Here is a 56,766-nt window from a genome sequence, read left to right on the forward strand (position 1 = left end):
AGGGACTTCAGCCGAGCGAAGCGGGTGCGGATCTGCCCTGGCTGCGCTGAACGCGCGGCCGGGGCAGGTCCTGGGAGCCGTGTACGGAGGGCGTCCCCTCCCCCCGCACACGGATGGAACGAAGGGCCCGAGCGGGTATCGGGTCCGGCGTCAGTGGGCGACGACCGGCACCGGCAGCTCGTCCTCGACCCCGTCGCCCGCGGCCGACCCGGCGACGGTGGTGCCGCCCGGCCGTCCGGCGTTGATGAAGGTCAGGGCGATCACGGCGGCCGCCACCAGGATGCCGACGGCGAACCAGATGGCGCTGGTGTAGCCCTGCACCTGGCCCTGGAGCTGGACCAGCTGCTGCTGGGACCGGGAGGTCGCACCGCCGATGTGGTCGGCGACGTAGGACGTGGTGGCCGAGGCCGCGATCGTGTTCAGCAGCGCCGTACCGATCGCGCCGCCCACCTGCTGCGAGGTGTTGACCATCGCCGAGGCGACTCCGGCGTCCCGCGCCTCCACGCCCATGGTGGCCATGGACATGGCCGGCATGAACGCCGTACCCATGCCGAGGCCGAGCAGGAGCATGCCGGGCAGCAGCACACCGGCATAGGAGGTGTTGATCTCCAGCTGGGTCAGCAGCAGCATGCCGACGGCGGCGACCAGGAAGCCGGGGCCCATCAGCAGCCTGGGCGCGACCCGGGTCATCAGGCGGGTGCCGATCTGGGTGGAGCCGGTGATCATGCCCGCGATCATCGGCAGGAAGGCGAAGCCGGTCTTCACCGGCGTGTAGCCCTTCACGACCTGGAGGTAGTAGGTCAGGAAGAGGAACAGGCCGAACATCGCGATGATCGCCAGGCCCAGCGAGAGATAGATCCCGCCTCGGTTGCGCTCGGTGATCACCCGCAGCGGCAGCAGCGGGGCCTTGACCCTCGACTCGACGACCACGAAGGCGAGCAGCAGCACGGCCGCGGCGACGAACATGCCGACGGTCAGCCCGTCGCTCCAGCCGTTGGACTCGGCGCGGGTGAAGCCGTAGACGAGCGAGACCAGGCCGAGGGTGGACAGGATCACGCCGGGGATGTCGAGCGGCGAGCGGTTGCGGCCGCCCTGGGGCTCACGGATGACGAGGTAGGCACCGGCCGCGGCGACGATGGCGAACGGGATGTTGACGAAGAACGTCCAGCGCCAGTTCAGGTACTCGGTGAGGAATCCGCCGAGGATCAGACCCACGGCGCCGCCGCCACCGGCGATCGCGCCGTAGATGCCGAAGGCCTTGGCGCGCTCCTTGGCGTCCGTGAACATCACGGCGAGCAGGGAGAGCGCGGCGGGCGCGAGCAGGGCGCCGAAGACGCCCTGGAGGGCGCGGGAGCCGAACATCATCGCCTCGTTGGTGGCCGCGCCACCGAGCGCCGAGGCCACGGCGAAGCCGGCCAGGCCGGTGACGAAGGTGCGCTTGCGGCCCCACAGGTCGGCTATCCGGCCGCCGAACAGCAGCAGACCGCCGAAGGCGAGGGCGTAGGCCGTGACGACCCACTGCCGGTTGCCGTCGGAGATGCCGAGGTCCTGCTGGGCGGAGGGCAGGGCGATGTTCACGATGGTGGCGTCGAGGACCACCATCAGCTGGGCGAGCGCGATGAAGACGAGCGCTTTCCAGCGTCCGGCGTCCGGGACGCCGGGAGCCTTGACGGCTGTTTGAGACATGGGGATACCCACTTCGGGACTTCGTGACGGAAAAAAGGACGAGTAAGACGCGTAGGGGGACGACTGACCTACGGCGACGGCCGGAGGGTCGGGTGTCGCGGAGCTACGGGAAGCAGTGGTGCTACTGGTCGCAGGGCCGGCGCAGATCCTCCATGGTCACTTCGCTGCCGGGCAGGACGGAGCGGGCCGGTGCCCGCAGCCCGTCCAGGAACAGCTGGAGATGGCGGTGGACGAACCGGTCGGCGCTCAGGCACCCCGTACCGGCCGGGGGCCGGCTCAGCTGGGCGGCGGCGATCATAAGGTCGCCCACGCCCACGTCGCTGCGGAGCTGACCGGCCGCCTTCGCCCGGTCCATGACCTCGGCGACGAGTCGTTCGACCCGTTCGCGCGCCGCTTCCAGGTCGGGGTGGTGCTGGTCGAACGTGCTGGAGACCATCGGACACAGGGCGCTGATCCGCTCGTCGGCGGAGGCGTGCACGAAGCGCTCCAGCGCCTCGAACGCGTCACCGGTCTCCGCGAGGGCCAGCTCGGCCGCCCGTGCCGTGCGGTCCATGACCGAGCAGACGACCTCGCGGACGAGGGCGTCGCGGTCGGGGAAGTTGCGGTACACCGTGGCGTTGCCCACGCCGGCCCGGCGGGCGATCTCGTCGAGCGGCACCTCGGGGCCGTGCTCGACGAACATCTCCCGGGCGGCGGTGACAATCCGCTCCCGGTTGCGCAGAGCGTCGGCACGGGGCCGGGACACCTTGCGCTGCTCGGGGGTCGCGGTCTGCACGGCGTACTCCTCGGTGGAGAGCTTCGCGATCCGGGGAGGCAGTCCCCGTTTCGCTCGGACACAGGGCTAAACGGGGAAACGATCCCCGGTTATTTCCCGGACCCGAGAAGAAACACCGTGACCTGAGTCACAGCACCGGAACGAACCGGCTCCTCACCCTCCGTGAGGACCCAACGCCCGCCCCACGGGCGGAAGCTACCGGCGAGAAACCCACGATCGGCCGCTTCAGCGCGCGCCCGCACACCCCTCGGCACAGGGTGAGCGCAGGAGCGCAGCCGGTGCCGGGCGGCTGCCGTGATCCGGGGAGGTCCGCATGCAGGCGCAGCCGCCGAGCCGACGCATACGTCCGCGCCGGCTGGCCGCGATCGGGACCGTCGGCGTCCTGACCCTCGCGCTCAGCACCTCGGCGAGCACCGGCGGCCTCGCGCCGGGCACCGCGCCCGCGGGCGCCGGACCGGCCTCCCTCTCCCGCTCCTCCGCGCACGGCCCCTGCATGATCAGTGGTGGACCCGAGATCCAGATGTCCGAGGGCGTCCCGACCTCCCCCGGCTACGCCCCCTCGACCGGCACCGTCCGGGCCCTGAACCTGATGATCGACTTCTCGGACGCGCCCGGCGAGGGCGAGGCGCTCGACCGGTTCGCGGAGTTCTTCCCGAAGACCGAGGAGTGGTTCCGCACCAGCTCCTACGGCCGCCTCGACTACCGCCCCGAGACCCCCGTACGGGACTGGCTGCGGATGCCGAAGTCGTTCGCGGAGTACGCCATAGAGCGCGGCGCCCCCTTCGAACCCGGCTACCGCACACTGGTCCAGGACCTCGTGGCGACGGCCGACGCGGAGGTGGACTTCCGCTCCTACGACCTGCTGAACGTGCTGGTCACCCCGAACGCGGGCCCGTCCGCCCTGGACACGGTGCTGTCCGTGACCTTCGCCGGGAACGCCGACGCCCCGGTCGCCGACGGCGTCCCGGTGGCCAACGCGTCCTTCGTCTACTCCCGCCAGGACGACGGCTCCGGCTCCTACGGCGAGACCGGCTACCGGGTGCTGCCGCACGAGAACGGCCATGTCTTCGGGCTCCCCGACCTCTACACCCAGGAGGGCGGGGGCGCGGTCGGGCACTGGGACATCATGAGCGAGGACTGGGGCGCCAACAACGACCTCCTCGGCTGGCACAAGTGGAAGCTGGGCTGGCTCGACCCCTCCCAGGTGCACTGCGCCGCCGAGGCCGGGACGACCGAGTACACGCTGACGCCGCTGGCCCGCAAGGGCGGCGACAAGCTGGTGGTCGTCCCGCTGGACGGCGAGTCCGGCTACGCGGTGGAGCTGCGCACCCAGGCGGGCAACGACGAGACGGTGTGCCGGCCGGGTGTACTGGTCTACAAGGTCGACGCGGACGTCGACACCGGCATGGGCCCGGTGAAGGTCTACGACTCCCGGCGCGACAGCGGCGGCTGCACCCGCGGCCCGAACGTCCACGCCGAACTCTCCGACGCCGCCTTCACCCCGGGCGAGACCTTCAAGGACCCGGCCCGGGACGTCACGATCACGGTGTCGGGCGCGGACGGGAACGGCGACCACCGGGTGCGGGTCACCCGCGGCGGGCGGGATTAACGTAGCCCTGCCGCGAACGCCGTACCGGAGAGCCGATGCCCGCCAACACCACGAACGCCGTCGCCCCCGACGGGGCCACCGCCGTGCCGGACGAGGCGGTGGCGCCGCTGCTGCGCGGGATCACCGTGCTGCGCCGGCTGACCGAGGCGGACGGCGGCGCGCTCAGCCTCAGCGGGCTGGAGAAGGCCACCGGACTGGCCAGGTCCACCGTCGACCGCCTCACCGCGACCCTCGCCCGCGTGGGATACGTCCGCCTGGACGGCCGCGACGTGTCCCTCGCCCCCCGGCTGATGGAACTCGGCAACGCCTACCTCGCCGCGCTCCGTCTGCCCGGCCTGCTGGCCGCCCGCGCCGACGCCCTCGCCGACGAACTGGACGAGTCGGTGTCGCTGGCGGTCGGCGACCGGGACGGCATCCGCTTCATCCACCAGGCCACCCGCCGCCGCGCGATGTCCCTGAGCTTCCGCATAGGCGACCTCCTCCCCGCCGAACGCACCGCGCCGGGGCCGCTGTTCGCCGCCGAGTGGACGCCGGCCGACTGGCACCGCTGGCACCGGCGCCGGGCGGCCGACCCGGAGGACCGCGGCTTCCCCGCCGTACCGCCGCGCGAACACGGCACCCCGGACGAGGACTTCGAGCGGCGTACGGAGCAGGCGGCGGGCGACGGCTGGGCGCTGGACGACCAGTTGATCGAGCCGGGCCTGGTCGCGGTCTCGGTCCCGGTACGCGACCCCGGCACCGGACGGGTGGCCTGCGTGGCGAGCGTGGTGAGCCACACCAGCCGCCACACGGCACCGGACCTGCGGGCCGCCCTGCTCCCCCGGCTGCGCGCGGCGGTCGCCGCCATGGAGGACGACCTGCGCACCGCGCCGCCGCCGGAACCGGGGCCGCCGCCCTCCGGCCTGGCCACCTGGACCGGTGCGTCCAAACAGGAGCTGGGCCGGGAGTTCGTCGAGTCGCTGGCCCGCGGGCTGACCGTGCTGACCGCCTTCGGCGAGGGCCGCCCGGCGCTGACCCTCACCGAGGTCGCGAAGGCCACCGGCCTGGCCCGCGCGACCGCCCGCCGGGCCCTGATCACCTACGAGCACGCGGGGCTGGTGGCACCGGCGCCCGACCGGGCGTTCACGCTCACCCCCCGGGTGCTGTCCCTCGGCTTCCCGCCGCTCTCCCGCACGTCCCTGCCCGAGATCGCCCAGCCGCACCTGACCGCGCTGGCCGGCCGCGTCCACGAGTCGGCGGCGCTGGCCGTCCTGTCGGAGACGGGCGAGGAGATCCAGTACACGGCCCGGGCGTCCACCGGCCGCGTGCTGAGCGCCCGGGTCACGGTCGGTACCCGGCTGCCCGCGTACGCGACCGCGCTGGGGCGCGTGCTGCTGGCCGGCCGCCCGGACGGCGCCGGGGCACCGTCCGACGTGCTGCGGGAGGTGCGGGCGCGGGGCCACGCCCTGGTCGACGAGGAGCTGGAGGCCGGGCTGCGCGCCGTCGCGGTCCCGGTGCGCGACCGTACGGGACGGGTGGTGGCCGCCGTGAACGTGGCGATGCACGCGGCCCGCCGCACGACGGAGGAGTGCGTGTCGCGGGTCCTGCCGGAGCTGCGGCGCACGGCGGACCTCATCGAGACCGAACTGCGGGTGGCGGGGCGCTTCTGCCGGGTGCCCGCCGTCTGACCCGTCGGAGACGGGGGCGGGCCGGGGGGGGGGCGGACCGGCGGCGGACCGGGGGCGGGTTCAGTGCGAGGCGAGCGCGTCTCGGTCTCCGCCCGGCGTACGGCCGCCACCTCGGCGAGACCCCGCTACGGGCCCTTGTCGGGAGCGGGACGGGTGTCCTAGGCATCTCGGCGGCGCAGGACCGCGGCGCCGGCGGCGTAGGCGGCCAGCGCCCACAGCAGGAGGACCAGCAGGGCGGTTCCGCCGCCGTACGGGTCGCTGTCCTGGGTCAGCAGGACGGTGCCGGCGACGCCGGGCAGGTAGTCGGAGGCGGTCTCCAGCCACTTGGCGCCCACCACGCCCATCAGTTGGGGCAGGGCGAGCAGCACCATGATGAGGGTCGTGATGGTGCCCGCGGCGCTGCGCAGGACGGTGCCGAGGCCGATCGCCATCACGGCGAGGAGGGCGAGGTAGACCCCGGCGCCGAGCGCGGTGCCGAACAACTGGCCGCCGGTGTGGTCGCCGTGGTCGCCCATCAGGGGTGCGGCCACCAGGGTGCCCAGCAGGCTGAAGACGAAGCCGGCGACGACCACGACCGCGGCGACCACCAGGGTCTTGGAACGGAGCATCCGGCCGCGCTTGGGCACGCTCTGGAGCGTGGTGCGGATGGAGCCGCTGGAGTACTCGCCGGTGAGGGCGAGGGTGGCGAGCACCACGATGGCCAGCTGGGAGATGAGGAAGGCCTGCGAGGCGTGGTGCGGGGCGGGCATCGTGACGTCGACGCCCTTCTTCGCGCTGGCGTCGGCCGACGCGCCGACGACGGCGGCGAAGCCCACGGTGAGCACCAGGCCGACGACCAGGTTCCACCAAGTGGCCCGGACGCTCCAGAACTTGGTCCACTCGAACGCGACGGCACCCTTGAAGCCGCCGCCCTTCACGGGACCCACGAGCTTGGGGACGGTTGCAGTAGTCATATCCAGTCACGCCTTCTGGTGGTCCGGGACTTCGGTGGCCTGGGAGAGCGCGGGCGAGCCGTACTCCACGCTCGCGGCGGTGAGTTCCATGTACGCCTGTTCCAGGCTGGCCCTGCGCATGCTGAGTTCGTGGAGGGGGACGCGGTGGTGGAAGGCCAGGTCGCCGATCTCCTCCAGGGTGCCGCCCACGACGAGGAGTTCGCCGGGCCCGGAGCCGGCGTCCGGCTCGACCCGCAGACCGGACTCCAGCAGCTCGCGCCTGAGCACGTCGGGCTGCGGGGTCCGGACCCGGACGGCGGTCAGCGAGCTGCCCGCGATGACCTCCTCGATGGGCGCGTCCGCGATGATCCTGCCGCGTCCGATGACCAGGAGGTGGTCGGCTGTCTCCTGCATCTCGCTCATCAGGTGACTGGAGACGAAGATCGTCCTGCCCTCGGCGGCCAGGGAGCGCATCAGCTCGCGGACCCAGCGGACACCGTCCGGGTCGAGGCCGTTGACCGGCTCGTCGAAGAGCAGCACCTTCGGGTCACCCAGCAGGGCCACGGCGATCCCGAGCCGCTGGCCCATGCCGAGGGAGAAGGAGCCGATGCGCTTCTTCGCCACCTCGGTCAGGCCGACGGTCTCCAGGACCTCGGCGACCCGGGAGGCCGGGATGCCGTTGCTGCGGGCCAGACCGAGCAGGTGCTGGTGGGCCGAGCGGCCGGGGTGGCCCGCGCGGGCGTCGAGCAGGGCACCGACCTCGCGCAACGGGTGCCGCAGCTCCTCGTACCGCTTGCCGCCCACCAGGGCCCGCCCGGACGTCGGCGCGTCCAGACCGACGATCATGCGCATGGTCGTCGACTTTCCCGCGCCGTTCGGGCCGAGGAATCCGGTGACCTTTCCCGGACTGATCTCGAACGAGAGCTCCGAGACGGCCGTCTTGTCGCCGTACCGCTTGGTCAGCCGGTCCAAAGTGATCATCGCGTGGTGGCTCCTTCCAACGTCACGTCCTCGACGCTAGGGAGCGGGGAAGGGCGAAAACATCTGGCGATCGGCAACGACCGCATGCGACTTTCGGCAGATCCAAAGCCCGCAACGCCTCTTGTAGCGTGCTGGAATGCGCCGATGGCAGGCCGTGCGCCGACGAATCGAATCGCTTCTGCGAGTCCTGGGCTCCGAACGCCCGTTCGCCCGGCGCGGCGATCCGGTGCTGCTCCTGGTACTGCTGACACCCTCCGCGTTCAGCACCGAGGCGCTCGTGAGCACGCCGGTCAGCTGGCTGTCCGCGTGCCTGGCCATCACGGCCGCGGTGGCGGTGCGGCGCACCGCTCCGCTGCTGTCGCTGCTGCTCGCGGCGCTCCTCACGCTGCTCTGTCCGTGGTTCGGCGCGAGCCTGTGGCCGTCGATGGCGGCGGTGGTGCTGAGCTGCCTCGCGGGCCGCAGGCTGACCCGGCTGTGGCCGGCCCACCTGGTGTTCCTGTGCGTCGCGGTGGCCGGGCTCCCGCTGGTGAGCACGGTCGCCCAGCCCAAGGACTGGCTGAGCCTGCTGATGACGGAGTTCATCGCCTGTGTGCTGCCCTGGTGGGCGGGCAACTGGTGGAGTCAGCGCACCGCGTTGACGCACGCCGGCTGGGAGCACGCCGAGCAACTGGAATGGCGTCAGCGCTACATCGCCGACCAGGCGCGCCTGAAGGAGCGGGCCCGGATCGCGCAGGACATGCACGACTCCCTGGGTCACGAGCTGAGCGTGATGGCGCTGCTCGCCGGTGGTCTCGAACTGGCCCCCGGTCTGTCGGAGCAGCACCGGGAGTCCGTCGGGCAGTTGCGGGAGCGGTGCACGATGGCCGCCGAGCGGCTGCACGAGGTGATCGGGCTGCTGCGGGAGGACCCCACGCCCTCACTGACCCCCGCCCACGAGTCCGTCGCCCAGCTCGTGCGCCGCTTCCAGCGGTCGGGCACGCCGGTGGAGTTCCGGGAGGACGGGGCGCGGGACCGGCCGGGCACCCCGCTGCTGTCCGGCCTCGCGGCCTACCGGGTGGTGCAGGAGGCGCTGACCAACGCGGCCAAGCACGCGGCGGGTGCCCCCATCGCCGTACGGGTCACGCACACGGCGGAAGAGACCGTGGTCACGGTCGTCAACGAACGGCCTGCGCAGGGTGCGGACGTGCCCGCGACGGGCAGCGGGTCCGGGCTGATCGGCCTCGACGAGCGCGTCCGGCTCGCGGGCGGCACGTTGCGGACCGGCCCGCGGGCGGGCGGCTTCGAGGTGCACGCGCGCCTGCCGCGCGGCGCGTCCTCGCCGTCGCGGCACATCGGACCGCACACCGGCGACCACGACACGGCCCGCGGCGGCGTCGGCGGCGAGGACGCGGGTCCCGGCGCCGCGACGACCGGGCGGGGCGCCGGAACCGGGACCGACGCGGCCCGTCCCGCGCCCGTCGCACCGTGGCTCAGCGCCTCGCGGACCGCGCTGCTGCGCACCCGGGCCCGGCTCAGGCGCGACGCGCGGCGGGCCGCGTTGATCCCGGTGGTGCTCGGTGCCGCCCTCGTGGCGCTCCTCGGCGGGCTCTACGTCTTCACCTCGGCGACGACGTCGCTCAGCCCCGAGGACTACGCCGGGATACGTGCCGGGGAGACGCGCGACGAGCTGGCGCCGGTGCTGCCGGACCGGCGGATCAGGAAGCCGCCGCCGGTCACCTCCGAGCCGGCCGTGCCGGCGGGCGCGACGTGCGAGTACTACCGGGCGAGCAGGAATCTCCTCGACTTCGGCGACACCATGTACCGGCTGTGCTTCGAGGACGATGTCCTCATGACCAAGGACACGCTCTGACCGACCGTCTCTCACCACCAGGGAAGAACCGGATGATTCGCGTACTGCTCGCCGACGACGAGACCATCATCAGGGCCGGGGTCCGCGCCATCCTGACGACCGAGCCGGGCATCGAGGTGGTCGCCGAAGCGTCCGACGGGCGGGAAGCGGTCGAACTGGCCCGCAAGCACCGCCCGGACGTGGCGCTGCTCGACATCCGGATGCCGGAGATGGACGGCCTGACGGCCGCGGGCGAACTGCGGACCACCAACCCGGACACCGCGGTCGTCGTCCTCACCACCTTCGGGGAGGACAAGTACATCGAGCGCGCCCTCGACCAGGGGGTCGCCGGATTCCTCCTCAAGGCGTCCGACCCGCGCGACCTGATCTCCGGCGTGCGGGCGGTGGCGTCCGGGGGGTCCTGCCTCTCCCCGCTGGTGGCGCGGCGGCTGATGACCGAGCTGCGCCGGGCACCCTCGCCGCGCTCCGAGGCGTCCGGGGAGCGCACCACGCTGCTGACCAAGCGGGAGCAGGAGGTCCTCGGCCTGCTGGGGGCCGGCCTGTCCAACGCGGAGATCGCGCAGCGGCTGCACCTGGTCGAGGGCACCGTCAAGACGCATGTCAGCGCCATCTTCACCCGCTTGGAGGTCCGCAACCGGGTGCAGGCGGCGATCATCGCCTATGAGGCGGGGCTGGTGCGGGACGCCGGCACGGGGTCTGTCTGACCCTTCCCGTCGTCCCCGGGAGGGAGGGACAGGTCGTACGCGCCGATCGAGCCCATGCTGCGCAGGAACTCCGGGAAGCGGCGGGGCCACGCCGGTCTCCTCCTTGATCCGCACGATCAGTTCAGCTCGGCGGCGGCCGGCGAGCCAGCTCCGGGTCCCGCAGCAGCGCCGCGTCCGTGATGTCCGCCGACTCCACTGGGCGTACACCTCTGGGGCTCAGGTTGATTCGACGCCTCGAAGCGAGATCGGGCTGCGCTGTGCCGGCGGCCGATATGGGGCACCTATCGCGCCGCTATCAGGGGTACGAACGCGGGCGAACCGATCAAAGGGGGCGCGGGCCCCCACCCGGACCCCCCCACTCCCCACCTCGCCCGCCACCACCCCTCCCCCACCCCACCCGCTACACTGTCCGCGACGGCCCAGCCCTGCCGGGCCGCCCGCCTTCGTAGCTCAGGGGATAGAGCACCGCTCTCCTAAAGCGGGTGTCGCAGGTTCGAATCCTGCCGGGGGCACAACGCGTTACCGCTCTGACCTGGGGCTTCTCCGCCAGGGAGGCGTTTTAACCGGCCTCGGACTCCTCGTCCGGGGCCGTTTGCGTGAGCGGTGCGTGAGCGGACGGGGAATTGATCTCCCGGATATCTCCCGACGGATCAGCATCATCCGGCACGGACTCCGGGCCGGGATCCTCCGCGTCGTCGGGCTCGCATTCCGCTTCGGGGGCGGTGTTTTTGGAGGTGGCGCGGGCGCGCGGGACGAGCCGGGCTGCGGCCTCGGCGATCGCCAGGTCCGCTTCGGGGAGCAGGCTCGTGTACGTGTCGGCCGTGATGGTGATCGAGGAGTGGCCGAGCATCTCCTGGATGTCCTTCAGGTCGGCCCCGGCCGCGTGAGCGAGGGTCGCGGCGCCGTGGCGGAGGTCGTGGAGCCGGACGGGTGGGAGGTCGATCTCCTCGTACAGCTCGATGAACCGTCGCGTGACGTTGGCGGGGTGGAGCATCTCGCCGTTCTCCTTGGTGAAGACGCGGCCGGTCTCCACCCAGGCGTTCTCCCACTCCTTGCGGTCCTTGTCCTGCTGGGCGCGGTGCCGCTTGAGGGCCTGGACCGTGTCGGAGTCGAGCGCGATGGTCCGCGCGCCGGCGTCGGTCTTGGGGTCGTCCTCGTACACCTCCCAGCCGTCCACGACGAGTTGCTTGGCGACGGTGATGAGCCCGGCATCCAGGTTGGTGTCGGTCCACTTCTGGCCGCACGCCTCGCCCCGCCGCAGTCCGCGGAACGCGATCAGGTGGAACAGCGCGTACAGGCGGTCCTCCGCGACGTGGTCGAGGAAGAGGCCGGTGTGCTCCGGCGTCCAGACCATCACTGACGACGGCTTCTCGCCGGTGCGCTTCCAGTGGAGGATGCGTTCCTCGGTCCATACGAGGGCCTTGGGTCGCTTGCCCGCCTCCAACTCGACGTGGGCGGCTGGGTTGAAGGTGATGAGCTGCTGAGCGATCGCGGCGTTGAGTGCGGCCCGCAGGGTGGAGCGGACGCGCTGGCGTGTGGCCGGACCGACGATGCGGCGGTAGGGCTCCATCTCTGCGATGGCTGCCTTCATCGCCTTACGACGGGCTCGGTGCTCGCGCCCCTTCCAGGGGATCTGGGCAAGGTCCTCGAACGCCTTGCGGCGGGCGGCGTTGCCTTCGGCGATCTCGACGTTGGCCTCGGCAATGGCCTCGAACATCTCGGACAGGTGGGCGACCCGAAGGCGGTCCAGCCGCAGGTGCCCGATCCTCGGTTTGAGGTGCACCCTGATGTTGCTCTCGTCGCGGCTGATGGCGCTCTGATGCCCCTTCTTGCCTGCCAGCCACATGTCCAGCCACTCACCGACCGCGAGTCGGCTCGTCAGGTCCAGGCCGTGGCTGAGGCGCCTGCGGGTCGCCTCGATGTTCGGCAGCGGCGACTTCTCGTCGGCCACCTTCTCCAGCAACTCGGCGATCTGGGACAGGCCCTCCGCGTCGTCGGCATCGGCGAGTCCGATGAGGGCGCGGACGTGGTCGAGGTCCGCCTGGGCCGCCTTCAGGGACTCGTAGCCGGCGCGGCTGAAGGAGCGGCGGGTGCCGTCCTCGCGGGGCGGGAGCTCCTGGCGTATGGAGTACGAGCCGTGCTTGCGGCTGGAGAGCTTGGGGCACTTCTTGCCGAGCGGTTTTCCGGTATGGGGGTCGCGGCAGTAGCAGCGGCGGTGGGTGGAGCCCTTCAAAGGCGTTCCTCCTGGGTGGCGTTGGGTTCAGGTTCGGGCGGGTCGACATCGCCCAGTGCGGGGGGCAGGTCGGGTGGGGTAGCGCCCTCCTCACGGAGTTCGCGGCGGAGGTGGCGGAGGCTGTACTTGGCGGAGATGGCCTGGTCGGCGTACTCGGTCCGCTTGCGCTCCGCTTCTTCCTGCCGGGCACGGCTGGTGGCAGTCTTGGCTACGAACCGTGCCCGTTCTTCCTCGTCGAGTGCGGCGAGCGCGGTTTGCACCAGGCTGGCGTGACGCTCGAAGTCGGGGACCAGGCCAGCGTCGTACATGGGCACTTCCTGCTCGCCGGTGAAGCGTCGTAGGGCGTCCCAAGTGGGGATGAGGTCCTGGAAGGGGAGCTCCTGGGTCTCCTCGACGTAACCGACCGGGAAGATCAGGCACACCGGGTACGTCTCTAGGGCCGCCGCCAGGACCATGACGTCCACGAGTGGCAGGTTGGCCCGGCGTCCGGACTCCATGTTGGCGATCACGTTGCGCGGGATGGGATGCCCGAGCTGCTCGCACCGGTCCGCGAGGTCCTGTGCACTCCATCCCATCTCCTTCCTTCTGCGCCGGACTTCGCCGGCCACGTTGGCCTTGATCCGATCTGCCCACTCCGGGAAGTCGTCCTCATCAGCATCCACACCGCGTTGTGTCATGCAGACACATTAACTTGACCATGATGGTTGGTACACGCCTGGAGCCGGACGTGATGGGCACGTTCGCCGAGGGCTGTACCGAAAGGGGCGCACTGCATGCACGAAGACGCGACGGCTGGACAGCCGAAGGGCTCGAAGGGGATGAGCCGGGAGGAGCTGCTCGCCCTTCCCGTTGCCGTTGACCTGGAGACAAGCAATCGGGCTCTGGGGCTCGGGCGGAGCAAGGGGTACGAGCTGGCGAAGCGTGGCGCCTACCCGTGCAAGGTGCTACGGCTCGGCAACGCCTACCGGGTCGTGACCGCGGACCTGCTGGAGCTGCTCGGACTGGCGGCGTGAAAGGGCGGCAGCGTAGCAGACGGTTCTGCGCTGAGCTGACACAGAAACGCTGGACTGTTGCCGGGCGTGAACGTACTGTCCGTGTTCCCTCAGGGAACAAAGCCGAGCGTCCCGTCTCGGGACACAGCGAGTGTTCAGTCCCTGAACACAGCGGGCCTCCGGCGTTGCCTCGCCGGAGGCCTGGGAAACTCCCTCGCCCGCATCCAACGAACGATCCGCGCGCGCCGGGCCTGCAGGCCCGGCGCCGCAGGAAGAGGAGCCGCCCAGTGCAACATGAGAACCCCACGTCCTATTCCGCACCCGGTAGCGCCACCTGGCCACTGGTCGCAGTGCCGGGCCACCCCGACCAGCGCGAACCAGAGAACGCCGCACCAGTCGAAAACGCCGAGCCTCCGGAGGCGGCCCCGGAGCCGGAGCCGACACCTGGCTCGGCGCTGCTGGACGAACTGCGTGCGCAGATAGCGAAGTTCGTGATCCTGCCCTCGCCGGAGGCGCTGGACGCGGTCACGCTGTGGGTGGCGGCGACGCATCTGCAGCCCGCGTGGCAGCACGCCCCGCGTCTGGCGGTGGTCGGGCCGGCGAAGCGGTGCGGCAAGTCGCGGCTGCTGGACGTGCTGACCGAGACGGTCCACGAGCCGATGCTCACCATCAACACCACCCCGGCCGCGGTCTTCCGGTCGATCACCGACGAGCCGCCCACGCTCCTGGTGGACGAGGCGGACACCATCTTCGGCACGCCGAAGCAGGCGGAGAAGAACGAGGAGATGCGCGGCCTGCTCAACGCAGGCCATCAGCGCAACCGCTACGTCACCCGAGTGGTCGGCAACGACCACACCCCGCACCGGTTCGCCACCTTCGCCATGGCGGCCCTCGCGGGGATCGGCGACCTGCCCGACACGATCATGGACCGGTCGGTGGTGATCCGGATGCGCCGCCGGGCCGAGGGGGAGAGCGTCAAGCCCTTCCGCTCCCGCCGCGACATCCCCGCACTACATGATCTGCGGGACCGTATCGCCGCCTGGGCCCGGCCGTTGCTGGACGAGGCGGCGGATCTGGAGCCGGGCATGCCGGTGGAGGACCGGGCCGCCGACACCTGGGAGCCCTTGATCATCATCGCCGACCTGGCCGCCGGGTCCTGGCCCCGCCGTGCCCGCGAGGCGTGTGCGGGGATGGTGGCCGCGGAGGTCGAGGCGGAAGAGGACCAGCCCGGCGAGGCCCGGATCCTGGCCGACATCCGCAAGGTCTTCGTCGCCCAGCGTGAGGTCGACAGCCTCTCCACGGACGAGCTGCTGCATCACCTGCGGCAGAACGCCGAGAGTCCGTGGGCGGAATGGGGACGCAACGGGCTGACCGCCCGCGAACTGGCTGCGATGCTGCGCCGGTACGACATCAAGCCCGGCAACGTCCGCCTCGCCGACGGAACCCAGCGCAAGGGCTACATGCGCAACAAGTTCCTCGACGCCTGGCGGCGCTACTGCCCCACCGTTCACTCAGTGAACGCCGAGCCCGCCGCCCCCTCCTCGGGCTGACCCCCCGCCTCCCGCGGTGACCGTCCCTGCCGTGACCTCGCAGGTCAAACAGCATGCGGACGGGACGGAAACCGGGGGCAAGACGGCAACGCGATCATGAAGGCCGCGCTGCCTCCGCCAGCGCCCTGCCTGGATCCGTCTTGTGCCGTCCCGCGCGTCCCCGCCGTGTCAGCGCAGGTCACAGCACTGTCGGCCGGGACGGCACGACGCAACCGCGCCGTCCCGGCAGGTACGGCCCGCCACCGCTTCCGGTACGGCGCATCGAGCCCCTGCCGTACCGGCACTGACCTGCGCTTGCAACGGCCAAGACGGCCAAGACGGATCACCCCGCCCAACCCCCAGGAGCACCCCGCTTGACCCACCTCTCCACCACCGCCCACCAGGACCACCAGCCCGACGAAGGACAACCAATGATGACCAAGGAGGATGCCGAGCGATATGCGCTCATCGCAGCAGGCGTCGTCATCGTGGCCCTCACCGCCGGCGGGTTCTGGCTCTCGTACGCCCACCTCGCCGAGGTCGCCGGACAGCACGGGCTCCGTAGCTCGCCAATCCGCCAGTGGGCCTGGCCCGCCACCCTGGACGCCTTCATCGTCGCGGGGGAACTGCTCATGCTCCGCGCGGGCCTGCGCCGGGTGACCGACGGGTGGGCGATCGCTCTTACGGCCACCGGATCGGTCGGTTCCATCGCGCTCAACGTAGCCGGGGTCAACGGCACGGGCAGCCCCGGCACCGTGCCCATCCTCGACTACGTGGTCGCTGCGGTTCCCCCGACCGCCGCGCTGCTGGCCTTCGGTGTCCTGATGCGGCAGATCCACCAACTCGTCGCCGACCCAACCGGCGTCACCGAACGCCACACACCTGCCAACCGCAGCCACAACGGCGACCGGCCCGCTGCCCTTACCGAAGACGGCTCCGGTCAGTTGGAGCCAGCCGATCTCGAGGTGGCAGATGGTCCGGCCGACGTGGCGCGGGGTTCTGCCGAGGTGGCGCAGGGCGCCGCCACAGTGCCGGAACCCCCGCAGTCTTCCGCCGAGCCGGAAGACCAGAAGCCCAGCGCTGTGTCCGACGAGTACCTCGCGATGGCCCGCACCGCGCCACTGGGACGCGGAGACCGCGCCTCGCGCCGCCATATCGAAGCGACGATCCGTGGCAAGGGCCTCCCCATCAGCAGGGCCGACGCGGAAAAGCTCAAGGACGTCCTGCAGGCCGAACTTGATGAGGCCGCCTATCAGCGGCAGGACGGCCTCGACAAGACCCCCGCTGACGCTCCATGAGCCCTCCGCAACCGCTCCCATGGCTCCGGTGCAACTCGCATCGCTCGTCCCCCGCGCAGGTCAGCGCGGGGGACGAGCGACCGCACCGCAACGAGTCAACCCGACATCGCCGCTCCACCCGTCCTTGCCCTGAACAGGGATGGGGCGAGTTCGACCGGTCACTGACCGCCCATCAACACCCTCGGAGAACCACCACATGCGCAACCAACACCACGAACTCCGTTCGTGCCAGCAGGAGATGACCACCACTCCAGCCACAACGCCAGCAAGGTATCCCGCTGGACCGTCCAAGGACGGACGCAGCGGGGATGCCTCCGCCCCCGGGGTGGCGGAGGCGCTCGGGCACCAGGGGGCGCCCGAAGTGGGGGGACAGCCCGTCGACACCGCCGCCGTTGCGCTGCCGCGTGCCGCCGAAGCCGCCGCGCTGCACCGCGTCGCCCGACGCCGCAAGCCCGCCCCGAACGGACAGCGCAAGGAGCGTGTCGACGCCCGCTACAGCGTCGACGAGAAGGACGACATCCTGCGCATGGCCCGGTCGCTGAACATCGCCGGCGCGCACTACGTCGGCGCCGTCGTCATGGCTCACGTCCACGGCGACCTGTCCCTGCCCGGCCAGCGCACCCCGCTCGACGACTACATCGACGAGCTGACCGCGCTGCGCAGCGAGGTCGCCAAGATCGGCCACAACATCAACCAGATCGCCAAAAAGCTCAACTCCGGCGGCCATCCACACCCTGGGGATACCGCTGTCCTGGCCCAGGCCGAACGCACCCTGACCGCGGTCGGCACCACCGTCCGCCACATCGCCGCAGCCGCGAACCAGGCCGTCGCCAACAAGGCGGCCCGATGATCGCGAAGATCAGCAGCGGCAAAGAGACCGCCGGATTGATCCGGTACCTGTTCGACACGAAGAAGGCCAAGGACCACACCGACCCGCACCTGGTCGCCTCCTGGGACGGCTTCGCCCCCGACCCCGGCCGCAGTGACGACTTCGACGCCACCAGGAGGCTCCTCGTGGCCGACCTGGACCTGCACGTCAAGCAGGCCCGGCGGCTGGGCCGCGCGCCCGAGAAGCACGTGTGGCACTGCTCGATCCGGGCCGCCGAGAGTGACCGCATCCTCAGCGACGAGGAGTGGGCCGACATCGCCCGCCGGGTGGTGGCGGCCACCGGCATCGCGCCGGACGGTGACCCGGACAGCTGCCGGTGGATCGCCGTCCGTCACGCTCCCGACCACATCCACATCGCCGCCACCAAGGTCCGGGCCGACCTGCGCACCGCACGCCACTGGAACGACTACCACACCGCTGACCGCGAACTCGCCGCCATCGAGAAGGAATACGGCCTGTTCCAAGTGGTCCGCGGGGACCGCACCGCCGCCAAGCGGCCCACCCGCGCCGAGCAGGAGAAGGCCCTCCGCACCGGCCAGGACAAGCCCGCCCGCGAACGGCTGCGCGCCACAGTGCGCACCGCCGTGGCCGCCGCCTCCAGCATGGAGGAATTCGTCCACCTGCTCAGTCACATCGACGGCGTCCTCGTCGAGGTCGTGTACTTCCCCTCCGGCGATGTGCGCGGCTACAAGGTGGCCGCCGAAGACACCACCACCGCCGGCAAGGAGCCCGTCTGGTTCTCCGGCTCCGAACTCGCCCCCGACCTGTCCTTCCCCAAGATCCGAAAGCGCCTGGAAAACATCGACCCGCAGCCCGCTGGGCAGCCGGGCCGGCGCAGGCCGAACCCCTGGCACCAGGCAACCGCCGCCACCGAACGCATCCCCCACCACCTCGATCAGGCCGACGACGAAGCCTCCCAAGCCCACCTCGCCGCCTTCGGCGAAGCCCTCGACGCCCTGCCTCTCCTCGCAACCCAGGCACTGCGGCCTCAACTTCGGGAGGCAGCAACCGCGTTCGAGCGTGCCACTCGCTCCCGCATCCAGGCCGAACATCACCACGCCCGCGCTCTGCGCGGCGCCGTGCGGGCGATGGTCCGCGAGCCCGCTCTCAAGGACGGCGCCATCCTGGCGATGATCCTGGACGCCGCGATCCTCGTCGTCATAGCCGCCGCCCGCTGGCACCAGCTGCGCCACCACGACCAGCAAGTCGCCGCCGCCCAGCAGACCCTGATCCACCTCCAGGCCGCCTACGACCAAGCAGCTGCCGAACCGCTGGCCGCTCTCGCGCAGCGCCAGCCGCCCCAGCAGGCCGTGGAGCGGCAGATCCGCCGCCTACGCCAGGTCGCGCCGGAGCACGTGGAGCAGGTCATCGAAGACCCCGCTTTCGCGGCTCTCACCGCCGCCCTCGCCGAGGCAGAAGCAGCCGGACACGACCCGCAGCGGCTCCTCCAACAGGTCGCCGACCAGCGCGCCCTGGACGACGCGCGCCGCCCCGCACGAGTCCTGACCTGGCGCATCCAACGCCTCGGCGCACGACCGGCACCCAGCGCACGAGCCCGCGCAGCACAGTCCCGCAGCACAGCACGAGTCGGCGGCGCAACACAGCGACCAGACGCTCCAGACCACACGGCAGCAGCCGCCCCGGCCCCGCAGCCGCCACAAGCACGGCGGCGCTGATCGCGACCGCACGGGCAACCTGGGAGCACGCCTGCGCCCCGCAGCCGCACGACGAGCACCCAGGTTCGCGCTTTTCGTCATGCTCTCTCCATCGGGGGCGTACGTCCGGGATCGAACGGCCGCGCGAGACTCGCCCGGATCACGCTGTCGCTGGCGCGCAAAGCCGCCGCCAGTTCTCCTTGCAGCTCGTTCGGGATGGCCTCTGCGTCGAGGGCGCAGGCGCGCACCAGAATGCGGCAGTCCTGCGTTTGCCGGTCTGTGGCTATCGCGGTGAACAGAGGGTGTGCCAGGTTCTCGCGGGCCGCGTAGCCGTCTTGGGCGTCCGTCGTCCTGCGGTGGAGATCCTCGACGATGCGGTGCGCGGCAGGCGCCTCGGCGGAACCGATCGCGTCCAGGACGGTAAGTCCGAGCCGGGTGTCGAAGACGGTCATCCCGGGTTCGGTCTCCCGCCCGGAGTAGGCCGTCACCAGGTCCGCCAGATGGCCGTCGACCGGCTGCCCGGCGTCGCGGCGGCACAGGACCGTGAGGCAGGCCGTGACGGCTTGCTCCCACGGCTCGCCGGGCGTCGTGTCGTCAAGGAGGACAGAGGCCCACTCAGCGTCACCGGCAGCGAGAGCAGCAAGTACGGCGACTTGGCGCCCGTCGAGCATCCGTTTGCCTACGCCGCGGTGAGCTTCGATGTGTGCCTTGGCCTCGGCCCAACGCCCTGTGGTGGTGAGGGTGCGTGTGCCGTCGGCAAGGAGCACACGCCATAGCCACGCGCGGACCTCGTGGCGGTCGTCGTCGGTCGCGGTGAGGTCTGCTGGTACGGCGACATCCTCGAACTGGGCGGCGGTGCCTGCCTCGACCGCCGTATACAGGTCGAGCAGTCGCTGTCGTCCCTCGTCTGCGTGGCCAGCGCGAATCTGGAGGCGGGCGAGGTTGACGACCGGTTCCAGTCCCCGGATTGCGCTCATGCCGGACAGCGGGAAGGCGTGGAGGTAGCCGGCGGCGTGCTGGTGGCACATCTCGCGGGCGAGGTCGGGGAGGCCGAGATCGGAGGCGATGAGCGCGGCCTGGTTGTAGACGGCCGATGCGAGCCCTTGGTCGCTCCTTTTCACCGCTGTGTCGGCAAGTTCGACCAGGCCGCGCACGCGCTCGGGCAGGGGCAAGCAGGGAGGCCGGAATCGAGCGACGAGCGGGAAGCGCTGGGCTGTGGGTCCGTGCGGGTCCATGGGTCCCCCGGGCGTGATTGAGAACTGCTGAGACGACGGTGCCGCCAGCCGTACGCCGGCGGGCACCGTCCGCTACGCGTCGGGCGTCACTGCCAGTCGACGACGATGCGGTTCAGCGGCGTGTCGAGAACGAAGAGGCCGGGGCGCTGCTCGATGGCCGGGGCGTCGGGGGGCTGGATCTCGAACGTAGTCTCGCGGCCGCGGTACTCCCGGTCCCAGGTGCGGATGGCGTCGGCGACCTTGGCGGCCAGCTCGTCGCTGCCGGGGCCGTGGCCGATGACGCCGAACTCCCAGAGCTTGCCGCCCTCAGGCGTCTTCCGCTCCGACAAGCGCCGCGCCAGGTAGGTGACGGCGCCTTTGTCGACGGCCGCGGTCGACGAGGGGTAGGGGTCCTCGGTGAGCAGAGTGCCCTTGGCGCTCTGGGGGAACAGCATCCGGATCAGGCCGGAGGGAAGCGAGCAGGAAACGAACAGCTCCATCCACTCCGGCGACTCCATGGCGCGGACCATCATGCCGGTCCACTCCTCGGTGCGCGGCTGCCCCAGGACACCGGCGAGGGCGTCCGCGTCGATGTTCTGCCCAGCGGGGGCCTGGAGTCGTACGGTGCCGTCCGCGCTGAGCGGGATGACGCGGCGGTCGTCGTCGGCGATGCCGCGACGGAGGGGCATGAAGGTGTTCATCTCGCTGCCCAGGGACACCCATCGGCCATCGCGCTGCTCGTAGGCGATGGACCGGGACACGGTGCCCTTGAGGCGCTGGGGGACGAGGAGCCGACCGCCGGGCGCGAGCTGCTGCAGCCAGGCGTGCGGTACGCCGTGCGCGCCGACGGTGGCGATGATCCGGTCGTACGGCGCTCCTTCGGCGTAGCCAAGGGCCCCGTCGCGGGTCACCGCCTCGACGTTGGTCATACCGGCGGCGGCGAGGTGCGCGCGTGCGCCCTCGACGAGGTCATCGTCGACGTCCAGGGTGGTCACGTGTCCGGTCTCGCCGACCAAGTGGGCGAGCAGAGCGGCGTTGTAGCCGGTGCCGGCGCCGAGTTCGAGGACGCGCTCGCCGGGCTGGGCGTCGAGCTGGTCCAGCATGAGAGCGACAACGCCCGGCTGGGAGGCGCACGAGATCGAGGTGCCGTCGGTGTCGTACTTGATGTGCACCGGTGCGTTGGCGTAAGCGTCTTCGAGCGGCGCATCGGGCACGAACACGTGGCGGGGAACCGTGCGCAACGCGGTCTCGACGGTGGGCGTGCTGGCGTGCCCGTCCGCGCGAAGCTGGTCGACCAGGGCGTTGCGGAGGCGCTCGGCGTCCGCCGTGGGGGTGGCGATCGTGTCGGTGTTCACCGCGCTGACGCTATCGGCGCCGGTCGTTGCCTCGGCGGGCGACGCGGTGTTGTCACTCGTTCCCATTACTACCTCTCGTGCGATGTTGGACAGAGCGCTCTGGTCATCCAGGAGGAGACCGGCGCGGTTGGAGTGGAAAATCACGTGGTGGGCAATGACGGCTCGCAGACCGCGAGTGAGGGCGCCGCGGTTGGCAAGGGAGGCCAGAGCGGCACCCGCCTCCTCGAAAGCAGCCACCCAAGCGTCATGCCCGGCAAGCGGGCCGCTCGGGCGACACAGGCTGCGGGCGTCGACCGTCATCAACTTTCGCATCGCGGGCGCCAGTTCGGCGGTCCACTCGGAGGACACATGGCCAGTCGCCGGTCGGAGCGCGGCGACCTTGGCCCACACATCGCCCTGCTCGAACCAGTCCAGGCTGGCCGCCCGCATCATCGTGCTCGCCAGCAGCACGGCGGTTTCCCTGCGCCCAAGGTTCTCCGGGCCAGGCTGGTAGGTGAGCAGATGGCGGCTGTCCTGGTGGAATAGCTCGTGAGCGACATCCATGGCCTCGGTCCCGCCGAAGGCATCGGTCTCGGGCTCGTAGATGTACGGCAGCCACGACACGGCCGTGCCGTCCTGGACGAGGTCACTCAACAGCGCTTCGACGGCGGGTGAAAGCTCGTCAGCGCGGTACCGCAGCGGCCAGGGTTGCTTGTTCATGAACCACCAGCCGGTGAGCTGCCTGGTCCCTTCGGCCGTGAGGAGGACAGGGGCGATGCGTTCCGCGATGGCGCGCCGGGCGCTCTCGCGGTCAGCGAAGATGATGTTGTGTTGCTGCCAGCGGTCCGGGGGCATGCGGGGGTCCTTCGGTCGATGGAGTCAGGCGATGAGCAAGCAGGCGTCCCAGGCGGATCGGGGTGGTACTGCGGTGCTGGGCGCGAGGAGGGCCAGTGCGATACCGGCTGCACCGTCGAGGAGGCCGGGGCCGCGCTCCTCGTCCTGCATGAGCGCCGTGGCGGCGTGTGCGGGGTCGGTGCCCGGCGGGTGGACTGCGGCCAGGAGCACCGGGATAGCGGCGCGGAGCTTTCGGACGGTCGAGGGATGGGCATCATCGGCCGCACGGGCAGCGACGTGGGCGAGACCGGCGAAGCCGTGGCATAGGCCGTTGTCCGTCGTGGCCTTGAGCTGGGCGGGGTCGGTGAGGGCGGCCAGGAGCGCGTTCTCGGCGTCCACCTGGCGGCGGGTGTCGCCGAGGGCGAGCGCGGCGAGTTGCTGGGCGCGGGCGAGACCGGCGGTGCCGTAGCACCACGACGGCCGCCGCGGCTCGGGCGGGGCGAGGCGTCCGGTGCGCAGCTCGCCCCGGGTGACCCAGTACGGCCAGGCCGGCCCTCGGCCCGTGTCCTCTCGCCAGCGGTCCAGCCATGCCAGGATCCGGTCCAGTGCTCCGTCGTGGCCGTCGACGAAGGTGCCGTGCCGGGCGGCGAGCGCCAGCAGCGCAAGCACGCCGCCAATGCCGTGCGCCATGCCGCTGTTGCCGTGCCCGCCTGGGAAGCGGTCATCCGGGCGGCCCGAGGGCCCCGTGTCTGTCCACCAGCCTGGCAGGGGCTCTCCGTCGTACGTGATCGGTTGGGTGAGGCGTACGCAGTAGTCCAGGACGGCGAGCAGGGCGGGGCCGCCGGGGTTGTGGCGCAGGAGGCAGGCGCCGTAGCCGGTCAGGCCCCGAATGGCGTCGAACTCCGCGAGCGCTGGAAGGCGTCCGACATCCATGCGGCGGTGAGCAGCGTCGACGCGGCGGCTCACATCGGCCGCCATCTGCCGGTCGAGAGTGTCAAGAGCGCGCTGGTAGGCGCCGGGCATGTGGTCGGCGGCGCAGGCCAGGGCATGCGCAAAGGCGGGCGCCCCGTAGAAGGGGTGGCTGTCGGGGCCGCTGGTGAGCGGTTCGCGGGAGGCGGCGGCGAGCCAGTCGTGGGCGCGCTGCCAGGGTCCGATGCCTGCGGCAGCCCGCTCGATGTGCAGGAGCGCGATGCCGGGAAGGCCGTGGGCAAGGTGCTGCCGACGTGCCGCCGGCAGGAGCGTGCTGGGGTCGGCAAGCTGTTCGGCGATGGCGTCGGCCAGGTCTTGCGTGGCCTGTGTGGTCACGGTGTCCTCCCAGTGGTGCGGGCGGTCCAGGCCAGGGCGGCAGCGCGGGCGAGGTAGAGGCAGACCTCTTCTTCGGGGAAGTTCACCGCGATGTGCCGTACGAAGTGGACGTGCAGCAGCGAGGTCAGGACGTCATCGAGGGCAATGCCCTGCGTGTGGCGCCCTGGCAGGTGCCGCCGGTAGGCGGCGAGCGCTGCGTCGCGATCGGCCCACGCCGACACGATGGCCGCTCCTCCTGGGGCGCTGCGCAGTGCCGCCCAGTCGTTGCCCGGGTCGGCCAGACGTACGGCGTCGGTGAACTGCGGGCGGGCGACGGGCGTGGGGGCTGTGGGCGGGATGTGGTCGATCAGCCAGCGCATTCCGGCTTGGGTGCTGCCGAGGAACGCGGAGGCGATAGAGACGGTGTGTGCGGCCACCAGCGTGCGCTCGTGCGGGAGCCGTGGCTGGGAGAGCTGGGCCAGGATGGCGCGCGAGTCCGCCTGGAACACTTCCTCGGCCGCGTCCCATGCGGCGCCGGAGCCCCAGCGGCCCATCTCCCGGTAGGAGGTGGGGTAACGCAGGTCCGCCAGCAGACCGGCACCGCGCAGTTCGTCGGCCCACGCGCTGACTGTGCGGGCCGTCTCGGCGAATGCCTCCGGGGCGGGGAGCGCGATGCGCAGGCGCAAGTGTTGCTCGGGGTCGCGGAAGCGGATGAACCACCAGGGCGGGCCGCCGAGCCGTTCGAGAAGATCCGGCAGGTGGCGGGTGAGCAACGTGTCTTGGCGTCGAGCGTCTCCGTACAGGGTGGCCAGGAGCACGGACGAAGTGGCCGGCGTCTGCATCTGGGCCGTGGAGAGGGCGCGGGCCGGGGTGGGGGCGGGCAATGCGGGCCACGTCGGCGGGCGGGTCGCCTTGAGCGGCACCACTACCTCGTGGGCGCGACCGTCGCACCAGCCATACGCTTCCGGTGCCGCGGCCTCGACGAGCACGGCCTGGCCCTCTCGGTTGAGGTGGTGGCGCAGCAGCGTGCGGTGGCCAGCCTGGTCGAGGTCGAGGAAGAGGAGCCGGTCGTCCTCCACGAGGTAGACCCGCTGAGGTAGCCGCCGCCGGGCCCTCCAGTCGGTGAGGGCGGCGTCCCATTCCGCCCGAGGGCATACGCGGCCAGGCAGCTCGGACGCCTCCAGCCGCCAGCGGGCCACGGCGAGCACTGTGCGCCCGTACCGCAGGCGCGGCAGGAACGGCATCGCCGCTGCGGCACCCCAGTCGAACACGGTGACCTGCGCGCATTGCGCGCGGGACAACTCAGTCAGGAATCGCACCAGCGGCGGAGTGTGCGTGTGGAGGTTCAGCGCGTGCATCCCGACAGCCTCGATGCGCTGGCCGCGCTCGGGGGCGGCCAGGTACATACGGCGGCCGTCGCACCCCACCGCCAGGTCCGCAGGTGTGAGGACGTCTTCGGTGGGGGCTCGGTGTTCCTGAAGGCTGATCACGGTGGGCAGGACTCGCGGGGCGCGCGTGACGTGGGCGCTCTCGGGCAAGAGCGGCGGAAAGGAGAGCTGCGCGGGCACGGTGTTGCTGTCAGCAGTTGGAGGGTCAGCCAGCTCGGCGGCCAGGACCTCACCGCCTGCGGGGGTCAGGACGCTGAGGAACCGACCCGTGGAGACGCCGACGCCGCGAGACACGCTCACGACCTCCAGCCGGAACCGCCCGCGCTGCAGCTCGCCCACGCTGGCCGCGTGGACCCGCACCCCCACCTCCAGGTGCGGCGGCACGCGGGGTTCGTCGGGCCCCACGTCCAGGGCGTCGATCAACTCGTCGGTGAGGACCACCTCGTCGCGGCCGTCGAGTGCGGCGGCCTGCGCCAGCCGTACGAGGGCGTCATCCCGAGCGGAGACGCGCGGCCGGCGCGCGCCAGGCGGCGTTCCCGGGTAGCCGTCGGGGTAGCCGATGCCGCTGTCCGCGACGACTTCCTGGAGCGGCACCATCGTGCCGATGCCGTACCGCTCGTAGAACCGCTGGTGGTAAGCACCCCACGCCGCGGTGCCGTACGGGCGGGCACTGACTCGGGTCAGGATCAGGGCGGCGCGCTCGATCTCGCGGGCGACCGCATCCGGCAGTACGAGCTGCGCGTCCAAGCGCAGGTCGAGCGCAACAGGGTGGCGGCGCAGGCCCGGCACGAGGGCACTCATCCGCGCTGCGACGCTGTCCCGCTCGCCGCGCGAAGTGCACGTCTTCAGACCGGTGCGGATCGCCCTCAGCTCGCGCACCGTCTCCGCGACCGTCGGGAGGGTATCGGCGTCGATCGCGTCGAGCTGGGCGAGCAGATACCCGAGGGCGTCGGTCTCGGTGCTCGGCGCGTGCAGGCTCGTGATCAGCACGCGCCGCTGGATCAGCTCCACCAGCAGCCGGCGTACCTTCTCCGGCCCAGCCGTGGGGAACTCCGCCCGGAGCTTGTCCGCAAGTGCACCGAACCTGATCGGTGCCTGCGTCGCGACGAGGACCGCGCGCACGGGCTCGGTCAAGGCCAGGGACGCCTCCACCGCGCGAGTCCGATCGTCTTGGGCGTCGGATTGAAACGGCACGATGAGCCGGTCTCCGCGACTCGTCACGGTGTTGTTGACGAGCACGGGCAGCCGTTCGAGGAGGTCGGGGAAGGACTCCATCTGCTCGACGACAGCGGCCAACCACTCTGCGCCCGCATGGCTGACAGCCACGTGCTCCACACCCCAGCATGCCCCCGCCTGCGGACCGAACGCCGCAGTGGTCGCACCGGCGAAGAGCCCGAACGGCGTGGCACGGTGCTGGGAACGCAGCAGGTAGCGGGCCACGGACGGCGCCGTACGACGCACGTCACGCGATGACGGCTCATGGGTCGTGCACACGGTCCGTACCTGCGCGGCCAGGACCGGGCTCGCGTGCTCCAGGGCCTCGGCGACGCTGCTGTTCGCCCATACCTCGCGCAGCCACGCGATACAGGTGGCCGACCCGTTGGCAGAGCGTTCGTCGAGGTCAGGGAGCGGAGGACATGGCAGTGTCGGCCGGGCAACGGCTCGTACGAGCGCGGTCGTGCCGGTTCGGAACGCTGGGCGCGGAACAGCCACCACTACCTCCGTAGGTGAGGGACAGGCGGCTGGTGCCGCCACGCCGCGTGCGCGACGGCACCAGCCCGTAGAGATGCGAAGCCTCAGGTCAGGCGACGTTGGTGGTGCAGGCGCCGCAGGTGGTTCCGCAGTTGTCGTCGGTCAGGTTGACCAGACCCGACGGGTCGGCCACCTCGACGAGGGAGACGTCCAGGTCGAAGCCGTCCGACGTCCCCGGGGTCTGCTGCCTGACCTGAGTGCTGCTCGGTACTACGGTGCTGCGTGTCATGCCAACTCCTCTGAGTGGATGGGATGTTGTTGTGCGGTGGTGCCCGCCTCCGGTCGCACGGCACAGCACCGCACGGCCGGGAGCGGGAGTCTGGTCAGACGGCAACTGGCCGCCGCTGCATGAAGTAGGCGAGTGCCCGAGCCTTGAGCCGGTCGAGGCACGGCTTGCAGGTGTAGACCGGGGCGTGCTGCCCGTCCCACTGCAGCGGGCCGAGCCAGATCACCGGCACTCCGGTGCGCTCGCACCCGAGCCAGCAGTCACCGGTGACCCAGCGCTCGTCCACGCGAGCTCATGCCTCGGCTCCGCTCCGCGACCTGGGAGTGGGCGACCGGCAAGCGGGCCCGCAGACCCAGAGCCGGAACAGCAGGCCCCGATGACGCACATCGCCCACCACCTCGCCACTCGCCCCCAGGTACCGGGCGCAGCGGGCGCACTCCATGGCCATCTGCTGTCGGGGCCGCAGTCGGGCCACGTCCGGGATGGGCGGGGTCACCGCGGCAGGGGTGATCATTCGTCGGCTCCTATGAGGAGTTCGGCCCAGACTTCTTTTCCCCATGGGCGCTTGTCCGGGCCGTGCAGGTCATAGCCCCAGCGGTCGGCGATGCCGTCAATCAGGAGCAGGCCACGGCCTGCCTCGTCGTCCTCACCAGCCTGACCGAGAACCGGCAGGCGCAAGGGTGCCCGGTCCACCACCCCGACACGCACCCGTATCGCGCTCGGCCGCCCAATGATCAGCCGGATCGAGTGGCACGAGGTGTGCCTGACTGCGTTCGCAATCAGCTCCGACATGATCAGCGCGGCGACGTCGGCAAGGCTGTCGAGGCGCCATACGCCGAGAGCGTCACGGACGAGCTGGCGGCCGATCTCGGCCGTGGCCGGCTCGCACGGGAAGGTCTGGCTGTAGGCGGGATGGCCGGTGGGAGCGGCCTGAAGTGGCGTAATGAGACTCGTCATTGGGGTTGAGCCTTCGCGTTGTCTCGGCGCCCGGCTCACCCCTGAGAAGGCGCCAGGGGCGCGCCGGGCCGTCAACAGCCGCCCGCACCGGAGGGAGTGGCGAGCGACCAGCAACCAGACAACTCCCTTTTGCAGCAAGGTGATTAGGACGATCAGCCATCCACCCGGAAGCAAGACCTAGGGCGATTTGACCTTCCCTTTACCTGGTGGGTGAGGGGGCGTGAGAGCTACCGTGCGTGCATGGACACCCCGCGCAACCGGGTTCTTGAGGCGTGGATGGCCGAACACGGCTACAGCTCAAACAGCCTTGCTGACGCTGCGAACAGTGCCTTAGAGCGGCTGACCGGGCGGCCTGGCGGCCTCGACGGCTCGTCGGTCCGGGCCTGGAAGGCCGGGCGGGTCACGTGGCCCAAATCGGCTACCCGTAAGGCACTCGAGGACGTCAGCAGCCTGCCCGCCGTCGCTCTAGGGTTCGTGCCACGGGGCCGGACTCCGTCCAGCCCAGCCGCACCGCAGCAGGAGGACCCCGACATGAAGCGTCGTACCCTCGTCGGCGGCATTGCAGCGGCTGCCGCCGTGGCAGCAGCCGCACCAGGCACCGCATCCCCGCGACGCATCGGCATGAGCGACGTCAACCGCCTGAACACGCGCTTCGCCGAGATCATCGCCAGCGACCACCGCCACGGCGGACAACTCGGCATCGAGCAGCAGGCTGCCGCGCTCGCCGACGAGGCGCTGAACCTCCAGAACGCCGGCAGCGCCACCCAACGCGTACGCAGCAGCCTCTATGCCTCCGCGGCGGCGTTCCGCTCCTCGGCGATGTGGGCCGCGATCGACGGCCGTCGCTACGACGTCGCCAAGGGGCACATGCGTGAGGCCCAGGCCCTCGCCGAGATGTCCGGCGATCAGGCGATCAAGTTCCGCATCTGGAGTCACGCGGGGGCCATGTACCGGCACATGGGCCGGCCCGCCGACGCGCTCGCCGCCAACGACGTGGCCCGCAACCTGCACATCACGCGCCGTGACCCGCTCTTCGCGTCCCTGGGTCTGGCCCGGCAGGCGGCGATTCACGGTACGGCGCAGGATCGCACTGGCATCCGCCGCGCGTTCGATCAGGCACAGGACGCCATGCTGCGCGCCGACCCGGCCGAGTACCGGCCGGTGTGGATGCTCGCGTTCTACGACCAGGCCGAGTTGGACTCCCTGGCCCTGTCCGCCTACTTGGCGCTCGGCGACTACGCGACCGCCGAGTTCCACGCCCACCGCTGCCTGTCCGCGCTGCGGCCCCACATGGTCCGGTCCCGGGCCATCACCACGACCCGGCTCGCGCACGCCCAGCTCGCGCAGGGTGCCGCCGACGCCGCCACGGCCACCGCGATGAAGGTCCCCGACGAGGCCGCTACCCAGCACGCCCGCGTATCGCGCATGCTGCAGGAGTTCGGGGCTGCGCTGCGCGCCACCGCGCCGGGCAGCTCCACCGCGCAGACCTGGACCGAGCACACCGCCGCCTGGAGGATGGCCGCATGACCACGGCGCCCGCCATCGAACTGCGCACGTTCACCACCCTCGACACCGTCCGCGGCGATCTCCTCGACGTGTACGCCGAGGTTCGCGCCCCACTCCTCAACCTGCCGAACTACGCGGTCACCGCGTTCGGCGAACGCCTGGACCGACACGGCGGCGAACCAGGGTTCACGGCCGTCCTCGCCTACGCTGACAGGCAGCCGATCGGCTACGCCTATGGCAACACCATCGAATATGGCGACCGCTACTGGCAGCGCACCAGCCCGACGCCGGCGGACAAGTACACCGAGCATCCGGTCGTGGCCTTGAAGGAGATCGGCGTCCGGCCGACCTGGCGGAAGACGGGCACCGCCCGCCGTATCCACGACGCCCTCCTCGCCACGCGCGACGAGCCGTACGTCACGCTCATGGTCAACCCGGCAGCTGGAGACGGAAAGGTCCACGCGCTCTACAAGTCGTGGGGGTACGACGACATCGGCCAGAGCCAGCCGTCACCGGCCTCGCCGCTTCTTACCGTGATGATCCGCGCCAGTCGTTGAATGCGCGGCGTACGTACAGCCCCCGTTCGGGCCTAGCTTCGTGCCAGCCCTGCGAGCACACAACCTCAGGACGATCACAGCGCCGCGGAACCGGTCGCGTGCTCACAGTGACCCTTTGATGCGAGCGAGCCGGACTGACCGCACCGCGATCTGCCCCTGTATGAGTACTCAATGAGGGGGTGAGGTGATCGACTCACTCAAGTCAGCGGCGCTCTCCGCTAACGACATCCCCTGCCAGAACCCGGCGCTATCGTTGAGACACCCAGTTTGAGTATCACCACTAGTGACGCTGCTGTCACGCATTGGCACGCGAAGGATAGGCGCCGAATGGACAGGTCACACGTACCCCTCACCGCGGGCTCACGGTCAGGCTCCGGGCTCGACGCAGGCAAGGGGGTGGCGTGCTAGTGGCTCTCAAAAAGTCGAACTTGTACAGCTCGCTGTGGCGGAGCTGCGACGAGCTGCGCGGCGGCATGGACGCCAGCCAGTACAAGGACTACATCCTAACGCTACTGTTCGTGAAGTACGTGACGGACAAGGCCAAGTCCGACCCGTATTCCTTGATCGACGTCCCCGTCGGCGGATCCTTCGATGACATGGTCGCCCTCAAGGGCGACAAGGAGATCGGCGACAAGATCAACAAGATCATCGGAAAGCTCGCCGAAGCGAATCCGACGCTGGTCAAGGTCATCGACCTTACGGACTTCAACAATGAGGAGAAGCTCGGTAAGGACAAGGAGATGCAGGATCGCCTCTCCAAACTCGTGGCGATCTTCTCTGACCTGGACTTTCGAGGTAGCCGCGCTGAGGGCGATGACCTGCTCGGCGACGCCTACGAGTACCTGATGCGACACTTCGCCACGGAGTCGGGCAAGTCGAAGGGCCAGTTCTACACCCCGGCCGAGGTCTCACGTGTGCTCGCCAAGGTCGTCGGCATTGGACCAGGCACGCGGCAGGACCACACGGTCTACGACCCTACGTGCGGGTCGGGCTCACTCCTCCTCAAGGTGGCTGACGAGGCACCTCGTGGCATCACCATTTACGGCCAGGAGAAGGACAACGCCACGTGGGCGCTGGCCAAGATGAACATGATCCTCCACGGCAACGCGGACGCGGACATTTTGAAGGGTGACACGATCACCAGTCCGCAGTTCACTACGGGCAGGCAGCTGCGGACCTTCGATTTCGCCGTCGCCAACCCGCCGTTCTCGATCAAGTCGTGGAGCAACGGTCTGGAGAACGACTACGGCCGCTTCGAGTACGGTCGGCCGCCGGAGAAGAACGGTGACTACGCCTTTCTGCTCCACATCCTCAAGTCACTCAAGAGCACGGGCAAGGCGGCGGTCATCCTGCCCCATGGAGTCCTCTTTCGTGGTAACGCCGAAGCCACCATCCGCAGGGAGTTGCTGCGCCGCGGCTACATCAAGGGAGTCATCGGCCTGCCCGCGAACCTCTTCTATGGCACTGGCATTCCGGCTTGCATCATCGTCCTCGACAAGGAGAACGCTCAGGCGCGCACCGGCGTCTTCATGATCGACGCCTCCAGGGGCTTCATTAAGGACGGCAATAAGAACCGCCTCCGCAGCCAGGACATCCACAAGATCGTCGACGTCTTCAACAGGCAGATTGAGATCGAGCGCTACTCGCGTATGGTGCCGCTCCACGAGATCGCCGACCCGAAAAACGACTACAACCTCAACCTCCCGCGGTACATCGACTCCTCCGAGCCGGAGGACATCCAGGACCTCCACGCCCACATGCACGGCGGGATCCCGGAACGCGACCTGGACGCACTCAACGGGTACTGGGAGGCGTTCCCGAGCCTTCGTCTTGCCCTCTTCAAGCCAAACCGTCCTGGCTACAGTGACCTAGCGGTCGGCGTGGCTGAGGTCCAACAAACCATCCTGGACTCCGTTGAATTCCAGAAATTCGCCACGGACGTCCGCGGTCAGGTTGAGGACTGGTTCACCGCGCACCGCCCGGTCCTGCAAGCACTGAACCCGGACACTGTCCCCAAGGACCTGATTGCTCGTATCAGCGACGACTTGCTGGCCCGGTTCAAGAACACTGCGCTGCTCGACGAGTACGACGTCTACGAGCAGCTCATGACCTATTGGCACGGCGTCATGCATGATGACGTCTTCCTCATCATGAACGAGGGGTGGTGTGAGGCGGCGAAGCCTCGCAAGACCATCGAGGACAAGGAGCGCAAGCTCTCTGAGACCCCGGACCTCGTCATCGGCTCTGGGCGCAACGCCACCAAGTACAAGATGGACCTCATCCCGCCGGCGCTCATCGTCGCTCGCTACTTTGCTGACGAGCAGGCCAAGGTTGACGCGCTACACGCCGCAGCTGAGGACGCAAGCCGTGCTGTCGAGGAGTGCATCGAGGAGCACGCCGTAGAGGACGGCCTGCTTGCTGAGGCGATGGACGACGGCAAGATCTCCAAGGCTCTCGCTTCGATGCGGCTCAAGGTAGCCAGGCACGAAGGAGCTGACTCGCAGGAGATCAAGGCGCTGCAGCACCTGATCAAGCTGTACAACGACGAAGCCGTCGCCAAGAAGGCCGTCAAGGAAGCCCAGGCCGCCCTCGATCTCGCGACCTTCAAGAAGTACGGCGACCTCACCGAGCCTGAGATCAAGCAGCTTGTACTCGACGACAAGTGGCAGGCGACGCTCACCAGCCGCGTAGCGTCTGAGGCTGAGTCACTCACTCTCGCACTAGTCTCTCGGATCCAGCAACTCGGCAAGCGCTACGCCGAAACTGTCGAGGCGCTTGACACGCTGATGGAAAGGCTCGGGTCCAAAATTTCACAGCACCTGGCCAGCATGGGGGTGGAGTAATGGTCAGCGTGGAGCATAAACCACTCGGTCAGCTACTACTGCGCCCGCCTCGTTACGGAATTAACGCTGCGGCTGTTCCGCTGGCCCCCGGTGTAGCAACCTATATTCGAATCACGGATATCGACGACTCGGGCAGGTTCTCTCCTGATCCCAAGGTCGGAGTAGATCACGTCAGCGCAGCCAACTACCGACTGGCCACTGGGGAGCTTGTTTTCGCGCGCACTGGCGCCAGTGTCGGCAAGTCCTACCTGTACGACTCACGTGACGGCGAGTTGGTGTACGCCGGATTCCTGATCAACATTGCACCGGATCCGAAGCTGCTCAATCCTAAGTACCTATCGCTCTTCACGCAATCAAAGGAATATTGGGACTGGGTCGCTCGGACATCTGTACGCAGCGGTCAGCCGGGAATCAACGGGCGTGAATATGCACAACTACCGGTGCCGTTGCCTGATATTGCGACGCAGAATGCGATTGCGGCCGCGATGAATGACGTCGACAACCTGCTCTCCACGTTGGAACGCCTGATCGCCAAGAAACAGGCGATCAAGCAGGGCGCAATGCAGGAGCTCCTGACCGGCCGTACCCGCCTGCAGGGGTACAGGGGCGTCTGGGAATATCGTCGCGTAACTGAAATGGGGGATGTCCTTGCTGGCAAGGCACTGAACGTCAGCGGCGCTGGAGCGTTGCGCCCCTATCTCCGGACGAAGAATGTGCTTGATGGGCGGATCGACCTAGGGGACGTTCTGTGGATGCCAATGACAGATGCCGAGTTTGAGCGCTTCGGTATCGAGCGTGGGGATGTTCTACTCAATGAAGGCCAGTCCTTGGAGCTCGTAGGCCGTTGTTCCATGTACAACGGTGAATTCGGAGCTTCCTGCACAATGCAGAATCAGCTACTCCGGTTTCGAGCCCACCGAGGAACATCTCCCGAATTCGCTGCGCATCTCTTTCGCCACTGCCAGCAAACGGGGGTGTTTGCTGCGATCGCTACGAAAACCACCTCAGTTGCGCACCTAGGCAGTTCGAGGCTTAGCAATCTACGTCTTCTCTGGCCTACTGATCGACTCGAACAGGCAGCAATTGCCGAGGTCTTGTCTGACATGGATACTGAAATCACTGCCCACGAGGCCCGTCTCGACAAATTGCGTGCTCTCAAGCAAGGAATGCTGCAGCAGCTCCTGACCGGCCGTACCCGCCTTCCCGTCAAGGAGAGCGCAGCATGAGCAATGTCGGTCAGCCCGAACGCAAGACTCAAGACCGCGTCATCGAGCTGTTCCAAGACTCGTTGGGCTACGAGTATCTCGGCAACTGGGAGTACCGCGCGGAAAATTCCAACGTCGATGTGGGGCTGCTCACGCACAATCTCCGCGCCCGGGGCTACAGCGACAACCTCATCAACAAGGCGGTCGACAAGCTGAAGAGCGATGCCTCGCTCGGTAGCGGCCGCGATCTGTACAACGCAAACCGCGACGTCTACGGCCTGCTACGGTACGGGGTGAAGGTCAATCCCGGCGTGGGCGAACAGTGGCAGACCGTGTGGCTCGTCGACTGGGCGCACCCCGAAGTCAATCACTTCGCCCTGGCCGAGGAAGTGACGGTGCTGGGGCAGCACACGAAGCGCCCGGACATCGTGCTCTACGTCAACGGCATCGCCTTAGGGACAATCGAGCTCAAGCGTTCAAAGGTCGCCGTCTCTGAGGGTATCCGGCAGAGTATCGGGAACCAGCGGCCCGAGTTCATTCGGTCGTTCTTCACGACAGTGCAGCTCGTCATGGCCGGCAACGACGTAGAAGGACTGCGCTACAGCGCCATCGACACGCCGGAGAAGTACTGGTTGGCGTGGCGTGAGCTTTCCGACATCGCTGACCCGCTCGACCGCTCCTTGACGCAGCTCTGCTCGAAGGAGCGTCTACTTGAGCTGGTTCACGACTTCATGGTCTTCGACGCGGGGCAGAAGAAGACCTGTCGGCATAACCAGTACCTCGGCGTTAAGGCGGCCCAGAAGCGAATCGCCAAGCGCGAGGGGGGCATCATCTGGCACACCCAGGGCTCCGGCAAGTCACTGACGATGGTGTGGCTGGCCAAGTGGATTCGCGAGAACCAGCCGGACGCCCGCGTGCTCCTCATCACTGACCGGAGCGAACTGGATGATCAAATCGAGAAGGTCTTCCAGGGAGTCAACGAGGCCATCTACCGCACCAAGAGCGGCGCTGACCTACTCGCCACATTGCATGCGAGCGAGAAGTGGCTGATTTGCTCGCTGGTTCACAAGTTCCGCGGCTCGGAAGACGAGGCCGCGCGCGATGAAGCTGAGAGCGAGTTCATTCGTGAGCTGAAGGCAACCGTCTCGAAGGACTTCCACGCCAAGGGCAACATCTTCGTCTTCGTCGACGAAGCCCACCGCACCCAGTCAGGCAAGATGCACGACGCCATGAAGGCACTCATGCCTGGTGCCATGTTCATCGGCTTCACCGGTACGCCCCTACTCAAAGAGGACAAGGACACCACTGTCCAGCGGTTCGGCACTTTCATCCACACGTACAAGTTCGACGAGGGTGTTGAAGACGGCGTCGTACTCGACCTGCGGTACGAGGCTCGCAACATCGATCAGGACCTAACCTCGCCAGCAAAGGTCGACCAGTGGTTTGAGGCAAAGACCCGCGGTATGACGGACCTGTCCCGCGCCGAGCTCAAGAAGCGCTGGGGTACTATCCAGAAAGTCGTCAGTTCGGAGCCGCGCGCCCGGCAGATAGTCAACGACATCCTGCTCGACATGGAGATCAAGCCTCGCCTGTCGGACGGCCGCGGCAACGCCATCCTCGTTAGTCAGAGTATTTACCAGGCGTGCAAATTCTACGAGCTGTTCACGCAGGCTGGGTTCAAGGGAAAGTGCGCCATCATCACGTCGTACACGCCACAGGCCAGCGATATCTCAAAAGAGGACTCAGGCCACGGCGCCACCGAGCGGCTACGCCAGTACGAGATCTACCGGCAGATGCTCGCGGACCACTTCAACGAGCCTGCCGATAAGGCGATGGGAAAGGTCGACCAGTTCGAGAAGGACGTCAAGGAACGCTTCATCAACGACCCGGGCCAGATGCGGCTGCTCATCGTTGTCGACAAACTCTTGACCGGCTTCGATGCCCCGAGCGCGACGTACCTGTACATCGACAAGAAGATGCAAGATCACGGTCTGTTCCAGGCGATCTGCAGGGTTAACCGCCTCGACGGCGAGGACAAGGACTACGGCTACATCGTCGATTACCGCGACCTGTTCAACTCTCTTGAGTCCGCGATCACGGTTTACACCGGCAGTGTCCTCGATGGCTACGAGACAAGGGACATTGAGGGGCTACTGTCCAACCGGATTGACAAGGCCCGTGACGACCTCGACGAGGCCCTGGAAAAGATCCGGGCGTTGTGTGAACTGGTCGAGCCACCGAAGAACACCCTCCAGTACCAGCAATACTTCTGCGCCCGCGAGCAGGGCAACGTCGCCCAACTCAAAGCCAACGAACCTAAGCGGGTTGAGCTCTACAAGGCCGTTGCGGCTGTGACCCGCGCGTACGGCAACCTCGCCAATGAAATGAAGGCCGCTCGCTACAGCGACGCCGAGGCCGCGGCGATCAAGGACGAGATCGCCCACTATGCCAACGTGCGCGACGAGGTCAAGCTCGGCGCCGGCGAGAATGTCGACTTCAAGCAGTACGAGGCCGGTATGCGGCATCTGCTCGACACGTACATCAGCGCCAGTCCCTCCGAAGTGGTTTCCGACTTCCAGGAAGCCGGGCTAGTCCAGTTGATCGTCGAGTTGGGGGCTAGCGCGCTCGACAAGCTTCCCGCGGGTATCAGGAAGGACCCGGAAGCGATGGCGGAGACGATCACCAACAACATGCGCAAGGTGATCATCGACGAGCGCCCGATGAACCCGAAGTACTACGACAAGATGTCGGAGCTGCTCGACGCCATACTAGAAGAACGGCGCCAAGGAGCTCTGGACTACAAGGAGTACCTCACGAAGCTGCTGGAGCACGCCTCCAGGCTCGGCACAGGCGAATCAGACATCAAGTACCCGGAGTGGGCCAACAACGGTGCCCGCCGCGCCCTGATCGACTTCTTCGACCAAGCCCCGGAACTGGCCGCGGTGGTGGACACCACCATCCTCCATACCAAGCCCGACTCATGGGTGGGTAATGCGATGAAAGAGAAGAAGGTCAAACGCGCGCTCGCTCAGGCCCTGACTGCCGACTTCGACCGGCTTGATGAACTGCTTGAACTGCTAAAGGCACGTCATGAGTACCGCTAATGCCTGTCTCACCATCCGTGGCATCGACGTCGACGTCATCTACAAGAACATCAAGAACCTGCACATCGGCGTCTACCCACCGCTGGGACGCGTCCGGGTAGCAGCGCCGCATCAGCTCGACGACGATCAGGTGCGGATCGCCGTGATCCAACGCCTGCCGTGGATCAAGGAGCAGCGCGAGCAACTGCAATCAGCCTCACGGCAGTCCACGCGGGAAATGGTCACAGGCGAATCCCATTACGTGTGGGGCGTTCGCCGCCGGATGAAGATCGTTGAACGCCCAGGTCGGGCACACTTCGAGCTAGACGGCGAGCGATTGCTGTTGTATGTCCCGGCCGGCACCTCAGCCCAACGGCGCCGCGAGCTGCTCGACCAGTGGTATCGAGAGCAGCTTCGGCATGCGGTCCCGACCTTGATTGCCAAGTGGGAGCCGATCCTCGAAGTCTCGGTATCGCGGTGGAGCATTAAGCGGATGAAGACCAAGTGGGGGTCCTGCAACCGCGAGACCGGGCACATTTGGTTCAACGTCGAGCTCGCCAAGAAGCCCCCGGCCTGCCTGGAGTACATCGTCGTCCATGAGATGGCGCATTACCTGCAACGCCACCACGACGACCGTTTCACCAAGCTTATGGAGAGATCCATTCCAAACTGGCGAAGTCTCCGTGACCAGCTGAACAATGCGCCGCTCGCAGAGGAGCAGTGGCAATGACTGCTGGGAAACCAAGCTCGGTGGGGGGACCAGCCTCCACGCGCCACGGCCGTCCGCGCCGACGTTCTCCTGAGCGGGCCTGGCAGCGAGGGGCAGCTACGCGTGCTTCGTGCGTGCGCGATGCGTGAGCGGACGGGCCAACACCAGGCATCACCTGCAGGACGAGGCACCGCGCCGCAGGGCGCTGATCAGGCAGAACGGCACCGTGCGGCATTGCCTGAAACCACCCGGCAAGGATTCGATCCCACTCCTAAAGCGGGTGTCGCAGGTTCGAATCCTGCCGGGGGCACCAGTTCAGAAGGGGGCCACTCCCGAGATTTCGGGAGTGGCCCCCTTCTGACATTCACGCCTGACATCAACGCGGTGGTCGCTGTCCCCTGCGTCCCTCATCTGATGCCGCGCGCAGTCGCGACGGCAGGCGATCTTCAGGATGCGTCGGCGTAGGCAAGGTGCGCGCCACAGACGGTGCACCGGAAGAGCATGGCGGTCATCCCCTCACCGAGGCGGGTCAAGAGGCGCTCAACCTGACTTCCGTCGTGGCAGCCATCCCTGCGCATCTCGGTCCGCAGCTGGTCGAGAGCTTCGGGATGCTCCGCCAACTCGGTGTACCCGACCTCGCCCACGAAGGCACCCGCGTCGTGGCAGTGGACGAGCCAGTGCGGATCCTGCCAGGCGTGGAACCCTGGTGTGCGGCGGGTGACCTGGTGCAGCACGTCGTCGCTCACGCCGTCGAGCCCGTAGGAGTCGGTGAATTCGCCCGCGAAACGATCAGCTGCCCTCCCGTCTGCGATGCACCAGGGGCAGAAGCGTCCGCTGACCTCTTGCGCGGAGTAGAAGGTTGCCGTGTAGATCCAGCCCGTGCTGCGATGGCAGCAGGCACACGAATCGGCGGACGCGCGGATGGCCCCGCTTGCCAGGGGGTCCGGGTGATACCGGAAGAAGGGCAGGTCGGCGCTCATCGCAGCTTCTTGCTCTGCGCGGTAACGGCCACGCCTACCGATCCCATGAAGGCAGTCTGTCCGCAAGGAAGTAGTGGATCAAGTGCCCTCGCGCGGCACCAAGGGCGAGCCTGGATCGAAATTCTGCGGCGGGTGGTCCCGTCGGCGGGACAGGGAAAGGGCAATTACAGGCTTTCCTAGGTGCCCTTCCGCGTTCATGCCGGACTGCGTTGCCAACGGCTCAGGCGGCGTGCGGGGTGAAGGTGACGTGCGAATCGCCTTCGTCGATGGTCAGACTGAGCGTGCCGTCCAGGGCCTTGGCCAAGCGCCGTAGCAGCGGAAGGGTCGGTACGGTGTCGCCGCCCTCCATCCGGGATACTTGCGGTTGCGTCATGCCAGACCGCTCCGCCAGCTCCGTCTGGGACAGGCCGAGCTCGATGCGACGGTCGTAGACCGCCTGGCCGAGGTCGCCGGCCAGGCGGGCATCGACGTACTCCTGGTCGTACTCCACCGACTCCCCCGCGAGCTCCCGAGTCCGACGCGTCCTCCACCTGCTGTGGCTCATCAGCTCTCCTTGCGCCGTTCGTACGTGTGTTGGGCGTGCCCGTGCTCGGCCTCGCATGCCTTCTGGACCTGGTGCGCACGTTCGACTTCAGCCGCTTCACGCATCTTCGTCTTTCTGAAAACCGTCAGCAGCACGATCCGTTGTCCCGGCGCGAGCCAGTACGGAATGCGCACTGCCTCGCCGTCCAAGTCGAAGCGGAGTTCACGGAGCTTGCCTCCCAGGTGCCGCGAGTACGGCTCGCCGAGGGTCGTCGGCTCGTCCAGCAGTCGGTCGGTCTTGTCCTCGACCCGTCGGTAGAGCCGGAACGGGAGGAGCTCCAGCCATTCCCGCACCTCGGGTTCGATCTCGATCTGCCACCGCTCCGACATGCAAACAACGGTATATACCTCGTAATGCATACCGCAAGCCACCAGGGCCGCCCCCGGCCGCTCAGCGGGTAGAGCACCCGTTCCCCGGGCTCCGCACCGGACACGCCCCGACGGCTGCACCAGCGGACGACACATCTACCCCCTGTTCACAGCTAGGCCGGCGCTGACCTCGGCCCCCGCCGGCGTAGGAAACGACCTGTCGCCGAAGAGGACCCGGCCGGCCACCGCCCTGCCGAAGCGGCTTCGGAGGAGAGGGAACGCCGCCTCCGCCATCGCCGGGGTGCGGAGTTGGGACAGTGCCCTGCGGAGCATCAGGCGGCCGCGGAAGTCGGTGCGCAGGGCTGCTCCGTCGTAGGTGCGCAGCGCCCTGCGGTCACCCGTGCGCAGTGCCGTGTCCAGGACCGTGGCCGCGTGCTCCGACAGGCGGAGGCACGGGTCCAGGCCGCCCGCCGTGAGCGGGGAGACCGCGCCGGCCGCGTCGCCCACGAGGAGGCCGTCCGGGCTGCTGATCCGGCGGAGGACGCCGCCGACGGGGATCGGGCCGCCGCGTCGCTCCACCGCGTCGGGGCGGGTGACGCCGGTCAGGCCGGGGGCCGTGGCGCTGAAGCGTTCCATGGTGCGGCGCAGGCCGTGGGGGAAGCGGTCGGCGTAGCCCGCGACGCCGACGTGGGCGTGCCGGCCGTCGTTGACCACCCAGGCCAGGTAGCCGGGGGCGTGGGACGGGTCCAGCACGCAGTGGAAGGTCGGTGGCTCGTCGCCGCCTTCGGAGAGGGCGAAGACCTCCTCCGCGCCGACCAGCAGGTGGTGGTTGCGGTCGAGGCCCAGGTCGTGGGCGACGCGTGAGCGGGCGCCGTCGGCTCCCACGACGAAGCGGGCCCGGAGCGCCGTGGGGCCTTCGCGTCCGGCGAGGTGGAAGGTGGCGCCGGTGCGGCCGGCGTAGCGGGTGCTCAGCGCCAGGCGTACGCCGGACTCCGCCGCGGCCTCGGCCGCCCGCGTGTACAGCGGGGCCATGTCTCCCACCCGGTACTCGTCGCGTCCGCTGACCAGGCCGACCGGGCGGCGCAGGTTCGGGGGGTAGAGCAGGACGCGCCGGATCGGTGGGCCGAGGCAGTCGGGCGGGAGGGGGAAGTCGTCGAGTGTCTTGCGGACGAAGATTCCGGTGGTGCGGATCGCGGAGGCGGGACTGGCGCGGCGTTCGGCCAGGACCACGTCGTGGCCCTTGCGGGCGAGGAGTGTGGCCGTGTGCAGGCCGGCCAGGCCCGCGCCGACCACCAGGACGTCGGCCTCGGCCGTGGCTCCGAGGCGGTTCATCGCGGCTGGTCGGGGACGGTCGCGTCCACCCGGTCGTCGGCCTCCCAGCGGAGCAGGTCTCCCGGCTGGCAGTCGAGCGCTTCGCAGAGCGCGTCGAGCGTGGAGAGGCGCACCGCCTTGGCGCGGCCGTTCTTGAGGACCGCCAGGTTGGCGGGGGTGATGCCCACCCGGTCGGCCAGCTCGCCCACGGCCATCTTGCGCCGGGCCAGCATCACGTCGATGTCGACGACGATGGCCATCAGATGACTCCGCTCAGCTCGGCCTGCATCTGCGACGCCTCGGCGTCGCGCGCGACCGCCTGGGCGAGCAGCACCCGCATCACCAGGACGACGAGCGCGACCCCGAAGGCCGCGAGGGCGACGCCGCAGAGGAGGAGCACCACGCCCGGCGCCACCGCCTCGCCCGGCGCGAGCACGACGCCGAGCGCGCAGACGAGCACCCCGGCGGCGGCGAACGCGCCCACCACGACGTGCACGTGCCGGAAGGCGGCGTGGGAGAACACCGTGCCCCTGCGCACCATGGTCACCAGGCGCCACGTAGCCAGGAGTACGGCTTCCACCGTCATGACGCCCAGGACCACGATCACGACGATCGGGACGCGCCGGTCCGCCAGTTCGCCGCCGTCCAGGTCCGAGGCCAGCAGGGCCGCCATCACCGTCTGGACGAACACCGACCCGGCGAGCAGCGCCGCGAGTACGGCGCGTAGCGCGAGCACGGTCAGCTTTCCCATCGCCACTCCTTCAATCGAATCACGATGTGAATCTATCGTGTTTCGATAGGTAGCGGCAACAGGTGGCCCACCGGTGCCGCCAGAACCCGTGGCCTGGAGGCCAGTTGCCGTCACTGACAGGGGCCGGGCCGGCGGGGGCGCCTCAACGGCCGCCGAGCAGCATCCAGATCGCCACCGCGATGAACAGACCGCCCGCCCCCAGCGGGAGGACGATGCTCTCGACCCGCTTCCCGGTCAGGTCCACGCGTGCGGTGCCCGGGGTGCCGGGGAGATAGCGCACCGGTGCCCGGCCGCCCACCGGGAGGCGTTCGACGCCGGAGGTCCTGGCCCGGAACTGGTGCGAACGGCCCTGCGCGTCGGTGAACTCGACCACCGCGGTGAAGGCGACGCCCTCCCCCCTCGTACCGGTGCTCCGGTGGTGGCGGACCACCAGGCCGTCGGCGCGCGTCCCCGCGCGGCGGAGGCGGCGCTGGAGGACGGCCTCGTATATTCCGGCACCGACGACGGCGAGACCCGCGAGCAGCAGGAGCGTCGACCACACATTCACCTCCTCTCCCGGCCCGGCCGAGTTCTCCGGGCATGTGCCCGTCATGGCAGGGCACACGGAGGGAGCAACGCTACACACTCCACCGTTTCGAGACCGTTTCGAGATGGACGTACAAGCGGCTCCACGGACCTTCCGTCAGGAGGCCCGGGGCCTCGTGGAGACTCGACAGATCGGATTCGCAATGATTCTCATTGGGCTCATTCTGCTCATCATCGGCCTGCTCGTCGGCGTCGGGCTGCTGACCACGGTCGGCGGAATCCTCATCGTGGTCGGTGCGGTCCTCTGGATCCTCGGGGCGACCGGGCGGGCCGTGGGCGGCCGCAAGCATTATTTCTAGATTTCCAGGCTTGGCAGACGCCCCGACGGGGGCCGGGGTGGTGGCCCCGGCCCCCGTCGGTCGGCGTACCGCGAGATGGGGCCGCCCGGCGGGATCCGTCTCAGGGCCGGTGGACCAACTCGACCAGCAGCGCCGCGATCAGCGTCCACGCGCCGATCCCGAGCAGCCACAACGTGTCGGTGAGGAGGCCGAAGGCGAAGACGGCCGCCGCGGTGAGCAGGAGGGCGAGGAAGAGGCGCTTCATGGGACCGGTCACCCCTCGAAGCGGTAGCCCATCCCGGCCTCGGTGACGAGGTAGCGGGGACGGGAGGGATCGGTCTCGAGTTTGCGGCGCAGTTGGGCCATGTAGACCCGCAGGTAGTGGGTCTTGTTGCCGTGGGTCTCGCCCCAGACCTCGCGCAGCAGGTGCTTCTGGCTGATGAGGCGGCCGGGGTGGGTGACCAGGATCTCCAGCAGGTGCCATTCCGTCGGGGTGAGGCGGATGTCGTGGCCAAGGCGGCGGACCTTCTTCGCGGTCAGGTCGACGGTGAAGTCTTCCGTGGTGACCAGCGTCGTATCGGCGGCGGGGTCCCTACCGGCGGCGGGGTCCGTCTCGGTGCGGCGGACCGCGGCGCGCAGGCGGGCCAGGAGTTCGTCCATGCTGAAGGGCTTGGTGATGTAGTCGTCCGCGCCCGCGTCGAGCGCGGCGACCTTCTCGCCGGAGGCCCTGCGGGCCGAGAGCACCAGGATCGGCACGCGGGTCCAGCCACGCAGCGTCCTGATGACGTGGACGCCGTCCACGTCCGGCAGTCCGAGGTCGAGGACGACGACGTCGGGCCGGCGTGCCTGGGCCAGGCGCAGGGCCGTGGTGCCGTCGGGCGCCGCGTCGACGCCGTAGTGGCGGGCGCGCAGGTTGAGGACGAGTGCGCGGACGAGCTGGGGGTCGTCCTCCACGACCAGCACCCGGGTCATCGGTGTGCGCCTTCCTGTCGAAACGGCACGCCCTGGGTGGGTGAGGCCGGAGCCGACGGCCGGGAACGGGTTCCGGGCGGCCGGCTCCGACGGCGTACGCGTAAGGCCATCAGCGGTCGGCCGCCGAGAGGTCCTTGAGGGCGATGTTGAGTTCGAGCACGTTCACCCGGGGCTCGCCCATGAAGCCGAGGGTGCGGCCCTCGGTGTGCTCGTCGACCAGCTTCTGGACCCGGTCGGCGGGCAGGCCGTTCCGCTCGGCGACGCGGTGGACCTGGAGGTCGGCGTAGTTCGGGGAGATGGCCGGGTCCAGGCCGGAGCCGGAGGAGGTGACGGCGTCCGCGGGCACGTCCGAGGGGTTGACCGGGTGGCCGGGCACGGAGTTGTCCTTGACGACGGCGGCCTTGGCGTCCTTGACCCACTGGACCAGCTCGGCGTTGTCGGCGGAGCGATTGGTGGCGCCGGACAGGATGAGCTTGTACTGGGTGTTGACGCTGTTGCTGCCGAGGCCGTTCTGCGGTCGGCCCTGGAACCACCTGAGGTCGGGCTCCGGGGTCTCCTGGCCCTTCTTGAGCGGCAGGTTGTACGCCTGGCCGATCAGGGACGAGCCGACGACCTCGCCGTGCGACTCGGTCTCGGAGCCGTTCGCCTTGCCGGCGAAGAGCCCCTGGGCGATGCCGGTGACGGCCAGCGGGTAGATGACGCCGGTGACGAGGGTCAGCACGAGCAGGGCGCGCAGGCCCGCGCCGAGCAGCCGGGCGGTGTTGGTGAGGGAGGTGTTCATGGCGGTCAGCCGATCCCGGGGATGAGGGAGAGGAGCAGGTCGATGGCCTTGATGCCGAGGAAGGGCGCGATCAGCCCGCCCAGGCCGTAGACGGCGAGGTTGCGGCGGAGCATCCGGTCGGCGCTGACCGGCCGGTAACGGACGCCCTTGAGGGCGAGCGGCACCAGCGCGACGATGACCAGCGCGTTGAAGATCACCGCGGACAGGATCGCGGAGTCCGGCGAGGACAGCTGCATGATGTTGAGCTTGTCGAGGCCCGGGTGGACGGCCGCGAAGAGCGCCGGGATGATCGCGAAGTACTTGGCGACGTCGTTGGCGATGGAGAACGTCGTCAGGGCGCCGCGGGTGATGAGGAGTTGCTTGCCGATCTCGACGATCTCGATGAGCTTGGTCGGGTTGGAGTCGAGGTCGACCATGTTGCCGGCCTCCTTGGCGGCCGACGTACCCGTGTTCATCGCGACGCCGACGTCGGCCTGCGCGAGCGCGGGCGCGTCGTTGGTGCCGTCGCCGGTCATCGCGACCAGCTTTCCGCCGGCCTGCTCCCGCTTGATCAGGGCCATCTTGTCCTCGGGCGTGGCCTCCGCGAGGAAGTCGTCGACGCCCGCCTCGGCGGCGATCGCCTTGGCGGTCAGCGGGTTGTCACCGGTGATCATGACGGTCTTGATGCCCATGCGCCGCAGTTCCCCGAACCGCTCCCGCATGCCCTGCTTGACCACGTCCTTGAGGTGGATCACCCCGAGGACGCGGGCTCCGTCGCCGTCCTCCACGGCGACCAGCAGCGGGGTGCCGCCCGCCGCGGAGATGCGGTCGGCGGCCTCGCCGGCGCCCTCGGCGACCGTGCCGCCGCGTGCGCGGACCCAGGCGGTGACCGAACCGGCCGCGCCCTTGCGGACCTTGCGGCCCTCGACGTCCACGCCGGACATCCGGGTCTGGGCGGTGAACTCGATCCACTCGGCGCCCACCAGCTCGCCCCGGTCGCGCTCGCGCAGCCCGTACCTCTCCTTGGCCAGGACGACGACGGAGCGGCCCTCGGGCGTCTCGTCGGCCAGCGAGGAGAGCTGGGCGGCGTCCGCCAGCCGGGCCTCGGTGGCGCCGCCGACCGGCACGAACTCGGCGGCCTGCCGGTTGCCGAGGGTGATGGTGCCGGTCTTGTCCAGCAGCAGGGTGGAGACGTCGCCGGCCGCCTCGACCGCACGACCGGACATCGCGAGCACGTTGCGCTGCACGAGGCGGTCCATGCCCGCGATGCCGATCGCGGAGAGCAGGGCGCCGATGGTGGTGGGGATGAGGCAGACCAGCAGCGCCACCAGCACGACCATCGTCAGGTCGGTGCCCGCGTAGCCGGCCAGCGGCGGCAGGGTGGCGCAGGCCAGCAGGAAGACGACGGTCAGCGAGGCCAGCAGGATGTTCAGCGCGATCTCGTTGGGCGTCTTCTGCCGGGCCGCGCCCTCCACCAGGTTGATCATCCGGTCGATGAAGGTCTCCCCCGGCTTCGTCGTGATCCGGACGACGATCCGGTCGGAGAGCACCCTGGTGCCGCCGGTGACGGCGGACCGGTCGCCGCCGGACTCCCGGATGACGGGGGCGGACTCGCCGGTGATCGCCGACTCGTCCACGGAGGCGACGCCCTCGGCGACGTCGCCGTCGCCGGGGATGACGTCGCCGGCCTCGCAGACCACGAGGTCGCCGACGCGCAGCCCGGTCCCGGGCACCCGCTCCTCGCGCCCGTCCACCAGGCGGCGGGCGACGGTGCCGGTCTTGGCCCTGCGCAGGGTGTCGGCCTGCGCCTTGCCGCGGCCCTCGGCGACGGCCTCCGCGAGGTTGGCGAAGAGCACGGTCAGCCAGAGCCAGGCGCTGATGGTCCAGCCGAACCAGTCGCCGGGGTCGGCGAAGGAGAAGACGGTCGTCAGGACGGAACCGACGAGGACGACGAACATGACGGGCGACTTCACCATCACGCGCGGGTCCAGCTTGCGGAAGGCGTCGGGCAGCGACCTGACGAGCTGCCCGGGGTCGAAGAGGCCCGCGCCGACGCGGCCTTCCTCCGGTTGGTGCCCGGTCGGCGCGTCGCTGTGCGGCGCCCTGGTCGGGGTGGCTGTGGACATGGTGTCCTCGTGCTTCTGGGGGTCGGTCATCGGGGTGGTGCCGGTCGTCCGCGCGTCGGTGTTCATGCCGCCAGCCCTTCGGCGAGCGGGCCCAGCGCGAGCGCCGGGAAGTAGGTCAGCCCGGTGATGATCAGGATGGCGCCGACGAGCAGGCCGGTGAAGAGCGGCTTCTCGGTGCGCAGGGTGCCGGCGGAGGCGGGCACGGGCTTCTGCTGGGCGAGGGAGCCCGCGAGCGCCAGGACGAACACCATCGGCAGGAAGCGGCCGAGCAGCATCGCCAGCCCCAGGGTGCTGTTGAACCACTGGGTGTCGGCGTTCAGGCCGGCGAAGGCGGAGCCGTTGTTGTTCGAGGCCGACGTGTAGGCGTAGAGGATCTCGGAGAATCCGTGCGCCCCGCTGTTGGTCATCGAGTCGCCCGGGGTCGGCAGGGCCAGGGCGGCGGCGGTGAGGACCAGCACCAGGGCGGGCGTGATGAGGATGTAGCAGGCCGCGAACTTGATCTCGCGGGTGCCGATCTTCTTGCCCAGGTACTCGGGGGTGCGGCCGACCATCAGACCGGCGATGAACACCGCGATGACCGCCATGACCAGCATGCCGTAGAGGCCGGAGCCGACGCCGCCGGGCGCGATCTCGCCCAGCATCATGCCGAGCATGGTGATGCCGCCGCCGAGTCCGGTGTACGAGGAGTGGAAGGAGTCCACCGCGCCGGTGGAGGTGAGGGTGGTCGACACCGCGAAGATGGACGAGGCGCCCACGCCGAAGCGCAGCTCCTTGCCCTCCATCGACGCGCCCGCGAGTTCCGGGGCGGGTCCGTGGTGGGCGAACTCGGTCCACATCATCAGGGCGGTGAAGCCGACCCAGATGGCGGCCATCGTGCCGAGGATCGCGTAGCCCTGGCGGACCGAGCCGACCATCAGGCCGAAGGTCCGGGTCAGCGAGAACGGGATGAGCAGGATCAGGAAGATCTCGAAGAGGTTCGAGAAGGGCGTCGGGTTCTCGAAGGGGTGGGCGGAGTTGGCGTTGAAGTAGCCGCCGCCGTTGGTGCCCAGCTCCTTGATGGCCTCCTGGGAGGCGACCGCGCCGCCGTTCCACTGCTGCGGGTCGCCGAGGAACTGGCCGACCTCGTGGATGCCGGAGAAGTTCTGGATGGCCCCGCAGGCGACCAGGACGACGGCGGCGACCGCGGCGATCGGCACCAGGACGCGGACGACACCGCGCACCAGGTCCGCCCAGAAGTTGCCGAGTTCACCCGTGCGGGACCGGGCGAAGCCGCGCACCAGGGCGACGGCGACGGCCATGCCGACGGCGGCGGAGACGAAGTTCTGCACGGCGAGGCCGGCGGTCTGCACGACGTGGCCCATGGCCTGTTCGCCGGAGTACGACTGCCAGTTGGTGTTGGTCACGAAGGACACGGCGGTGTTGAACGCCTGGTCCGGGTCGATCGACGCGAAGCCGAGGGAGCCGGGGAGGACGCCCTGGAGCCGCTGGAGCAGGTAGAGGAAGAGGACGCCGGCGAGGGAGAAGGCGAGGACGCCGCGCAGGTACGCGGGCCAGCGCATCTCCCGGTCCGGGTCGGCACCGATGCCCTTGTAGATCCACTTCTCGACGCGCCAGTGCCGGTCGGAGGAGTAGACCCGGGCCATGTGGTTGCCGAGGGGTATGTAGGCGAGCGCCAGCGCGGCGATGAGCGCGAGCAGCTGGAGGACGCCGGCGAGGACGGGGCTCATGTGGTGCTCAGAACCTCTCCGGGTAGATCAGGGCGAGGACGAGGTAACCCAGGAGGGCGACGGCCACGACCAGGCCGACGGTGTTCTCGGCGGTCACAGCTTCGTCACCCCCTTGGCGACGAGAGCCACGAGCGCGAACACCGCGATCATGGTGACGACGAAGGCCACGTCGGCCATCGCAACTCCTATGAGGTTCGGGCAGGGAACTGACACGTCGAGGAAAGCTCCTTCTCGGCCCGATCCGGTCGCCGTTGATGGCTTCCATACGTCGACCGGAACGGCTTTGACGCTTCCCTGATGGCAGGCCTGCCCCGGGCGGCACCGGACGCCGCGGCGGCGCGCCCGCGCCGGGTCGCGGCGGTCCCCGCGACGCTCCTAGCCGACCCGCACCGGTGGTACCGGCCGGCCGAGGGCGCCCGGCGCTCCGCGGCCCCGGGGTCGCCGGCCAGGGGCGGGACGGCACCGCGACGGGTGAAGACGACGAGGCGCAGTACGGCGAAGCGCGCGACGCCGGCGAGTGCGGAGGCGGACAGGTAGACGATCTGTTCGAGGACCGCGCCGGGCGCCGCCACCAGCTGGTGCAGGGCGAGCATCGCGGCGCAGGTCGCCGCGTACGCGGCCGCCGCCGATCCGGCGGACTGCGTGTGCTGGCGCCAGGTCGCGCGCCCGTCGGCGCCGAAGGTGAAGCGGGCGTGCAGCTCGGTGGCGAGGAGCGTCGAGACCACGGTGATCACGGCGTTGGCCAAGACCCAGGGGAGCCAGGTGGCGAGGGCCGCCACGGCGACACTGGAGGCCAGTCCCAGCCCGCCGCCGCACAGGACGAAGCGGGCGAAGGCGGCGAGGGCACCGGGCGCCTCCCGCGGCCGGCCGGGCGCTCTGTCCGCGGCCACCGTCACCGTCACCGTTTCCATGGTCCGACCCCCCGGTAGATTCCGTGCACCTCGTTGGCACCACTATGGCACACATATGGTGCCATTGCGAGCCTTTTATGGCGTCAGCCGTGCCATCAGAAAGGCGGCGCACCCCGACACGGTGTCGGGGTGCGCCGCCCTGGGGCGTGGAGCGAGGGGCCGCTCCGGCACTACCTCGGGTCGCGGTCGAAGACCGACTTCGACCAGAAGTAGCCGAGCACGGTGAGGGCCGCGCACCAGACGAGGGCCAGCCACCCGTTGTGGCCGATCTCGGTGCCGAGCAGCAGGCCGCGCAGGGTCTCGATGGCCGGGGTGAAGGGCTGGTACTCGGCGATCGGCTGGAACCAGCCCGGCATCGCGTCGATCGGCACGAAGGTGCTGGAGATGAGCGGCAGGAAGATCAGCGGCAGCGCGTTGTTGCTGGCGGCCTCGGCGTTGGGGCTGATCAGGCCCATGCCGACGGCGATCCAGGTGAGGGCGACGGAGAAGGCCGCGATCAGTCCGAACGCGGCGAGCCACTCCAGGGCCGTGGCGTCGGTGGAGCGGAACCCGATCGCGAGGGCGACGACGCCGACGAAGACGACGCTGAGGACGGACTGGAGCACGCTGCCGACGACGTGCCCGACGAGGACCGAGCCGCGGTGGATCGCCATGGTGCGGAAGCGGGCGATGATGCCCTCGGTCATGTCGTTGGAGACGGAGACGGCCGTACCGATCGTGGTGGAGCCGATGGTCATGAGGATCAGCCCGGGGACGAGGTAGGCGACGTAGGCGTCGCGGTCCGCGCCGCCGCTCATGCCCGCGCTCATCACGTCGCCGAAGATGTAGACGAAGAGCAGGAGCAGCATGACCGGGGTGAGCAGCAGGTTCAGGGTGAGGGACGGGTAGCGGCGGGCGTGCAGCAGGTTCCGCCGGAGCATGGTGGACGAGTCGCGCAGGGTGAGGGCGATGGTGCTCATCGGACGGTCTCCTTGGACTGGTCGGCCTGGGCGGGGACGGTGGTGGAGCCGGTGAGGGCGAAGAAGACGTCGTCGAGGTCGGGGGTGTGCACGGTCAGTTCGTCGGCCTCGACGCCGGCCGCGTCGAGCCGGTCCAGGACGGTGCGCAGCTCGCGCTGGCTGCCGTCGCTGGGGATCTGGAGGGTGAGCGCCTCGTCGTCGCGGGCGGCGTCGGCGAGGGCGTCGGTGGCGTCGCGGTAGGCGGCGGGGTCGGTGAAGCGGAGGCGGACGTGGCCGCCCGGGATGAGGCGCTTGAGCTCGTCGGCGCTGCCCTCGGCGGCGATCCGGCCGTCGTTGAGGACGGCGATGCGGTCGGCGAGTTCGTCGGCCTCCTCCAGGTACTGGGTGGTGAGGAAGACGGTGGTGCCGCCGTTGACGAGTGTGCGGATGATCCGCCACATGTTGTGCCGGGAGCGGGGGTCGAGACCGGTGGTGGGCTCGTCGAGGAAGATGATGCGCGGGTTGCCCACCAGGGTCATGGCGATGTCCAGGCGGCGCTTCATGCCGCCGGAGTAGGTGGAGGCGGGCTTCTTCGCGGCCTCGACGAGGTCGAAGCGCTCCAGCAGTTCGGCGGCGACCCGCCGCCCCTCGGCCTTGGACAGGTGGTTCAGGTCCGCCATCAGGAGCATGTTCTCCTCGCCGGTGATCAGCCCGTCCACGGCGGAGAACTGGCCGGTGACGCCGATCGCGGCGCGCACGGCCTGCGGGTCGGTGCCGAGGTCGTGGCCGCCGACCTGGGCCTGGCCGCCGTCGGCGGTGATCAGGGTGGACAGGATCTTGACGGCGGTGGTCTTGCCCGCCCCGTTCGGCCCGAGCAGCGCGAACACCGAACCGGCCGGGATGCGCAGGTCGATGCCGTCCAGGACGACCTTGTCACCGAAGGACTTGCGCAGGCCGACGGCGGAGATGGCGGCGGGCGCGGGGCCGGCACCGTGGCCGGATGCGGGCATGGCTGTTGAAGGCACGGGGCCCTCCCGTTCGGAGGCTGGAGTGACTGGGGACGAGAAGTGCGGTGGGTTCCGACGTACCGCTGAGGTCGATGACGTCATCATGGCACCACAATGGCACCACATGCAAGAGAGAATGTGGCGCCACCTGACACCACGCGACGCCAGTCGGCGCCACAGGTGCGAACCCGCAGGTCGGAGCACCGGCCGGAGCCGCGAAAAAATCTCTGCGGAATTCCGTACGGCGATGTCGAGAACCCGGGTCCCGCTCCGTCCCCGGGGTGAACGCGGCCACAATGGACCGCACCAGCACCGAGGAGACGCACCATGGCCAAGTACCTGCTGCTCAAGCACTACCGAGGCGCCCCGGCCGCCGTGAACGACGTGCCGATGGACCAGTGGACGCCCGAGGAGATCTCGGCGCACGTGCAGTACATGCGGGACTTCGCGGACCGTCTCGAGAAGACCGGCGAGTTCGTCGACGGTCAGGCGCTCGCCCCCGAGGGCACCTTCGTCCGGTACGACGGTGAGGGGCGCCCTCCGGTCACGGACGGCCCGTTCGCCGAGACCAAGGACCTCATCGCCGGCTGGATGATCATCGACGTCGACACCTACGAGCGCGCCGTCGAGCTGGCCGGTGAGCTGTCGGCCGCCCCCGGCGCGGGCGGGAAGCCGATCCACGAGTGGCTGGAGCTGCGCCCGTTCCTGGCCGAGCCGCCCACCGTCACGGAGTGACCCGGGAGATGGACGAGGTCCTGCTGAGGAGCCTCACGCCGAGCGTGCTCGGCATCCTCGTCCGCCGCGGAGCGGATTTCGCGGCGGCCGAGGACGCGGTCCAGGACGCCCTGACGGAGGCGGTCCGGGCCTGGCCGGACGACCCGCCGCGGGACCCGAAGGGCTGGCTGGTCGCCGTGGCCTGGCGGCGCTTCCTCGACGCGGCCCGGTCGGACACGGCCCGCCGCCGGCGCGAGGACCGGGTGGACGAGGAGCCGGCGCCCGGCCCCGCGTCCTCGGTGGACGACACGCTCCAGCTCTACTTCCTGTGCGCCCACCCCTCGTTGACGCCGTCGTCGGCGGTCGCGCTCACCCTGCGCGCCGTCGGCGGGCTCACCACCCGTCAGATCGCCCGCGCCTACCTGGTGCCGGAGGCGACCATGGCGCAGCGCATCAGCCGCGCCAAACGCACCGTCTCCGGCGTGCGGTTCGACCGGCCCGGCGACGTGGCGACCGTACTGCGGGTGCTCTACCTGGTGTTCAACGAGGGCTACTCGGGCGACGTCGACCTCGCCGCCGAGGCCATCCGGCTCACCCGGCAGCTCGCGGCCGCCGTCGACCATCCCGAGGTGGCGGGGCTGCTGGCGCTGATGCTGCTCCACCACGCGCGCCGCGCCGCGCGGACCGCGTCCGACGGCAGCCTGGTGCCGCTCGCCGAGCAGGACCGCGGCCGATGGGACACCGCGTCGATCGCCGAGGGCGTGGCGATCCTCCAGGGCGCGCTGGCCCGCGACCGGCTGGGCGAGTTCCAGGCCCAGGCGGCCGTCGCCGCGCTGCACGCCGACGCGCCCACCACCGAGGAGACGGACTGGGTGCAGATCGTGGAGTGGTACGACGAGCTGGCCCGCCTGACCGACAGCCCCGTGGTCCGGCTCAACCGCGCGGTGGCCGTCGGTGAGGCCGACGGTCCCCGGGCGGGTCTGGCGGCACTCGCGGCGGTGGACTCCTCGCTGCCCCGGTACACCGCGGCGGCGGCGTACCTGCACGAGCGGGACGGCGACCCGGCGACGGCGGCCCGGCTGTATGCCGAGGCGGCCCACAAGGCCGACAACCTCGCCGAGCGCGACCACCTGACACGCCGCGCGGCCCGCCTCAACGCCGCGCGCCCTCCGGGGAGTTAGCCCCGAGGACGACCGACCGCCTACGACCCTGAGCGGGACGACGGTCCGCACAACGTCGCGCGCCCTCAAAGAAGTTCGTCCCGAGGCGGCCGATCATGAACCTCAGCGGGACGACGGTCCGGCTCAACACCGCGCACCCTCGCGTAAGTTGCCCCAAGGCCGACCGCCTACGCCCCTGAGCGGCACGGCAACCCGTTCAACGCCCGCCTTCCTCCGCCTGGTTGGCGTCGGGAGCGCGGCCGCCGGGATGCCGCAGGGCGCAGAAGTACCCGACGGCGAGGACGACCGCCATGCCGTAGAAGACCCACTGGTTGGCCTCGGCGAAGTCGAGGCGTACCGCGGACATCGCGTCCCGCATAGCCGTGGCGGCCGGGCCGTCGCCGGTGGGCACGCGGGCGTCCGCGTTGCCCGTGACCGTCTCCGTGACCTGCCGGGCCACGGAGCGCTCGGTGTCCGGTGCCACGCCGCGCTCCCGCAGGGTCTGCTCGACGTTGTCGGTCATGGTGTGCGTCAGCATCGTGCCGAAGACGGCCAGGCCGACACTGGCCGCGTAGTTGCGGACGGTCTGCGTGATGCCGGTGACCTCGCCGTACGAGGCGTCGATCGCGCGGTTGACGGCGTCCGTCGACGCGGGGGCCAGGATGAAGCCGATGCCCGCGCCGGCCAGGGCGACGTAGGGCCACTGGTCGTGCATCGACAGGTCCGTCAGTTTCCCCGCCCACAGCGCGAAGCCGACGGCGCCGAGCGCGCACCCGATCCGCAGCGCCGGACGCGCCCCCCGCTTGTCGAGGATGCGGCCGCCCCACTGGGAGGCGATGGCGAACCCGGCGAAGAAGTACAGCAGGTACAGCGCGGCCTGGTTGGGCGAGGCGCTCAGCGAGACCTGGGCGTAGACCGAGGCGAAGAAGAACACCGGGACGAACGCGAGCATCGCGAAGAAGAGCACCAGCGCGTCCACGGTGAAGGCGCGGTCGCGGAAGACGGCGAGGTTGACCAGGGGGCGGCCGGGGGCGCGGAGTTCGTAGCGGCAGAAGACGTACAGGATCGCCAGGCCGCCCACGATGCAGACCCAGGTCGCCACGGAATCCCAGCCCCACGCCGCCGCCTGCTGGAAGCCGAGCACGCTCAGGCCCATGCCGGCGACGATCAGCAGGGCACCCTTCACGTCCAGGGTCTCCGCGCGGCGGCGGTCGGGGATGTGGGCCAGCACCGTCAGGACCAGCGCGATGATCGCGACGGGGACGTTGACCCAGAAGATCGCCCGCCAGGTCCAGGCCGTCAGCCAGCCGCCGAGCAGCGGTCCCACGGCGGTGAGCGCGCCGGTGATGCCGAAGAAGAGGGCGAGCGCGCGTCCCCGGCGCTCCACCGGGAAGACCGCGACGACCACGGCGAGCGCGGCCGGGAAGAGCAGCGCGGCGCCCAGCCCCTGGGTGGCCCGGAAGATGATCAGCCAGGTCAGCGCGGCGTCCCCGGAGGGCACGCAGCCGCACAGCACCGACGAGATGACGAAGATCAGGGTGCCCGCCACGACGACCCGGCGCGGCCCCCACAGGTCGGCCAAGCGTCCGCCGAGGGCGAAGAAGGCGGCCAGCGAGAGCAGGTAGGCGTTGATCACCCACTGCATGCCGGTGGAGGAGAGGCCGAGTTCGGAGACGATGTCGGGGGCCGCGAGTGACACGATGGTCTGGTCGATGAAGGTCATCGCCACCGCGAACATCATCGCGGCCAGGGCCAGCGACTGGGAGGCGGCGCGACCGGCACCGAGGGCGTTCGGGTCCCGCCTGGTGTGCGTTCCGCTCACCCGGTCAGTCTGCGCCGGGCCTCCCGGCGGCGCATCCGGAGCCTTCGGAGCCCTAGCTGTCCTGGCTGTCCTGGCTGCCCTGGCCGTCCTGGAGTCCCTGGTACCGCAGCAGCAGCATCGCCGCGTCGTCGTGGTGCGGTCCCGCCGCGTGCCGCACGAGGTCCTCGCGCAGGGCCTCCAGGGCGCGGTGGACGTCGGGGTCGTCCAGGATGCGGGCGCGCTCGGCGAGCGGGTAGAAGTCGCCCCGGTCGTCCCGGGTCTCGGTGACGCCGTCGGTGTAGAGGAGCAGCTGGTCGCCGGGGCCGAAGGGCACCGGGAAGGGGTCCGGGCCGGGGCCGCCGTGTGCGGCCAGGCCCAGCGGGAGGGCGTAGGCGGGCGGCTGGGGGAAGTCGGCGGTGCCGTCGCCGCGGACGAGCATCGGCGCCGGGTGACCGTAGTTGAGGAGGACGACCCGGTGGTCGTCGCCGATCTCGGCGAGGATCGCGGTCACGAACTTCTCGTCGTCCAGGTCGCGGGCGACGCTGCGTTCCAGCCGTTCGCCCAGCTTGACCAGGTTCTTCTCGTCGTACGCCGCCTCCCGGAAGGTGCCGAGGACCCGGGCGGCGGTCTCCACCGCGTCCAGCCCCTTGCCCTGCACGTCGCCGACGATCACCCGGACGCCGTGCGGCGAGGCGACCACCTCGTACAGGTCGCCGCCGATCCGGGCCTCGGCGAGCGCCGAGGTGTACGAGACGGCGGCCTGCAGCGGGCCCGCGGTCAGCGGTACGGGGCGCAGCAGGACCCGCTGGGCCACCTCCGCGATCGAGCGGACGCTGGCCAGTTCCGCCTCCCGGCGCGAGCGCATCACGGCCGCCGCGATGCCGACGCCGGTCACGCCGACGACGGACGCCATGGCGGTGTAGCCCCGGGGCCGGTCGAGGAGGTCGTTGTAGGCGCCGAGGCCCACGCACAGGAACAGCGCGACCAGCCCGATCACCGCCGTGCGCCGCCAGCCGCCGACCAGCCCCGCGAACGCCGGTCCCAGCGACACCAGCGGCAGGAACCCCACCCCGGGCCCGGCGGTGACGTCCACGACGGCGACGACGGCCATGGCCGCGACGGGCATCCACGCCAGCACCGCGGAAGCGGACGGCGGCATCTTCACGATCATGGCTACTCCGGTGGCACGGCGCTCAAGAGCCGCCCTCTCCCTGTTCTCAGGCGCCCCTACCCAGTCTTTAGACTATGCAAGGGTCCCGCCACGCAGGAATGTCCGGGCGGTCCTTGACCCAATCGAGGCCGAGTGCCCTCCCTCGGAGAACGGCTCCTCACGCCGCCGGGACCGGCCTCGGCAGCAGCCCCCCGTCCGCCGCGTCGCGCCGGCTCGCGACCGTCAGCGCGAGGGTCACCGCGAGGGAGCCCGCCGCCATCACGGTCATCGCCGTCGCCGGGGAGGTGAACTGGGCGACCGTGCCGGCCAGCGTCGCGGAGACGCCCTGCAGGGTGAGCATCCCGGCGGAGTGCAGTCCGAGTACGTGCCCGGAGAGTTCGCCGGGGGTCAGGGCGACCAGGCGCTCCTGCTGCACCAGGCTCGCGCCGAAACCCACGGAGGCCAGCGCGACCAGTACGGCCGTCACCGGCAGCGGCGGGCGCAGGAACAGGGCCAGGTACGGCGCGGCCAGCAGCACCAGCAGCGGGACGCCGAACCGCGGACGCAGCCGGGCCGGGAGCAGCCGGCCGACCGTCACGTCCCCCGCGAGCATGCCCAGCGCGGCGCAGGCGAACAGCGTGCCGGCCGCGCGGGGGTCGTAGGAGACGTACAGCGACTCGCAGCCGACGACGAGGCCGTTGGGGATCCACAGGGCCAGCAGCACGTGGCGGCGCGGACGGGCGGACCAGAGCAGGGCGTTGGCGCGCCAGGTGGCGCGCACCGAGGGGCGGCCGGTGGCGCGCGGCGGACGGCGGGTCAGCCGCAGCGCGAGGGCGGACGCCGTGGCGTACAGACCGGCCGCGAGCAGCAGGCACAGGCGCGGGGACAGCAGGGTCACCAGGACGCCGCCGGCCGCGTATCCGGCGATCTGCATGACGCCGCTCATCATGTTGAAGAGGGAACGCCCCGTCAGGTAGCCGTCCTTGGCGAGGATCTCGGTCAGCAGACCCCAG

The 56,766-nt window shown here is 69.8% G+C and carries 49 protein-coding genes, 1 tRNA gene and 1 pseudogene (1 of these 51 cut by a window edge); 19 read left to right on the forward strand and 32 right to left on the reverse strand.

Going from position 1 to position 56,766, the window contains the following annotated elements:
- Positions 1–150 precede the first annotated feature (150 nt).
- Both ACFW01_RS04470 and ACFW01_RS04475 read right to left on the reverse strand, forming a co-directional pair.
- Entirely contained in the window at positions 151–1,686 is a 1,536-nt protein-coding gene (locus ACFW01_RS04470) for an MFS transporter (RefSeq protein WP_384502352.1), read from the reverse strand.
- A 121-nt stretch (positions 1,687–1,807) separates the two neighbouring features.
- Positions 1,808–2,461, reverse strand: coding sequence for a TetR/AcrR family transcriptional regulator (locus ACFW01_RS04475; RefSeq protein ID WP_234957204.1), 654 nt, complete (start codon positions 2,459–2,461; stop codon positions 1,808–1,810).
- Between the two features lie 313 nt (positions 2,462–2,774).
- On the opposite strand from ACFW01_RS04475, the gene ACFW01_RS04480 reads away from it, so the two are divergent.
- Both ACFW01_RS04480 and ACFW01_RS04485 read left to right on the forward strand, forming a co-directional pair.
- Entirely contained in the window at positions 2,775–4,070 is a 1,296-nt protein-coding gene (locus ACFW01_RS04480) for a M6 family metalloprotease domain-containing protein (protein ID WP_384502353.1), read from the forward strand.
- A gap of 35 nt (positions 4,071–4,105) precedes the next feature.
- Positions 4,106–5,737 carry an IclR family transcriptional regulator C-terminal domain-containing protein gene (locus ACFW01_RS04485; RefSeq protein WP_384502354.1) on the forward strand — a complete coding sequence of 544 codons (1,632 nt, stop codon included), beginning with the start codon at positions 4,106–4,108 and terminating at the stop codon, positions 5,735–5,737.
- A gap of 158 nt (positions 5,738–5,895) precedes the next feature.
- Here the strand turns inward: ACFW01_RS04485 and ACFW01_RS04490 are convergent, their stop codons facing one another.
- Together ACFW01_RS04490 and ACFW01_RS04495 are read right to left on the reverse strand one after the other, a co-directional pair.
- Entirely contained in the window at positions 5,896–6,690 is a 795-nt protein-coding gene (locus tag ACFW01_RS04490) for an ABC transporter permease subunit (RefSeq protein ID WP_234957201.1), read from the reverse strand.
- A gap of 6 nt (positions 6,691–6,696) precedes the next feature.
- Entirely contained in the window at positions 6,697–7,650 is a 954-nt protein-coding gene (locus ACFW01_RS04495; protein ID WP_234957200.1) for an ATP-binding cassette domain-containing protein, read from the reverse strand.
- Between the two features lie 136 nt (positions 7,651–7,786).
- On the opposite strand from ACFW01_RS04495, the gene ACFW01_RS04500 reads away from it, so the two are divergent.
- From ACFW01_RS04500 to ACFW01_RS04510, 3 genes are all read left to right on the forward strand, one after another.
- Complete coding sequence (locus tag ACFW01_RS04500) at positions 7,787–9,499, forward strand: sensor histidine kinase (RefSeq protein ID WP_384502355.1); 1,713 nt, start codon at positions 7,787–7,789, stop codon at positions 9,497–9,499.
- Positions 9,500–9,531: 32 nt separating this feature from the next.
- Complete coding sequence (absA2, locus tag ACFW01_RS04505; protein WP_234957198.1) at positions 9,532–10,203, forward strand: two component system response regulator; 672 nt, start codon at positions 9,532–9,534, stop codon at positions 10,201–10,203.
- Between the two features lie 439 nt (positions 10,204–10,642).
- A tRNA-Arg gene (locus ACFW01_RS04510) sits at positions 10,643–10,715 on the forward strand.
- A gap of 47 nt (positions 10,716–10,762) precedes the next feature.
- Here the strand turns inward: ACFW01_RS04510 and xerC are convergent.
- Both xerC and ACFW01_RS04520 read right to left on the reverse strand, forming a co-directional pair.
- Positions 10,763–12,436, reverse strand: a complete 1,674-nt coding sequence (gene xerC / locus ACFW01_RS04515) for a tyrosine recombinase XerC (RefSeq protein WP_384502356.1) — start codon at positions 12,434–12,436, stop codon at positions 10,763–10,765.
- Positions 12,433–13,098 carry a helix-turn-helix domain-containing protein gene (locus ACFW01_RS04520; protein WP_384502451.1) on the reverse strand — a complete coding sequence of 222 codons (666 nt, stop codon included), beginning with the start codon at positions 13,096–13,098 and terminating at the stop codon, positions 12,433–12,435. The genes xerC and ACFW01_RS04520 overlap by 4 nt, the downstream gene beginning before the upstream one ends.
- A gap of 111 nt (positions 13,099–13,209) precedes the next feature.
- Here ACFW01_RS04520 and ACFW01_RS04525 point away from each other — a divergent pair, with 111 nt between their 5' ends.
- The 5 genes from ACFW01_RS04525 (at position 13,210) to ACFW01_RS04545 (ending at position 18,820) form a co-directional block, all read left to right on the forward strand.
- Positions 13,210–13,449: a hypothetical protein gene (locus ACFW01_RS04525; protein WP_384502357.1), complete on the forward strand. Its 240-nt coding sequence runs from the start codon at positions 13,210–13,212 to the stop codon at positions 13,447–13,449.
- Between the two features lie 266 nt (positions 13,450–13,715).
- On the forward strand, positions 13,716–14,978 hold the full coding sequence (locus tag ACFW01_RS04530) for a DUF3631 domain-containing protein (RefSeq protein WP_384502358.1): 1,263 nt from the start codon (positions 13,716–13,718) through the stop codon (positions 14,976–14,978).
- 353 nt (positions 14,979–15,331) lie between these two features.
- Positions 15,332–16,255, forward strand: coding sequence for a DUF2637 domain-containing protein (locus tag ACFW01_RS04535; protein WP_384502359.1), 924 nt, complete (start codon positions 15,332–15,334; stop codon positions 16,253–16,255).
- 196 nt (positions 16,256–16,451) lie between these two features.
- Positions 16,452–17,105, forward strand: coding sequence for a MobC family plasmid mobilization relaxosome protein (locus ACFW01_RS04540; RefSeq protein ID WP_384502360.1), 654 nt, complete (start codon positions 16,452–16,454; stop codon positions 17,103–17,105).
- Complete coding sequence (locus ACFW01_RS04545; protein ID WP_384502361.1) at positions 17,102–18,820, forward strand: relaxase/mobilization nuclease domain-containing protein; 1,719 nt, start codon at positions 17,102–17,104, stop codon at positions 18,818–18,820. The genes ACFW01_RS04540 and ACFW01_RS04545 overlap by 4 nt, the downstream gene beginning before the upstream one ends.
- A gap of 77 nt (positions 18,821–18,897) precedes the next feature.
- On the opposite strand, the gene ACFW01_RS04550 is transcribed toward ACFW01_RS04545, so the two are convergent.
- The 7 genes from ACFW01_RS04550 to ACFW01_RS04580 all read right to left on the reverse strand — a co-directional run bounded on the left by ACFW01_RS04550 (position 18,898) and on the right by ACFW01_RS04580 (position 27,788).
- Entirely contained in the window at positions 18,898–20,034 is a 1,137-nt protein-coding gene (locus ACFW01_RS04550) for a hypothetical protein (RefSeq protein ID WP_384502362.1), read from the reverse strand.
- Between the two features lie 86 nt (positions 20,035–20,120).
- The gene (fxlM, locus tag ACFW01_RS04555) at positions 20,121–22,202 is read right to left on the reverse strand and encodes a methyltransferase, FxLD system (protein WP_384502363.1); all 2,082 of its coding nucleotides are present in this window, start codon (positions 22,200–22,202) and stop codon (positions 20,121–20,123) included.
- 24 nt (positions 22,203–22,226) lie between these two features.
- Positions 22,227–23,486, reverse strand: coding sequence for a lanthionine synthetase C family protein (locus ACFW01_RS04560; RefSeq protein ID WP_384502364.1), 1,260 nt, complete (start codon positions 23,484–23,486; stop codon positions 22,227–22,229).
- A complete protein-coding gene (locus ACFW01_RS04565; RefSeq protein WP_384502452.1) occupies positions 23,483–26,437 on the reverse strand; it encodes a lantibiotic dehydratase in 2,955 nt (984 codons plus the stop codon). Before ACFW01_RS04565 ends, ACFW01_RS04560 begins: the two co-directional genes overlap by 4 nt.
- A 217-nt stretch (positions 26,438–26,654) precedes the next feature.
- On the reverse strand, positions 26,655–26,834 hold the full coding sequence (locus ACFW01_RS04570; RefSeq protein ID WP_384502365.1) for an FxLD family lanthipeptide: 180 nt from the start codon (positions 26,832–26,834) through the stop codon (positions 26,655–26,657).
- A 94-nt stretch (positions 26,835–26,928) separates the two neighbouring features.
- Complete coding sequence (locus ACFW01_RS04575; protein WP_359195989.1) at positions 26,929–27,117, reverse strand: hypothetical protein; 189 nt, start codon at positions 27,115–27,117, stop codon at positions 26,929–26,931.
- Positions 27,118–27,341: 224 nt separating this feature from the next.
- Positions 27,342–27,788: an ATP-binding protein gene (locus ACFW01_RS04580; protein ID WP_384502366.1), complete on the reverse strand. Its 447-nt coding sequence runs from the start codon at positions 27,786–27,788 to the stop codon at positions 27,342–27,344.
- 240 nt (positions 27,789–28,028) lie between these two features.
- Here ACFW01_RS04580 and ACFW01_RS04585 point away from each other — a divergent pair, with 240 nt between their 5' ends.
- The 6 genes from ACFW01_RS04585 (at position 28,029) to ACFW01_RS04610 (ending at position 37,712) form a co-directional block, all read left to right on the forward strand.
- Entirely contained in the window at positions 28,029–29,315 is a 1,287-nt protein-coding gene (locus tag ACFW01_RS04585) for an XRE family transcriptional regulator (protein WP_384502367.1), read from the forward strand.
- Positions 29,312–29,851 carry a GNAT family N-acetyltransferase gene (locus tag ACFW01_RS04590; protein ID WP_384502368.1) on the forward strand — a complete coding sequence of 180 codons (540 nt, stop codon included), beginning with the start codon at positions 29,312–29,314 and terminating at the stop codon, positions 29,849–29,851. Before ACFW01_RS04585 ends, ACFW01_RS04590 begins: the two co-directional genes overlap by 4 nt.
- A gap of 401 nt (positions 29,852–30,252) precedes the next feature.
- Positions 30,253–32,694 (forward strand): type I restriction-modification system subunit M, encoded by a 2,442-nt coding sequence (locus ACFW01_RS04595; RefSeq protein ID WP_384502369.1) that lies wholly within the window; start codon positions 30,253–30,255, stop codon positions 32,692–32,694.
- Positions 32,694–33,920 carry a restriction endonuclease subunit S gene (locus ACFW01_RS04600; RefSeq protein WP_384502370.1) on the forward strand — a complete coding sequence of 409 codons (1,227 nt, stop codon included), beginning with the start codon at positions 32,694–32,696 and terminating at the stop codon, positions 33,918–33,920. Before ACFW01_RS04595 ends, ACFW01_RS04600 begins: the two co-directional genes overlap by 1 nt.
- Complete coding sequence (locus tag ACFW01_RS04605; RefSeq protein WP_384502371.1) at positions 33,917–37,003, forward strand: type I restriction endonuclease subunit R; 3,087 nt, start codon at positions 33,917–33,919, stop codon at positions 37,001–37,003. Before ACFW01_RS04600 ends, ACFW01_RS04605 begins: the two co-directional genes overlap by 4 nt.
- Positions 36,990–37,712 (forward strand): M48 family metallopeptidase, encoded by a 723-nt coding sequence (locus tag ACFW01_RS04610; RefSeq protein ID WP_384502372.1) that lies wholly within the window; start codon positions 36,990–36,992, stop codon positions 37,710–37,712. Before ACFW01_RS04605 ends, ACFW01_RS04610 begins: the two co-directional genes overlap by 14 nt.
- A gap of 425 nt (positions 37,713–38,137) precedes the next feature.
- Here ACFW01_RS04610 and ACFW01_RS04615 read toward each other — a convergent pair whose 3' ends face one another.
- From ACFW01_RS04615 to ACFW01_RS04645, 7 genes are all read right to left on the reverse strand, one after another.
- Positions 38,138–38,671, reverse strand: coding sequence for a CbrC family protein (locus ACFW01_RS04615; protein ID WP_384502373.1), 534 nt, complete (start codon positions 38,669–38,671; stop codon positions 38,138–38,140).
- A gap of 220 nt (positions 38,672–38,891) precedes the next feature.
- Positions 38,892–39,215 carry a helix-turn-helix domain-containing protein gene (locus ACFW01_RS04620; protein WP_384502374.1) on the reverse strand — a complete coding sequence of 108 codons (324 nt, stop codon included), beginning with the start codon at positions 39,213–39,215 and terminating at the stop codon, positions 38,892–38,894.
- Positions 39,215–39,583: a type II toxin-antitoxin system RelE/ParE family toxin gene (locus ACFW01_RS04625; RefSeq protein ID WP_384502375.1), complete on the reverse strand. Its 369-nt coding sequence runs from the start codon at positions 39,581–39,583 to the stop codon at positions 39,215–39,217. The genes ACFW01_RS04620 and ACFW01_RS04625 overlap by 1 nt, the downstream gene beginning before the upstream one ends.
- Before the next feature lie 135 nt (positions 39,584–39,718).
- A complete protein-coding gene (locus ACFW01_RS04630) occupies positions 39,719–40,894 on the reverse strand; it encodes an NAD(P)/FAD-dependent oxidoreductase (protein ID WP_384502376.1) in 1,176 nt (391 codons plus the stop codon).
- Positions 40,891–41,133: a helix-turn-helix transcriptional regulator gene (locus ACFW01_RS04635; protein ID WP_234957194.1), complete on the reverse strand. Its 243-nt coding sequence runs from the start codon at positions 41,131–41,133 to the stop codon at positions 40,891–40,893. Before ACFW01_RS04635 ends, ACFW01_RS04630 begins: the two co-directional genes overlap by 4 nt.
- The gene (locus tag ACFW01_RS04640) at positions 41,133–41,624 is read right to left on the reverse strand and encodes a DUF2975 domain-containing protein (RefSeq protein ID WP_234957193.1); all 492 of its coding nucleotides are present in this window, start codon (positions 41,622–41,624) and stop codon (positions 41,133–41,135) included. The genes ACFW01_RS04635 and ACFW01_RS04640 overlap by 1 nt, the downstream gene beginning before the upstream one ends.
- A gap of 142 nt (positions 41,625–41,766) precedes the next feature.
- Positions 41,767–42,165 (reverse strand): DUF3592 domain-containing protein, encoded by a 399-nt coding sequence (locus tag ACFW01_RS04645; RefSeq protein ID WP_234957192.1) that lies wholly within the window; start codon positions 42,163–42,165, stop codon positions 41,767–41,769.
- 187 nt (positions 42,166–42,352) lie between these two features.
- On the opposite strand from ACFW01_RS04645, the gene ACFW01_RS04650 reads away from it, so the two are divergent.
- Positions 42,353–42,508: a DUF6131 family protein gene (locus ACFW01_RS04650; RefSeq protein ID WP_122619779.1), complete on the forward strand. Its 156-nt coding sequence runs from the start codon at positions 42,353–42,355 to the stop codon at positions 42,506–42,508.
- A 100-nt stretch (positions 42,509–42,608) separates the two neighbouring features.
- Here ACFW01_RS04650 and ACFW01_RS04655 read toward each other — a convergent pair whose 3' ends face one another.
- The 9 genes and pseudogenes from ACFW01_RS04655 to ACFW01_RS04695 form a co-directional block, all read right to left on the reverse strand.
- A complete protein-coding gene (locus ACFW01_RS04655; RefSeq protein WP_234957191.1) occupies positions 42,609–42,752 on the reverse strand; it encodes a hypothetical protein in 144 nt (47 codons plus the stop codon).
- 8 nt (positions 42,753–42,760) lie between these two features.
- Positions 42,761–43,459, reverse strand: coding sequence for a response regulator (locus ACFW01_RS04660; protein ID WP_234957190.1), 699 nt, complete (start codon positions 43,457–43,459; stop codon positions 42,761–42,763).
- 109 nt (positions 43,460–43,568) lie between these two features.
- The gene (locus ACFW01_RS04665; protein WP_234957189.1) at positions 43,569–44,240 is read right to left on the reverse strand and encodes a potassium-transporting ATPase subunit C; all 672 of its coding nucleotides are present in this window, start codon (positions 44,238–44,240) and stop codon (positions 43,569–43,571) included.
- Between the two features lie 5 nt (positions 44,241–44,245).
- Entirely contained in the window at positions 44,246–46,345 is a 2,100-nt protein-coding gene (kdpB, locus tag ACFW01_RS04670; protein WP_384502453.1) for a potassium-transporting ATPase subunit KdpB, read from the reverse strand.
- Between the two features lie 62 nt (positions 46,346–46,407).
- Complete coding sequence (kdpA, locus tag ACFW01_RS04675) at positions 46,408–48,072, reverse strand: potassium-transporting ATPase subunit KdpA (RefSeq protein WP_234957188.1); 1,665 nt, start codon at positions 48,070–48,072, stop codon at positions 46,408–46,410.
- Between the two features lie 7 nt (positions 48,073–48,079).
- On the reverse strand, positions 48,080–48,169 hold the full coding sequence (gene kdpF, locus ACFW01_RS04680; protein WP_234957187.1) for a K(+)-transporting ATPase subunit F: 90 nt from the start codon (positions 48,167–48,169) through the stop codon (positions 48,080–48,082).
- 370 nt (positions 48,170–48,539) lie between these two features.
- Positions 48,540–48,983 (reverse strand): annotated as a pseudogene (locus ACFW01_RS04685) (GtrA family protein); the annotation flags it as partial.
- Between the two features lie 170 nt (positions 48,984–49,153).
- Positions 49,154–49,942, reverse strand: a complete 789-nt coding sequence (locus ACFW01_RS04690; RefSeq protein ID WP_384502377.1) for an ABC transporter permease — start codon at positions 49,940–49,942, stop codon at positions 49,154–49,156.
- A complete protein-coding gene (locus tag ACFW01_RS04695; protein ID WP_234957313.1) occupies positions 49,939–50,931 on the reverse strand; it encodes an ATP-binding cassette domain-containing protein in 993 nt (330 codons plus the stop codon). The genes ACFW01_RS04690 and ACFW01_RS04695 overlap by 4 nt, the downstream gene beginning before the upstream one ends.
- Positions 50,932–51,255: 324 nt before the next feature.
- Here ACFW01_RS04695 and ACFW01_RS04700 point away from each other — a divergent pair, with 324 nt between their 5' ends.
- Positions 51,256–51,663, forward strand: coding sequence for a YciI family protein (locus tag ACFW01_RS04700; protein ID WP_234957185.1), 408 nt, complete (start codon positions 51,256–51,258; stop codon positions 51,661–51,663).
- 8 nt (positions 51,664–51,671) lie between these two features.
- A complete protein-coding gene (locus ACFW01_RS04705; RefSeq protein WP_234957312.1) occupies positions 51,672–52,823 on the forward strand; it encodes a DUF6596 domain-containing protein in 1,152 nt (383 codons plus the stop codon).
- Positions 52,824–53,019: 196 nt separating this feature from the next.
- Here the strand turns inward: ACFW01_RS04705 and ACFW01_RS04710 are convergent, their stop codons facing one another.
- From ACFW01_RS04710 to ACFW01_RS04720, 3 genes are all read right to left on the reverse strand, one after another.
- Positions 53,020–54,543, reverse strand: a complete 1,524-nt coding sequence (locus ACFW01_RS04710; RefSeq protein WP_384502454.1) for an MFS transporter — start codon at positions 54,541–54,543, stop codon at positions 53,020–53,022.
- A gap of 133 nt (positions 54,544–54,676) precedes the next feature.
- Positions 54,677–55,774 carry a PP2C family protein-serine/threonine phosphatase gene (locus ACFW01_RS04715; protein WP_234957184.1) on the reverse strand — a complete coding sequence of 366 codons (1,098 nt, stop codon included), beginning with the start codon at positions 55,772–55,774 and terminating at the stop codon, positions 54,677–54,679.
- A gap of 157 nt (positions 55,775–55,931) precedes the next feature.
- A protein-coding gene (locus ACFW01_RS04720) for an MFS transporter (protein WP_384502378.1) crosses the window boundary here: on the reverse strand, positions 55,932–56,766 show its 3' portion. The gene runs 377 nt beyond the window's last position; the window shows 835 of its 1,212 coding nt (coding positions 378–1,212); its start codon lies beyond the right edge, outside the window; the stop codon is at positions 55,932–55,934.

Origin of the sequence: Streptomyces sp. NPDC058985 (assembly GCF_042740985.1) — a bacterium.
In the GTDB taxonomy this organism is placed as follows: Bacteria; Actinomycetota; Actinomycetes; order Streptomycetales; family Streptomycetaceae; genus Streptomyces.

Excerpts from the sequence above, each read along its gene's own strand:
- ACFW01_RS04580 (WP_384502366.1), bottom strand. The coding sequence starts at position 27,788 with ATGACGAGTCTCATTACGCCACTTCAGGCCGCTCCCACCGGCCATCCC.
- ACFW01_RS04605 (WP_384502371.1), top strand. The coding sequence starts at position 33,917 with ATGAGCAATGTCGGTCAGCCCGAACGCAAGACTCAAGACCGCGTCATC.
- ACFW01_RS04630 (WP_384502376.1), bottom strand. The coding sequence starts at position 40,894 with ATGAACCGCCTCGGAGCCACGGCCGAGGCCGACGTCCTGGTGGTCGGC.
- ACFW01_RS04710 (WP_384502454.1), bottom strand. The coding sequence starts at position 54,543 with ATGATGTTCGCGGTGGCGATGACCTTCATCGACCAGACCATCGTGTCA.
- ACFW01_RS04550 (WP_384502362.1), bottom strand. The coding sequence starts at position 20,034 with ATGGACCCGCACGGACCCACAGCCCAGCGCTTCCCGCTCGTCGCTCGA.
- ACFW01_RS04705 (WP_234957312.1), top strand. The coding sequence starts at position 51,672 with ATGGACGAGGTCCTGCTGAGGAGCCTCACGCCGAGCGTGCTCGGCATC.
- ACFW01_RS04545 (WP_384502361.1), top strand. The coding sequence starts at position 17,102 with ATGATCGCGAAGATCAGCAGCGGCAAAGAGACCGCCGGATTGATCCGG.
- ACFW01_RS04655 (WP_234957191.1), bottom strand. The coding sequence starts at position 42,752 with ATGAAGCGCCTCTTCCTCGCCCTCCTGCTCACCGCGGCGGCCGTCTTC.
- ACFW01_RS04715 (WP_234957184.1), bottom strand. The coding sequence starts at position 55,774 with ATGATCGTGAAGATGCCGCCGTCCGCTTCCGCGGTGCTGGCGTGGATG.
- ACFW01_RS04585 (WP_384502367.1), top strand. The coding sequence starts at position 28,029 with ATGGACACCCCGCGCAACCGGGTTCTTGAGGCGTGGATGGCCGAACAC.
- ACFW01_RS04590 (WP_384502368.1), top strand. The coding sequence starts at position 29,312 with ATGACCACGGCGCCCGCCATCGAACTGCGCACGTTCACCACCCTCGAC.
- ACFW01_RS04500 (WP_384502355.1), top strand. The coding sequence starts at position 7,787 with ATGCGCCGATGGCAGGCCGTGCGCCGACGAATCGAATCGCTTCTGCGA.
- ACFW01_RS04540 (WP_384502360.1), top strand. The coding sequence starts at position 16,452 with ATGCGCAACCAACACCACGAACTCCGTTCGTGCCAGCAGGAGATGACC.
- ACFW01_RS04690 (WP_384502377.1), bottom strand. The coding sequence starts at position 49,942 with ATGAGCACCATCGCCCTCACCCTGCGCGACTCGTCCACCATGCTCCGG.
- ACFW01_RS04610 (WP_384502372.1), top strand. The coding sequence starts at position 36,990 with ATGAGTACCGCTAATGCCTGTCTCACCATCCGTGGCATCGACGTCGAC.
- ACFW01_RS04615 (WP_384502373.1), bottom strand. The coding sequence starts at position 38,671 with ATGAGCGCCGACCTGCCCTTCTTCCGGTATCACCCGGACCCCCTGGCA.
- ACFW01_RS04695 (WP_234957313.1), bottom strand. The coding sequence starts at position 50,931 with ATGCCCGCATCCGGCCACGGTGCCGGCCCCGCGCCCGCCGCCATCTCC.
- absA2 (WP_234957198.1), top strand. The coding sequence starts at position 9,532 with ATGATTCGCGTACTGCTCGCCGACGACGAGACCATCATCAGGGCCGGG.
- ACFW01_RS04635 (WP_234957194.1), bottom strand. The coding sequence starts at position 41,133 with ATGGCCATCGTCGTCGACATCGACGTGATGCTGGCCCGGCGCAAGATG.
- ACFW01_RS04480 (WP_384502353.1), top strand. The coding sequence starts at position 2,775 with ATGCAGGCGCAGCCGCCGAGCCGACGCATACGTCCGCGCCGGCTGGCC.
- ACFW01_RS04625 (WP_384502375.1), bottom strand. The coding sequence starts at position 39,583 with ATGTCGGAGCGGTGGCAGATCGAGATCGAACCCGAGGTGCGGGAATGG.
- ACFW01_RS04620 (WP_384502374.1), bottom strand. The coding sequence starts at position 39,215 with ATGAGCCACAGCAGGTGGAGGACGCGTCGGACTCGGGAGCTCGCGGGG.
- ACFW01_RS04700 (WP_234957185.1), top strand. The coding sequence starts at position 51,256 with ATGGCCAAGTACCTGCTGCTCAAGCACTACCGAGGCGCCCCGGCCGCC.
- ACFW01_RS04525 (WP_384502357.1), top strand. The coding sequence starts at position 13,210 with ATGCACGAAGACGCGACGGCTGGACAGCCGAAGGGCTCGAAGGGGATG.
- kdpA (WP_234957188.1), bottom strand. The coding sequence starts at position 48,072 with ATGAGCCCCGTCCTCGCCGGCGTCCTCCAGCTGCTCGCGCTCATCGCC.
- kdpB (WP_384502453.1), bottom strand. The coding sequence starts at position 46,345 with ATGTCCACAGCCACCCCGACCAGGGCGCCGCACAGCGACGCGCCGACC.
- ACFW01_RS04650 (WP_122619779.1), top strand. The coding sequence starts at position 42,353 with ATGATTCTCATTGGGCTCATTCTGCTCATCATCGGCCTGCTCGTCGGC.
- ACFW01_RS04600 (WP_384502370.1), top strand. The coding sequence starts at position 32,694 with ATGGTCAGCGTGGAGCATAAACCACTCGGTCAGCTACTACTGCGCCCG.
- ACFW01_RS04665 (WP_234957189.1), bottom strand. The coding sequence starts at position 44,240 with ATGAACACCTCCCTCACCAACACCGCCCGGCTGCTCGGCGCGGGCCTG.
- ACFW01_RS04495 (WP_234957200.1), bottom strand. The coding sequence starts at position 7,650 with ATGATCACTTTGGACCGGCTGACCAAGCGGTACGGCGACAAGACGGCC.
- ACFW01_RS04485 (WP_384502354.1), top strand. The coding sequence starts at position 4,106 with ATGCCCGCCAACACCACGAACGCCGTCGCCCCCGACGGGGCCACCGCC.
- ACFW01_RS04640 (WP_234957193.1), bottom strand. The coding sequence starts at position 41,624 with ATGGGAAAGCTGACCGTGCTCGCGCTACGCGCCGTACTCGCGGCGCTG.
- fxlM (WP_384502363.1), bottom strand. The coding sequence starts at position 22,202 with ATGCCCCCGGACCGCTGGCAGCAACACAACATCATCTTCGCTGACCGC.
- ACFW01_RS04490 (WP_234957201.1), bottom strand. The coding sequence starts at position 6,690 with ATGACTACTGCAACCGTCCCCAAGCTCGTGGGTCCCGTGAAGGGCGGC.
- ACFW01_RS04660 (WP_234957190.1), bottom strand. The coding sequence starts at position 43,459 with ATGACCCGGGTGCTGGTCGTGGAGGACGACCCCCAGCTCGTCCGCGCA.
- ACFW01_RS04570 (WP_384502365.1), bottom strand. The coding sequence starts at position 26,834 with ATGACACGCAGCACCGTAGTACCGAGCAGCACTCAGGTCAGGCAGCAG.
- ACFW01_RS04470 (WP_384502352.1), bottom strand. The coding sequence starts at position 1,686 with ATGTCTCAAACAGCCGTCAAGGCTCCCGGCGTCCCGGACGCCGGACGC.